Source organism: Arthrobacter koreensis (assembly GCF_035792275.1).
Lineage (GTDB): Bacteria > Actinomycetota > Actinomycetes > Actinomycetales > Micrococcaceae > Arthrobacter_B > Arthrobacter_B koreensis_A.
Map to the genome: position 1 here is coordinate 1 of NZ_JAMWKK010000018.1, position 55,519 is coordinate 55,519.

General features: G+C 66.7%; 54 protein-coding genes, 1 pseudogene and 1 riboswitch (1 of these 56 cut by a window edge). Of the genes and pseudogenes, 39 read left to right on the top strand and 16 right to left on the bottom strand.

Going from position 1 to position 55,519, the window contains the following annotated elements; genetic code table 11:
• The first annotated feature begins 173 nt into the window (after positions 1–173).
• The 5 genes from NGB94_RS15445 to proC all read left to right on the top strand — a co-directional run bounded on the left by NGB94_RS15445 (position 174) and on the right by proC (position 7,708).
• Positions 174–1,793, top strand: a complete 1,620-nt coding sequence (locus NGB94_RS15445; protein ID WP_325791581.1) for a DUF7059 domain-containing protein — start codon at positions 174–176, stop codon at positions 1,791–1,793.
• A 162-nt stretch (positions 1,794–1,955) separates the two neighbouring features.
• A complete protein-coding gene (gene topA / locus NGB94_RS15450) occupies positions 1,956–4,670 on the top strand; it encodes a type I DNA topoisomerase (protein ID WP_325791582.1) in 2,715 nt (904 codons plus the stop codon).
• An 87-nt stretch (positions 4,671–4,757) separates the two neighbouring features.
• Positions 4,758–5,807: a Ppx/GppA family phosphatase gene (locus NGB94_RS15455; RefSeq protein ID WP_325791583.1), complete on the top strand. Its 1,050-nt coding sequence runs from the start codon at positions 4,758–4,760 to the stop codon at positions 5,805–5,807.
• Positions 5,804–6,637 (top strand): sugar phosphate isomerase/epimerase, encoded by an 834-nt coding sequence (locus NGB94_RS15460; RefSeq protein ID WP_325791584.1) that lies wholly within the window; start codon positions 5,804–5,806, stop codon positions 6,635–6,637. Before NGB94_RS15455 ends, NGB94_RS15460 begins: the two co-directional genes overlap by 4 nt.
• 225 nt (positions 6,638–6,862) lie before the next feature.
• Positions 6,863–7,708 (top strand): pyrroline-5-carboxylate reductase, encoded by an 846-nt coding sequence (proC, locus tag NGB94_RS15465; RefSeq protein WP_325791585.1) that lies wholly within the window; start codon positions 6,863–6,865, stop codon positions 7,706–7,708.
• A gap of 6 nt (positions 7,709–7,714) precedes the next feature.
• Here proC and NGB94_RS15470 read toward each other — a convergent pair whose 3' ends face one another.
• Entirely contained in the window at positions 7,715–8,383 is a 669-nt protein-coding gene (locus tag NGB94_RS15470; RefSeq protein ID WP_091602010.1) for a potassium channel family protein, read from the bottom strand.
• A complete protein-coding gene (locus NGB94_RS15475; protein ID WP_325791586.1) occupies positions 8,376–9,764 on the bottom strand; it encodes a TrkH family potassium uptake protein in 1,389 nt (462 codons plus the stop codon). Before NGB94_RS15475 ends, NGB94_RS15470 begins: the two co-directional genes overlap by 8 nt.
• Positions 9,765–9,892: 128 nt before the next feature.
• Here NGB94_RS15475 and NGB94_RS15480 point away from each other — a divergent pair, with 128 nt between their 5' ends.
• The 3 genes from NGB94_RS15480 to gdhA all read left to right on the top strand — a co-directional run bounded on the left by NGB94_RS15480 (position 9,893) and on the right by gdhA (position 13,135).
• Complete coding sequence (locus tag NGB94_RS15480; RefSeq protein ID WP_325791587.1) at positions 9,893–11,101, top strand: acetoin utilization protein AcuC; 1,209 nt, start codon at positions 9,893–9,895, stop codon at positions 11,099–11,101.
• A 59-nt stretch (positions 11,102–11,160) separates the two neighbouring features.
• Positions 11,161–11,706, top strand: coding sequence for a metalloregulator ArsR/SmtB family transcription factor (locus NGB94_RS15485; RefSeq protein WP_325791588.1), 546 nt, complete (start codon positions 11,161–11,163; stop codon positions 11,704–11,706).
• Positions 11,707–11,794: 88 nt separating this feature from the next.
• Complete coding sequence (gdhA, locus tag NGB94_RS15490) at positions 11,795–13,135, top strand: NADP-specific glutamate dehydrogenase (RefSeq protein ID WP_325791589.1); 1,341 nt, start codon at positions 11,795–11,797, stop codon at positions 13,133–13,135.
• On the opposite strand, the gene NGB94_RS15495 is transcribed toward gdhA, so the two are convergent.
• Positions 13,132–14,370: an alpha-hydroxy acid oxidase gene (locus NGB94_RS15495; RefSeq protein WP_418910667.1), complete on the bottom strand. Its 1,239-nt coding sequence runs from the start codon at positions 14,368–14,370 to the stop codon at positions 13,132–13,134. The genes gdhA and NGB94_RS15495 overlap by 4 nt on opposite strands.
• A 299-nt stretch (positions 14,371–14,669) precedes the next feature.
• Between NGB94_RS15495 and NGB94_RS15500 the strand changes: the two genes are divergently transcribed.
• From NGB94_RS15500 to NGB94_RS15510, 3 genes are all read left to right on the top strand, one after another.
• Entirely contained in the window at positions 14,670–15,767 is a 1,098-nt protein-coding gene (locus NGB94_RS15500; protein ID WP_325791591.1) for a 3-deoxy-7-phosphoheptulonate synthase, read from the top strand.
• 148 nt (positions 15,768–15,915) lie between these two features.
• Positions 15,916–16,128 carry a helix-turn-helix domain-containing protein gene (locus NGB94_RS15505; protein ID WP_055239164.1) on the top strand — a complete coding sequence of 71 codons (213 nt, stop codon included), beginning with the start codon at positions 15,916–15,918 and terminating at the stop codon, positions 16,126–16,128.
• A gap of 187 nt (positions 16,129–16,315) precedes the next feature.
• Entirely contained in the window at positions 16,316–16,414 is a 99-nt protein-coding gene (locus NGB94_RS15510; protein WP_003792170.1) for a 30S ribosomal protein bS22, read from the top strand.
• 96 nt (positions 16,415–16,510) lie between these two features.
• Here NGB94_RS15510 and NGB94_RS15515 read toward each other — a convergent pair whose 3' ends face one another.
• Positions 16,511–17,323 (bottom strand): HAD-IB family hydrolase, encoded by an 813-nt coding sequence (locus NGB94_RS15515; RefSeq protein ID WP_325791592.1) that lies wholly within the window; start codon positions 17,321–17,323, stop codon positions 16,511–16,513.
• A 66-nt stretch (positions 17,324–17,389) separates the two neighbouring features.
• Here NGB94_RS15515 and NGB94_RS15520 point away from each other — a divergent pair, with 66 nt between their 5' ends.
• Positions 17,390–17,653 (top strand): glutaredoxin family protein, encoded by a 264-nt coding sequence (locus NGB94_RS15520; RefSeq protein WP_325791593.1) that lies wholly within the window; start codon positions 17,390–17,392, stop codon positions 17,651–17,653.
• Positions 17,654–17,757: 104 nt separating this feature from the next.
• On the top strand, positions 17,758–18,468 hold the full coding sequence (locus tag NGB94_RS15525; RefSeq protein WP_325791635.1) for a redox-sensing transcriptional repressor Rex: 711 nt from the start codon (positions 17,758–17,760) through the stop codon (positions 18,466–18,468).
• 4 nt (positions 18,469–18,472) lie between these two features.
• Here NGB94_RS15525 and NGB94_RS15530 read toward each other — a convergent pair whose 3' ends face one another.
• The 3 genes from NGB94_RS15530 to NGB94_RS15540 form a co-directional block, all read right to left on the bottom strand.
• On the bottom strand, positions 18,473–19,372 hold the full coding sequence (locus NGB94_RS15530) for a hypothetical protein (protein WP_325791594.1): 900 nt from the start codon (positions 19,370–19,372) through the stop codon (positions 18,473–18,475).
• A 170-nt stretch (positions 19,373–19,542) separates the two neighbouring features.
• Positions 19,543–20,322: a hypothetical protein gene (locus NGB94_RS15535; protein WP_325791595.1), complete on the bottom strand. Its 780-nt coding sequence runs from the start codon at positions 20,320–20,322 to the stop codon at positions 19,543–19,545.
• Between the two features lie 206 nt (positions 20,323–20,528).
• Positions 20,529–21,068: a YceI family protein gene (locus tag NGB94_RS15540; RefSeq protein ID WP_325791596.1), complete on the bottom strand. Its 540-nt coding sequence runs from the start codon at positions 21,066–21,068 to the stop codon at positions 20,529–20,531.
• A 145-nt stretch (positions 21,069–21,213) separates the two neighbouring features.
• On the opposite strand from NGB94_RS15540, the gene NGB94_RS15545 reads away from it, so the two are divergent.
• From NGB94_RS15545 to NGB94_RS15570, 6 genes and pseudogenes are all read left to right on the top strand, one after another.
• Positions 21,214–21,876: a histidine phosphatase family protein gene (locus NGB94_RS15545; protein WP_325791598.1), complete on the top strand. Its 663-nt coding sequence runs from the start codon at positions 21,214–21,216 to the stop codon at positions 21,874–21,876.
• 95 nt (positions 21,877–21,971) lie between these two features.
• Positions 21,972–22,571 (top strand): TlpA disulfide reductase family protein, encoded by a 600-nt coding sequence (locus NGB94_RS15550; RefSeq protein WP_325791599.1) that lies wholly within the window; start codon positions 21,972–21,974, stop codon positions 22,569–22,571.
• 77 nt (positions 22,572–22,648) lie between these two features.
• A complete protein-coding gene (locus NGB94_RS15555; protein ID WP_325791636.1) occupies positions 22,649–23,365 on the top strand; it encodes a cytochrome c biogenesis CcdA family protein in 717 nt (238 codons plus the stop codon).
• 68 nt (positions 23,366–23,433) lie between these two features.
• Complete coding sequence (gene resB, locus NGB94_RS15560) at positions 23,434–25,164, top strand: cytochrome c biogenesis protein ResB (protein ID WP_325791600.1); 1,731 nt, start codon at positions 23,434–23,436, stop codon at positions 25,162–25,164.
• The gene (gene ccsB / locus NGB94_RS15565) at positions 25,164–26,207 is read left to right on the top strand and encodes a c-type cytochrome biogenesis protein CcsB (RefSeq protein WP_325791601.1); all 1,044 of its coding nucleotides are present in this window, start codon (positions 25,164–25,166) and stop codon (positions 26,205–26,207) included. The genes resB and ccsB overlap by 1 nt, the downstream gene beginning before the upstream one ends.
• 328 nt (positions 26,208–26,535) lie before the next feature.
• Positions 26,536–27,778 (top strand): annotated as a pseudogene (locus NGB94_RS15570) (MFS transporter).
• On the opposite strand, the gene NGB94_RS15575 reads toward NGB94_RS15570, so the two are convergent.
• On the bottom strand, positions 27,775–28,152 hold the full coding sequence (locus tag NGB94_RS15575; protein WP_325791603.1) for a PLD nuclease N-terminal domain-containing protein: 378 nt from the start codon (positions 28,150–28,152) through the stop codon (positions 27,775–27,777). The pseudogene NGB94_RS15570 and the gene NGB94_RS15575 overlap by 4 nt on opposite strands.
• A 124-nt stretch (positions 28,153–28,276) precedes the next feature.
• Here NGB94_RS15575 and NGB94_RS15580 point away from each other — a divergent pair, with 124 nt between their 5' ends.
• The 6 genes from NGB94_RS15580 (at position 28,277) to NGB94_RS15605 (ending at position 32,174) form a co-directional block, all read left to right on the top strand.
• Complete coding sequence (locus tag NGB94_RS15580; protein WP_325791604.1) at positions 28,277–28,585, top strand: DUF4229 domain-containing protein; 309 nt, start codon at positions 28,277–28,279, stop codon at positions 28,583–28,585.
• A 74-nt stretch (positions 28,586–28,659) separates the two neighbouring features.
• Positions 28,660–29,721 carry a hypothetical protein gene (locus NGB94_RS15585; RefSeq protein WP_325791605.1) on the top strand — a complete coding sequence of 354 codons (1,062 nt, stop codon included), beginning with the start codon at positions 28,660–28,662 and terminating at the stop codon, positions 29,719–29,721.
• A gap of 62 nt (positions 29,722–29,783) precedes the next feature.
• On the top strand, positions 29,784–30,896 hold the full coding sequence (locus tag NGB94_RS15590; protein WP_325791606.1) for a sensor histidine kinase: 1,113 nt from the start codon (positions 29,784–29,786) through the stop codon (positions 30,894–30,896).
• 28 nt (positions 30,897–30,924) lie between these two features.
• On the top strand, positions 30,925–31,140 hold the full coding sequence (locus NGB94_RS15595; RefSeq protein ID WP_325791607.1) for a hypothetical protein: 216 nt from the start codon (positions 30,925–30,927) through the stop codon (positions 31,138–31,140).
• Positions 31,133–31,816 (top strand): response regulator transcription factor, encoded by a 684-nt coding sequence (locus NGB94_RS15600; protein ID WP_325791608.1) that lies wholly within the window; start codon positions 31,133–31,135, stop codon positions 31,814–31,816. Before NGB94_RS15595 ends, NGB94_RS15600 begins: the two co-directional genes overlap by 8 nt.
• Positions 31,791–32,174, top strand: a complete 384-nt coding sequence (locus tag NGB94_RS15605) for a hypothetical protein (RefSeq protein WP_325791609.1) — start codon at positions 31,791–31,793, stop codon at positions 32,172–32,174. Before NGB94_RS15600 ends, NGB94_RS15605 begins: the two co-directional genes overlap by 26 nt.
• Here the strand turns inward: NGB94_RS15605 and NGB94_RS15610 are convergent.
• The 3 genes from NGB94_RS15610 to NGB94_RS15620 form a co-directional block, all read right to left on the bottom strand.
• Complete coding sequence (locus tag NGB94_RS15610; protein ID WP_325791610.1) at positions 32,094–32,978, bottom strand: 1,4-dihydroxy-2-naphthoate polyprenyltransferase; 885 nt, start codon at positions 32,976–32,978, stop codon at positions 32,094–32,096. The two genes, NGB94_RS15605 and NGB94_RS15610, sit on opposite strands and share 81 nt — an antisense overlap.
• Before the next feature lie 137 nt (positions 32,979–33,115).
• Positions 33,116–34,252 carry an AMP-binding protein gene (locus NGB94_RS15615; RefSeq protein WP_325791612.1) on the bottom strand — a complete coding sequence of 379 codons (1,137 nt, stop codon included), beginning with the start codon at positions 34,250–34,252 and terminating at the stop codon, positions 33,116–33,118.
• Positions 34,253–34,258: 6 nt separating this feature from the next.
• The gene (locus NGB94_RS15620; protein WP_325791613.1) at positions 34,259–35,212 is read right to left on the bottom strand and encodes a 1,4-dihydroxy-2-naphthoyl-CoA synthase; all 954 of its coding nucleotides are present in this window, start codon (positions 35,210–35,212) and stop codon (positions 34,259–34,261) included.
• Positions 35,213–35,338: 126 nt separating this feature from the next.
• On the opposite strand from NGB94_RS15620, the gene NGB94_RS15625 reads away from it, so the two are divergent.
• Genes NGB94_RS15625 through NGB94_RS15655 form a run of 7 tightly spaced genes read left to right on the top strand, consistent with a single transcriptional unit; the run spans position 35,339 to position 45,152 of the window.
• The gene (locus NGB94_RS15625) at positions 35,339–39,064 is read left to right on the top strand and encodes a nitrate reductase subunit alpha (protein WP_325791614.1); all 3,726 of its coding nucleotides are present in this window, start codon (positions 35,339–35,341) and stop codon (positions 39,062–39,064) included.
• Positions 39,064–40,740: a nitrate reductase subunit beta gene (gene narH, locus NGB94_RS15630; protein WP_325791615.1), complete on the top strand. Its 1,677-nt coding sequence runs from the start codon at positions 39,064–39,066 to the stop codon at positions 40,738–40,740. The genes NGB94_RS15625 and narH overlap by 1 nt, the downstream gene beginning before the upstream one ends.
• Entirely contained in the window at positions 40,737–41,435 is a 699-nt protein-coding gene (gene narJ, locus NGB94_RS15635; RefSeq protein WP_325791616.1) for a nitrate reductase molybdenum cofactor assembly chaperone, read from the top strand. The genes narH and narJ overlap by 4 nt, the downstream gene beginning before the upstream one ends.
• Complete coding sequence (gene narI, locus NGB94_RS15640) at positions 41,432–42,280, top strand: respiratory nitrate reductase subunit gamma (RefSeq protein ID WP_418910668.1); 849 nt, start codon at positions 41,432–41,434, stop codon at positions 42,278–42,280. Before narJ ends, narI begins: the two co-directional genes overlap by 4 nt.
• A 20-nt stretch (positions 42,281–42,300) precedes the next feature.
• Positions 42,301–43,542 carry a nitrate/nitrite transporter gene (locus NGB94_RS15645; protein ID WP_325791617.1) on the top strand — a complete coding sequence of 414 codons (1,242 nt, stop codon included), beginning with the start codon at positions 42,301–42,303 and terminating at the stop codon, positions 43,540–43,542.
• A gap of 31 nt (positions 43,543–43,573) precedes the next feature.
• Entirely contained in the window at positions 43,574–44,299 is a 726-nt protein-coding gene (locus NGB94_RS15650; protein WP_325791618.1) for a histidine phosphatase family protein, read from the top strand.
• Positions 44,283–45,152, top strand: coding sequence for an NAD(P)H-hydrate dehydratase (locus NGB94_RS15655; RefSeq protein ID WP_325791619.1), 870 nt, complete (start codon positions 44,283–44,285; stop codon positions 45,150–45,152). The genes NGB94_RS15650 and NGB94_RS15655 overlap by 17 nt, the downstream gene beginning before the upstream one ends.
• 14 nt (positions 45,153–45,166) lie before the next feature.
• On the opposite strand, the gene NGB94_RS15660 is transcribed toward NGB94_RS15655, so the two are convergent.
• Complete coding sequence (locus NGB94_RS15660) at positions 45,167–46,153, bottom strand: NAD(P)-dependent alcohol dehydrogenase (RefSeq protein WP_325791638.1); 987 nt, start codon at positions 46,151–46,153, stop codon at positions 45,167–45,169.
• Between the two features lie 153 nt (positions 46,154–46,306).
• Between NGB94_RS15660 and NGB94_RS15665 the strand changes: the two genes are divergently transcribed.
• Together NGB94_RS15665 and NGB94_RS15670 are read left to right on the top strand one after the other, a co-directional pair.
• Complete coding sequence (locus NGB94_RS15665; protein WP_325791620.1) at positions 46,307–46,987, top strand: TetR/AcrR family transcriptional regulator C-terminal domain-containing protein; 681 nt, start codon at positions 46,307–46,309, stop codon at positions 46,985–46,987.
• A gap of 45 nt (positions 46,988–47,032) precedes the next feature.
• Positions 47,033–47,791 (top strand): type II CAAX endopeptidase family protein, encoded by a 759-nt coding sequence (locus NGB94_RS15670; RefSeq protein ID WP_325791621.1) that lies wholly within the window; start codon positions 47,033–47,035, stop codon positions 47,789–47,791.
• 21 nt (positions 47,792–47,812) lie between these two features.
• Here NGB94_RS15670 and NGB94_RS15675 read toward each other — a convergent pair whose 3' ends face one another.
• Positions 47,813–48,253 carry a VOC family protein gene (locus NGB94_RS15675; RefSeq protein ID WP_325791622.1) on the bottom strand — a complete coding sequence of 147 codons (441 nt, stop codon included), beginning with the start codon at positions 48,251–48,253 and terminating at the stop codon, positions 47,813–47,815.
• 212 nt (positions 48,254–48,465) lie between these two features.
• Between NGB94_RS15675 and NGB94_RS15680 the strand changes: the two genes are divergently transcribed.
• Genes NGB94_RS15680 through NGB94_RS15690 form a run of 3 tightly spaced genes read left to right on the top strand, consistent with a single transcriptional unit; the run spans position 48,466 to position 51,289 of the window.
• Positions 48,466–49,677, top strand: coding sequence for a thiolase family protein (locus tag NGB94_RS15680; protein WP_152226202.1), 1,212 nt, complete (start codon positions 48,466–48,468; stop codon positions 49,675–49,677).
• Positions 49,677–50,444: an enoyl-CoA hydratase/isomerase family protein gene (locus NGB94_RS15685; RefSeq protein WP_325791623.1), complete on the top strand. Its 768-nt coding sequence runs from the start codon at positions 49,677–49,679 to the stop codon at positions 50,442–50,444. Before NGB94_RS15680 ends, NGB94_RS15685 begins: the two co-directional genes overlap by 1 nt.
• The gene (locus NGB94_RS15690; RefSeq protein WP_325791624.1) at positions 50,441–51,289 is read left to right on the top strand and encodes a 3-hydroxyacyl-CoA dehydrogenase family protein; all 849 of its coding nucleotides are present in this window, start codon (positions 50,441–50,443) and stop codon (positions 51,287–51,289) included. Before NGB94_RS15685 ends, NGB94_RS15690 begins: the two co-directional genes overlap by 4 nt.
• A 372-nt stretch (positions 51,290–51,661) precedes the next feature.
• Here NGB94_RS15690 and NGB94_RS15695 read toward each other — a convergent pair whose 3' ends face one another.
• Together NGB94_RS15695 and NGB94_RS15700 are read right to left on the bottom strand one after the other, a co-directional pair.
• Positions 51,662–52,222 carry a hypothetical protein gene (locus NGB94_RS15695; RefSeq protein ID WP_325791625.1) on the bottom strand — a complete coding sequence of 187 codons (561 nt, stop codon included), beginning with the start codon at positions 52,220–52,222 and terminating at the stop codon, positions 51,662–51,664.
• Positions 52,223–52,265: 43 nt separating this feature from the next.
• Positions 52,266–53,069: a MerR family transcriptional regulator gene (locus NGB94_RS15700; RefSeq protein ID WP_325791627.1), complete on the bottom strand. Its 804-nt coding sequence runs from the start codon at positions 53,067–53,069 to the stop codon at positions 52,266–52,268.
• Between the two features lie 95 nt (positions 53,070–53,164).
• Between NGB94_RS15700 and NGB94_RS15705 the strand changes: the two genes are divergently transcribed.
• Positions 53,165–53,902 (top strand): tyrosine-protein phosphatase, encoded by a 738-nt coding sequence (locus NGB94_RS15705; RefSeq protein WP_325791628.1) that lies wholly within the window; start codon positions 53,165–53,167, stop codon positions 53,900–53,902.
• Here NGB94_RS15705 and NGB94_RS15710 read toward each other — a convergent pair.
• Positions 53,899–54,285: a hypothetical protein gene (locus NGB94_RS15710; RefSeq protein WP_325791629.1), complete on the bottom strand. Its 387-nt coding sequence runs from the start codon at positions 54,283–54,285 to the stop codon at positions 53,899–53,901. The genes NGB94_RS15705 and NGB94_RS15710 overlap by 4 nt on opposite strands.
• Positions 54,286–54,300: 15 nt before the next feature.
• Positions 54,301–54,434: riboswitch (SAM riboswitch) on the bottom strand.
• A 134-nt stretch (positions 54,435–54,568) separates the two neighbouring features.
• On the opposite strand from NGB94_RS15710, the gene NGB94_RS15715 reads away from it, so the two are divergent.
• Positions 54,569–55,519: the 5' portion of an NAD(P)-dependent alcohol dehydrogenase gene (locus NGB94_RS15715; protein WP_325791631.1), read on the top strand. Its footprint extends 96 nt past the window's final position; 951 of the gene's 1,047 nt are visible here — the first part of the coding sequence; it begins with the start codon at positions 54,569–54,571; the stop codon falls past the right edge of the window.

Sequence of the window (55,519 nt, forward strand, 5' to 3'; positions counted from 1 at the left end):
GTCCACAAAATCCGTTCGGACATGTGAGGCAAAGACCTTGACCATCAAACGCTCCATCAATCAGAACGTTGCAACGACCATATGACTTCACCCGCTCAAACCAGCCGTAACTGGCCTCTCGATGGGTTGGGAGGCGGAGGGAAGGGGAGGGACGCGGAACCTAGACTGGATGGGTGACTGACTTCTCCCGCGTTCCGGGCACGCCCCAAAGTTCCAACCTCCCGCTGCTGGCCGGCCTCTCCGCTGACCTGCAGGATGCCGGTTACACGGTCGACGGCGTCGCGGCCTTCCTCGGCGAAGAAGCCAGCGCTGCGCTGTCCCGGGACCAGCTGGTTCCCGCCATGCTCGCCTGCCAGGCAGCGGCCGACGGCGGCACCCCGGTACCGGCAGCGGCCGCCGTCGCGCTGTGGCTGGTCGGCCTCTCAATCCCGGAGCAGCAGCTGGACAAAGCCTTCCCGCGGACCGGCGCCGAGGGCCTGGCAGAACTCGGCCTGATCGAACAGGACCCGGAGGCACCGGAACTGCTGCGTGCCTCGGTGGACCTGCGGCCCTACGAATTCGACGCCGGCGACGCAGCCACACATCTCTGGGTCGCCAGCGACCTGGGCGCACACCAGCGGCCCGGCGTCCTCCCGCACGGCCACGTGCTGGGCATCGGGCAGGCATCGCTGTCACTGGCCCAGCTGGGTATCCGCCTCCCGGTGGAACGGGCCCTGGACCTGGGCACCGGCTGCGGCATCCAGGTCTTCCACCTGCTGGGCCATGCCCGGCACGTCACCGCCACGGACATCTCCGAGCGGGCGCTGGGCTTCACCCGCTTCAACCTGGTACTGAACGCACCGGCCCTGGGACTGGAACCGGAACACCTGGAACGCCGGGTGGACCTGCGGCTTGGCAGCATGCTCGAGCCGGTGGCCGGTGAGCGCTTTGACCAGGTGGTCTCCAATCCGCCGTTCGTCATCACCCCGCGCGTGCCCGGCGAGGACGAGGAAGACCGCTTCACCTACCGTGACGGCGGGCTGCCCGGGGACGGCATCGTTTCCGGACTCTTCCGTAACCTCGAATCCGTCCTGGCTCCCGGCGGCACCGCACAAATGCTGGGCAACTGGGAAATCCAGGGCCGGGGGAGCGAGGAGGGCAAGGACGCCTGGAGCGCACGGCTGCGCTCCTGGCTGCCGGACTCCATGGACGCCTGGGTGATCCAGCGCGAAGTGCTCAGCCCGGCCGAGTACGCCGAAATGTGGCTTCGTGATGCGGCAGAGAACCGCGACCGCAGCGAATACGCAGCCTCCTACGCCGCGTACCTGAGCGACTTTGCGTCCCGCGGCACCACCGGCGTCGGATTCGGATCGGTCTGGATGCGACGCCGGGCGGATCCGCAGGCCGCGCCGCTGCGCCGGTTCGAGGAGATCATCCACCCGCTCGAATCCCCGCTTGCCCCGCACCTTGCCGCCGCCGTCGACCGTTTCGACTGGTGCGCCGCGCACCCGGACCTGGGCGCCGAACACCTGGTGGTGGCCGACGACGTGACCGAGGAACGCCACGCGCGCCCCGGTGCCGAGCATCCGGGTGTGATCCTGCTGCGCCAGGGCGCCGGCCTGCGCCGGACCAACCTGATGAGCACGGAGCTCACCGGCTTTGTGTCAGCGTGCGACGGCGACCTGCCCGCCGGAGCGATCATTGCTGCCCTGGGTGCACTGCTGGGCCGGGACGATCCCGAATTCGCGGCCGCACTGGAGGAAGAAGTGCGCAACCTGGTCCTGGACGGCTTCCTGCTGCCCGCTGACCGGTAGCCGAAGCGCACGGCGAAATTGGTCTGCGTCCGCCGGGCAGCGCGGTTATGGTTACCCTTGTGCTTGGGGATTCCCCATACTGTCTAAGGATGAGCGAGCCTGCGCAGCCCTGCTGTGCGCCATTCCTCACCCGTTTTGATCCACCCCGTACGTAGGAGAACAGTGCCAGTTAAGGCAACGGACAAGTCGACCGGCAAGAAGAAGCTGGTAATTGTCGAGTCACCGGCCAAGGGCAAGACGATCGCCGCCTATCTTGGCGACGGCTTCGAGGTCACCGCCTCGATGGGTCATATCCGCGACCTGCCCCAGCCCTCGGACCTTCCTGCCGAGCTGAAGAAGAGCTCGGTCGGCAAGTTCGCAGTGGACCTGGATAAGGACTTCGAGCCTTACTACGTTGTCTCCACGGACAAGAAGAAGAAGGTCGCGGAGCTCAAGGCCGCGCTCAAGGACGCCGACGAACTCTACCTCGCAACTGACGGTGACCGCGAAGGCGAAGCCATCGCGTGGCACCTGCTCCAGGTGCTCAAGCCCAAGGTTCCCGTCCACCGCCTGACGTTCCCGGAAATCACCAAGGAAGCGATCCAGCGGGCGCTGCAGGAAATGCGGGACATCGACATCTCGATGGTCGACGCGCAGGAAACCCGCCGTATCCTGGACCGCCTCTACGGCTACGAGATTTCTCCCGTGCTCTGGCGCAAGGTGGCCCGCGGCCTCTCCGCCGGGCGTGTGCAGTCAGTGGCTACCCGCCTGGTCGTTGAGCGGGAGCGTGAGCGCATGGCGTTCCGCTCCGCTTCCTACTGGGACCTGCTCGGCACTTTCTCCACGGCTTCCTCGGAATCCTTCAAAGCCCGTCTGACCTCGGTCGACGGCGCGCGGATCGCTTCCGGCAAGGACTTCACCGACCGCGGTGAACTCAAGTCCAAGAACGTCACGCACCTGGATGAAGCGGCAGCGCTCTCCCTCGCTGAAGGCCTGCAGTCGGCGTCGTTCACTGTCCGGTCACTGGAAACCAAGCCGTACACCCGCCGCCCGGCAGCCCCGTTCACCACCTCCACGCTGCAGCAGGAAGCCAGCCGCAAGCTGCGCTTCTCCTCCCGAGTGACGATGCAGGTGGCCCAGCGGCTGTATGAAAACGGTTACATCACCTATATGCGTACCGACTCCTCGGCGCTGTCGGACCAGGCCATCAATGCCGCCCGCCGCCAGGCCTCGGAACTTTACGGCCCCGAATACGTGCCCGAAGCCCGGCGCGTGTACAAGGGCAAGTCCAAGAATGCGCAGGAAGCCCACGAGGCCATCCGCCCCGCCGGTGACTCCTTCCGCACTCCGGCGCAGGTAGCCTCCTCGCTGCGCGGGGACGAGTTCAAGCTCTACGAACTGATCTGGAAGCGCACCGTCGCCTCGCAGATGGCAGACGCCAAGGGCTCGACGGCGTCGGTCAAGCTGGGTGCCGTCTCTGCCGACGGGCGCGACGCCGAGTTCTCGGCTTCCGGTACCGTCATCACGTTCCGGGGTTTCATGGCCGCCTACGAAGAAGGCCACGACGCCACCCGGGACGAGGACGAAGGATCCGAGGGCGGCAGGCTGCCGATCCTGAAGAAGGACGATCCGCTCAGCGCTGCCGACCTGGCAGCCAGCGGCCATGAGACCTCCCCGCCGCCGCGCTTCACTGAAGCGTCGCTGGTGAAGACGCTCGAAGAGCTGGGAATCGGGCGCCCGTCCACCTACGCAGCGACTATTTCCACGATCATGGACCGCGGCTACGTGACGCAGCGCGGCCAGGCCCTGGTGCCCAGCTGGATCGCGTTCTCCGTGGTGCGGCTGCTGGAGGAACACTTCACGGACTACGTGGACTACGATTTCACGGCCGAAATGGAAGAGGACCTGGACCGCATCGCCCGCGGCGAAGCCGGCCGCGTGGAATGGCTGAACCAGTTCTACTACGGCGACCGCGTGGACACCGGCCTGCACACGATCGTCAACGACCTCGGCGAGATCGACGCCCGCGCAGTGAACTCGATTGAGATCGCAGACGGCATTGTGCTGCGCGTGGGCAAGTTCGGCCCGTACCTTGAACGCCCGCTGCCCGCGGACGCGCCGGAAGGCACCGAGCCCGAACGTGCCAACGTTCCCGAGGACCTGGCACCGGATGAGCTCACCGCCGAGAAGGCGATCGAGCTCATGAACAGTGCCGGCCCCGAGGAACGGGTGCTGGGCGAGGACCCGGAGACCGGGCGCACCATCGTGGCCCGCAACGGCCGTTACGGCCCGTACGTCATCGAACTCATTCCGGAGCCCACGGCCGAGGAACTGGCGAACCAGCCTGTGGAGTACTACAAGAACGGCAAGCCCAAGCCGCCGAAGAAGCCTGCCAAGGTCAAGCCGCGCACCGGTTCGCTGTTCAAATCCATGAGCGTTGAGACGGTCACCCTTGAAGAGGCCCTGAAGCTGATGCGCCTGCCGCGCGTGCTGGGCACCGACGCCGAAGGCAACGAGATCACCGTGCAGAACGGCCGGTTCGGTCCGTACCTGAAGAAGGGCACGGACTCCCGGTCGATAGGCTCCGAAGAGGAGATCTTCACGATCACCCTGGACCAGGCCCTGGAGATCTACTCCCAGCCCAAGCAGCGCGGGGGCCGGCAGGCAGCGGCTCCGCTGGCCGAGTTCGGCACGGACCCGGTCTCGGAGAAGCCCGTGGTGGTCAAGGACGGCCGGTTTGGCCCCTACATCACCGACGGCATCACGAACATCACCGTTCCTCGGTCCATGGCCATTGAGGAACTGACCCGTGAACGGGCACTTGAACTGCTCGCGGAGAAGCGTGAAAAGGGTCCGGCCAAGAAGCCGGTCCGCAAGCGCGCCGCGGCCAAGAAGTAGGACTGTGCCGGCCGCCGTGCACCTGCCCGGGTTCCCTGCAAGGGGACCTGAAAAGGTGCGCGGCCGGTCCAGCCGCATAATGGGAATATGCGACTAGGAGTCCTGGACGTCGGTTCCAACACCGTGCATCTGCTGTTGGTGGATGCACACCCCGGCGCGCGCCCGGTCCCTTTCGCGTCCTACAAACGTCCCCTTCAGCTGGTGGCCCACCTGGACGACGGCGGCGCCGTTACGGCCCGGGGGCAGCGGCTGCTGGCCGACTTCGTCGCTGAGGCACGGGACTTCGCCGTGCGCCACCGGGCGCAGGACCTGCTCGCCTTCACTACCTCTGCCATCCGGGAATCCGCCAACGGCCAGGGTGTCCTGGACTTCGTGGAGCTTGAAACCGGAGTTGAACTCAGGGAACTGACCGGGCGGCAGGAAGCCTCCATGACTTACCTGGCGGCTCGCCGCTGGTGCGGTTGGGGCGCCGGTACGCTGCTGGACCTGGATATTGGCGGCGGTTCCTTCGAAATGGCGCAGGGCCAGGATGAACTGCCCGACGTCGCCGTGTCGGTGCCGCTGGGAGCGGGCCGGCTCACGCGCGGCTGGCTGCGCGAAGATCCGCCCGCCCCAACCGCTGTCCAGGCACTGCGCAGCCATATCCGCGATGTGGTGCAGGAAGCTGCCGCCGAGTTCAGGGAATACGGCGCCCCGGACCTGGCCGTGGGAACGTCCAAGACCTTCCGGTCCCTGGCCCGCCTCACGGGGGCCGCGCCGTCGGCCGCCGGCCCGTACACCCGGCGCCGGCTGCGCCGTGCCGATCTTTCCGCGCTGATTCCGCGGCTGGCGCAGATGAGTGCCGCGCAGCGCGCGGAGCTCGACGGCGTTTCGGCCCTGCGCGCTCCGCAGGTCCTGGCCGGAGCACTGGTCGCGGAAGCTGCCATGGAAGCCTTTGCTATCAAGTCGGTGCGGATCTGCCCCTGGGCGCTCCGCGAAGGGCTGATCCTGCAGCGTTTCGACACGCTGCGCTTCGACACCATGCGTGTCAACCCGCCGGTCCGGCTGCCTGCCGGACCCCAACTCCTCCCGCCGGAACCGGCCGGGGCACTGGTCCTGGCTGCGGCCGGCGAACCGAACGGAAGTGCACCAAAATGACGCTGACCTCCCCCCAGAACGTGCAGCCCGCGGCGAACCTGCCGCAGATTCCCGTGGCGCTGTCCAGTTCGTCCGTCTACCCGCTCTCGGTCCATGACACGTTCGCCGTGGCGCGTGACCTTGGCTACGACGGCGTGGAGGTGATGGTGACCGGCAGCCAGATCAGCCGCAACCCGGAAACCATCCGGGGGCTGATCGAGCGGTACCAGATGCCCGTGCTGGCCATCCATGCGCCAACCCTGCTGCTGACCCAGCAGGTCTGGGGCAAGGCCTGGACCAAGATCGAACTCTCCGCAGCCATGGCAGCGGAAGTCGGTGCCACTACGGTCGTGGCCCATCCGCCGTTCCGCTGGCAGTCAGGCTATGCCGAGAACTTCGCTGAAGGAGTGCGAAGGATCGCGGACGAATACGGCGTCACCATCGCGGTGGAGAACATGTACCCGTGGCGGGTCCGGGGCCGGGAAGCCAAGGCGTACCTGCCGCACTGGAATCCACTGCCGGAGCCCTACGAGCATGTGACCTGGGACTTCTCCCACGCCGCGATCGCCGGCATGGACTCCTACGAGGAGATTCGCAAGCTGGGCACCCGGCTGAGCCACGTCCATCTCACCGACGGAACGCCCAACGGCCGGGATGAGCACCTGCTGCCCGGCGAGGGCACCCAGCGCTGCGCCGAGACCCTGCAGTACCTTTCCGAAACCGGCTACACCGGCACCGTGGCGATCGAAGTGAGCACACGCAAGGCGAAGGAAGCGGGGGAGCGGGAAGAGATGCTGCGCCAGACACTGGAATTCGCCCGCGTCAACCTGAACCAGGTGATGGACGAATAACGGCTTAAACGAGTGGGTGCCGGCGATATCCCGGGACGGTTGGGGGGAAACGTCCGCGGATCGCCGGCACCACCGGACCGGAAAACCGGTCCTTCATCACTCGCACCTCCAAGAGGCATTAATAAGCATAGGATTCGAAGTTGTGCACAGCCCGGGAGCGGGCTGAACGTCCGCTTTGAATCCGGGCATTCGGGTCCCGGTGCGGCCGCGTGACAGAATCGGGGCATGCAGAATCTTCCCCGTCTTACCTTCCTCGGCTGCGGTTCCATGAACGAAGCCATCCTCGGCGGCATCCTTGCCGGCGGCTTTCCGGCTGAGCTGGTCACCGCCACGGTCCGGCGTGCGGAACGTGCCGCTGAACTGCGCGAACGCCACGGAATCACCGTGCTCGCCGAGTCGGAGGACCCAGGAGCGAACCGGACCGCGGCGGAAGCCGCAGATGTAGCCATTGTTGGCGTGAAGCCCGCGGGCGTGCGCGCCATGCTCGAAAACGTGGCCGGCGCGCTGCGTCCGGGAGCCGTCGTCGTCAGCGTTGCAGCTGCCGTACCGCTTGAACTGATGGAAGCCGCCCTGCCGGCCGGGACCCAGGTCATCCGCACCATGCCCAACACCCCGGCCAAGCTGGGACGCGGCGTCACCGCCCTGGCAGCGGGATCGGCAGCCGCTCCGGACTCGGTCCAGCTGGTGACTTCCCTGCTCTCCGGCACCGGGCGGGTGGTGGAGGTACGCGAAGACCAGATCAACGCCGTCGGGTCCGTCAGCGGCTCCGGTCCGGCATACGCCTTCTATCTGGCGGAGGCCATGGCCAAGGCAGGCGCAGAGCTGGGCCTGGACCCGGAGCTTGCGGCCCTGCTCGCGGCTGAGACCATTGCCGGAGCCGGTGCCATGCTCGCAGAGCCCGGCGCCGACGCAGCAGCCCTGCGCAAGGCCGTGACCAGCCCCAACGGCACCACGGAGGCGGCCATCGGCGTCTTTGACACCCGCGGACTGCCGGGCATCATCGGCGACGGCATGACAGCCGCAGCGGACCGCTCAGCAGAGATCACCGCCGAACTCAGCGGTTCCCGGTAGCCGGGCCTACGGCCGGGACGCGAAGCGCTCCAGCAGGTCCACGTGCCCGGAGACGATCAGCACGTCCCGGCTGGAGACTTTGGTGTCGGCCTGTGCGTAGGTGAAGTCCTCACCGGGGGACTTCACCCCCACCACGGTGACTCCGTACTTCGAGCGCACGTTGGATTCCCTCAGGGTGAAACCCTGCGTCTCCTTGGGCGGGTACATCTTCACGATCGCGAAATCGTCGTCGAACTCGATGAAGTCCAGCATCCGCCCGCCCACCAGGTGCGCGGCGCGCTGCCCGGCGTCGGCCTCCGGATAAATCACATGGTTCGCGCCGATCCGGGTGAGGATCTTTCCGTGCGCCGGGGTGATGGCCTTCACCCACAGGTGCTCGATGCCCAGGTCCACCAGGTTCACGGTGATCAGCACGCTCGACTCAATCGACGTGCCAACACCCACGACGGCGGCGGAAAAGTCCTGCGCGCCCAGCTGCTTCAGCGCGTCGATGTTGGTCGCGTCCGCCTGCACCACGTGCGTGAGCTTGCCGGAGGCCTTCTGCACCAGGTCGGGGTCCCGTTCGATCGCCAGGACTTCGCGGCCCTGCTTCACCAGCTGCTCGGCGGTGGCGGAACCAAAGCGGCCCAGCCCGATAACCAGGACGGGGGCATTATGCGGCGGTCTCTCAGCCAATGATGGGCCTTTCTTCGGGATAGTGGTACAGCGGCTTGCGCTGCCGCAGCGCCAGGGCGGCGGCCAGGGTGATCGTGCCGACGCGGCCGGCGAACATCAGCCCGGCCAGGATGTACTTGCCCGACGGCGGCAGCTCGGGACTGAGCCCAATGCTCAGGCCCACGGTGGCAAACGCGGAGATCACTTCGAACAGTACCGGCTGCAGGGTTTCCTCCGTGACGACCAGCAGCCCGATCGTAGCCACCGCCACCATGGTCGCGCCCAGGATGACCACCGAAATGGCTACCCGCAGGGCTCCGGCCGGGATATTCCGGCCAAAGGCACGCACGTCCGTATCACCGCGTGCTTCGGCGATGATGGCCAGGAAGATGACGGCGATGGTGGTCACCTTGATGCCGCCCGCTGTGGAGGCTGAGCCGCCGCCGGCAAACATCAGCATGTCCGTGATGAGCAGGGTGGAGGCGTCCTGGTCCGCCATGTCCACCAGGTTGAATCCGCCGGAGCGCATCATGACGGAGGCGAAGACGGCGTGCAGGATTTTCTCTCCCATGCCCATGCCGGCAATAGTGCGCTGGTTGAACCATTCGAACAGGGCCCAGAGGAGTGAGCCCGCGGCCAGCAGGATCAGCGACACCAGCACGGTGAGCTTGGTGTGCAGGTTCCACCGCCGGGCCCGCAGCCGGCTCTGCAGCAGCACCATGATGACAGGGAAGCCCAGGCTGCCGATGAAAACGCCCGCCATGATGGGCACGAGTACCCACAGGTCGTTTTCGTAGGGAACCAAACCGTCCGAGTGCGGGGTGAAACCGGCGTTGTTGAAGGAGGAAACGGCGTAGAAGACGGCGTGCCAGATGGCCTGGCCGGGGGATTCACCCAGGATCATGAACCGCGGCGCCAGCACGGCAGCCAGCGCGAGCTCGATCAGCACGGTGGTGCTCACCACGATCCGCAGCAGGTTGCCCACCTCGCCCAGGCGGCCGGTGTTCATGCCTTCCTGCGCGATCAGCTTGCCGCGCACCCCCAGCCGGCGGTTCACGGCCAGTGCCAGCAGTGAGGCCATGGTCAGGATGCCAAGGCCGCCCACCTGGATAGCCACAAGAATGAGGACCTGGCCGAAGGCCGACCAGTACGTGGCCGTTGAAACTACCGTCAGTCCGGTGACGCAGACGGCTGAGACCGCTGTGAACAACGCGTCATGCAGGGCAGTGGCCTGGCCTGAGTAGGACGCGACAGGCAGGGCCAGCAGGGCCGTGAAGACCAGGATCACCAGGGAAAAGACAATGAGCGCCAGCCGTGCCGGGGACGAGTTGGCCACGGCGTCAATGAAGTCCCGGCCTGCGACGATGAAGCCGAGGGGACGGCGCTGCCGCGTTTGCAGCATAGGCTGCGGTTGGGATGCCATGGGTCGAAAAGTCCAGTTCTGTGCGCGGGGTCCTGCCAAGTAGTAAACCACTTAATGCTCACGTCAGCGGTGCAGGCCCGGCAGGGCAGATCGCGTAGCCTGTGAGCATGACGAGTACCGGGCTGGGCCTCACCGCGGTGCCCACGCACATCGTGTGGGATGAATCCCTGCTGGCGTACAACTTTGGCTCCGGGCATCCCATGAGTCCGCTGCGGCTGGATCTCACTGCACGGCTGGCAAAGGAGCTGGGAATCTTCGACCTTCCCCAGGTCAGCCTCGGGGCACCGTACGTCGCCGAAGACCGCCAGCTGGAACGGGTGCATGACCCCGCCTACGTTGCCGCCGTCCGGGAGATCAGCCGGAATCCCCAGACCTCCAACGCCGCCCTCGGGCTGGGTACCGAGGACGACCCCGCCTTTGAGGGCATGCACGAAGCCAGCGCCCGCCTGGTGGGCGGCTCCCTCGCCGCGGCCGAGGCAGTGCTTTCCGGCCGGGTACGCCACGCAGTGAACTTTGCCGGCGGAATGCACCACGCGTCTGCCGGGAAGGCGTCAGGGTTCTGCATCTACAACGACGCCGCCGCCGCCGTCGCGCGTTTCCTCGACGCCGGCTACAAGCGTGTCCTGTACATCGACGTCGATGCCCACCACGGTGACGGCACCCAGTCGATCTTCTGGAACGACCCCCGAGTCATGACCATCTCCATCCACGAAACCGGCATCTCGCTCTTTCCCGGCACCGGGTTCGCCAACGAGTCGGGCGGTCCGGACGCGCCGGGCACGGCCGTGAACGTCGCCCTGCCGCCCGGCACCCGGGACGCCGGCTGGCTGCGCGCTTTCCACGCCGTTGTACCCCAGCTGGCAGCGGCCTTTGAACCCGAGGTGATCATCAGCCAGCACGGCTGCGACGGACACCGCGACGACCCGCTGTCCAACCTGCGCGTGTCGGTGGACACCCAGCGCCAGGCTGCCCTGAGCATTTCCTCACTGGCGGACCAGTTCTGCGAAGGCCGCTGGGTGGCAACCGGCGGGGGCGGGTACAACGTGGCAAGCGTGGTTCCGCGCTCCTGGGCGCTGCTGCTCGCGGTCGCGGCGAACACCCGGATGCCGCTGACCACTCCCGTGCCGCAGTCCTGGCGGGACTACGTGAGCGAACGCCACGGCATCGAAACCCCCGCCGAAATGGGCGACGGCGTGGACATGTGGTGGCGGTCCTGGGAAGTCGGCTACGACCCGAATGACGACATTGACCGCACCGTGATGGCCACGCGGCGGGAGGTCTTTCCGCTGCACGGGCTTGATCCCTGGTTCGACTAGGGGCGGCCGCCCTGCCGCCTGAGCCCGGGCAGCTCCGATCTGCCGCTAAGGTAATGGATATGGTCATAGACGAAGTTTTCGCTGTCATAGCAGAGGGAACCCGGCGGGAAATCCTGGGCGCGCTGCGCTGCGGTGACAAGTCCGTAGGGGCACTGGTGCAGGAACTCGAGGTTAGCCAGCCCACGGTATCCAAGCACCTGAAGGTCCTCCGCGAAGCCGGCCTGGTGGACATGCGCGCCGAAGGCCAGCGGCGCTACTACTCGCTGAAGACCGGGCCCCTCGACGAAGTAGTACTATGGCTAAGCGCATTTGATCTGCCATCACTTACGGCCGCCCAGGCAACCACTCCGAGTCTGGCAGGCGTCGCCGCCGGACACAGTGGCGAAGCCCGCGGCCGATCCCTGTTTGCCGGACTCCCCGGCACAACACGGCAAACCGCTGCTGCAGCAGCCACGGCCAACATGCCGTCCGGCACTGCCGAAACCCCGGCAGCAGCAGTCGATGCCAGCGTCCAGCAGCAGCTGGGCCGAACTGTAGGCCGCGCCGCGGAACGCGCAGCCGATCTGTTGGGAGCACTACCCAAGTTCCGCCGGCGCCGCCCGTAGGCGGCACCCTTCCCCGGTCCTGGATCGCTTACCGGCGCTGACCGGTCTAGCGTTGTAAACGGGAGGGGGAATCGATAAGGAGCAACACATGGACGCAACACTCACACGCGTGCGCGACGAAGTTTTCCGCCGCAATCCCGGCGAAACAGAATTCCACCAAGCAGTCGTCGAAGTCTTCGAATCACTGGAGCCGGTGCTCCGCAAGCACCCCGAGTTCGGTGAAGCCGCAATCCTGCAGCGGATCTGCGAGCCCGAACGCCAGATCATCTTCCGCGTGCCGTGGGTGGATGACCAGGGGCACGTACGCATTAACCGCGGTTTCCGCGTTGAGTTCAATTCAGCCCTGGGCCCGTACAAGGGCGGGCTGCGCTTCCACCCCAGCGTTTACCTGGGCATCGTCAAGTTCCTCGGTTTCGAGCAGATCTTCAAGAACGCCCTGACCGGCATGCCCATCGGCGGCGGCAAGGGCGGCTCGGACTTCGACCCGCGCGGGAAGTCCGACGCCGAAGTGATGCGTTTCTGCCAGTCCTTTATGACCGAGCTTTACCGGCATATCGGCGAATACACGGACGTGCCGGCCGGTGACATCGGCGTCGGCGGCCGCGAAATCGGCTACCTGTTTGGGCAGTACAAGCGGATCACCAACCGTTACGAATCCGGTGTCCTCACCGGCAAGGGCGTCAGCTGGGGCGGTTCCCTGGTACGCCCCGAAGCGACCGGCTACGGCGTGGTCATGTTCGTCGAAGAGATGCTCAAGACCCGCGGGCTGAGCCTGGACGGACAGCGGGTGATTGTCTCCGGCTCCGGCAACGTGGCGATCAACGCGATCGCCAAGGCGCAGGAATTCGGCGGCAAGGTTGTTGCCTGCTCCGATTCCTCCGGCTACGTCGTGGACGAGGCAGGGATCGACGTCGCACTGCTGCGCCAGATCAAGGAACACGAACGCGGGCGCATCTCCGAATATGCCCAGCGCCGCGGCGGCAACGTGTCCTTCGTGGCCGGCGGTTCCGTGTGGGACGCCGGGGCCAACGTGGCACTGCCGTGTGCCACCCAGAACGAACTCACCGAAGACGACGCCACCTCGCTGGTGAAGTCCGGTGCCGTGGCCGTGGCCGAGGGCGCCAACATGCCCTGCACCCCGAAGGCCATCGAAGTGTTCCAGGAAGCGAATGTGCTCTTCGGGCCCGGCAAGGCGGCGAACGCCGGCGGCGTTGCCACCTCCGCCCTGGAAATGCAGCAGAACGCCAGCCGCGATTCATGGTCCTTCGAGCACACGGAACAGCGGCTGAGCCAGATCATGGTGAATATCCATGACCGCTGCGCCGCCACTGCCGATGAGTACGGGTCGCCCGGGAACTACGTTGTGGGCGCCAACATCGGCGGCTTCGTGAAGGTTGCCGACGCGATGCTGGCGCTCGGCGTTATTTAGCGCGCGGTCCCCAGGCGGACGTGGTCCGGTGTCAGTTCGCTGACGCCGGCCACGCCCATCAGCGCCATGGTCCGGGCTGCCTGGGAGGCCAGGATGCCGATGCTGCGGTCAACGCCCGCCCGGCCGCCGGCCATCAGCCCGTACAGGTAGGCGCGGCCGATCAGGGTGAAGTCGGCGCCCAGCGCCAGGGCGGCAACAATGTCCCCGCCGCTCATGATTCCGGTGTCCAGGATGATGCTGGTCTTGCCCTTCAGCCGGGCCGCGACCTCCGGCAGCAGCTGCAGCGGAATCGGCGCACGGTCCAGCTGGCGGCCGCCGTGGTTGGAGATCACGATTCCGTCAGCTCCGTGGTCTACCGCGCGCTGGGCATCCTCCACAGTCTGGACGCCCTTGACCACCAGGTTCCCCTTCCAGACACCGCGGAGCCAGTCCAGGTCCGCATAGGTCAGGGTGGGGTCGAACATCGAGTTGATGAGCTCCGCCACCGTTCCGGAATACCGGTTCAGCGAAGCAAAAGAGAGCGGTTCGTGGGTGAGGAAGTTGAACCACCAGGCCGGCCGGTAGGAAGCGTCCAGCACCGTCTTCAGGGTCAGCGCCGGCGGAATGGTCATTCCGTTGCGCACGTCCCGCAGCCGCTCACCGGCTACCGCTGTGTCCACCGTGACCATCAGGGTATCGAAGCCTGCCGCCGCTGCACGGTTGATCAGTTCCAGCGACCTGTCCCGGTCTGTCCAGAGGTAGAGCTGGAACCAGTTCCGGCCGCCGGGTGCCGCCGCCGCGACGTCCTCGATGGACGCAGTGCCCATGGTGGAGAGCGTAAACGGGATTCCCGCCGCGGCCGCTACCTGTGAACCGGCGTACTCTCCCTCAGACTGCATCATCCGGGTGAAGCCGGTAGGGGCGATGCCGAAAGGCAGTGCGGACGGCCGGCCCAGAACGGTGGTGGAAAGGTCCACAGCCCCCACGTTGCGCAGTACACCGGGCCGGAACTGCAGGTCCGCGAAGGTCTCCCGTGCCCGCCGCAGGGTGATCTCGGCCTCCGCCGCACCGTCCGTGTAGTCGAACGGTGCCTTCGGGGTGCGGCGCTTGGCCATGTCCCTCAGGTCCCAGACAGTGCTGGCCCGCTGCAGCCTGGCGGCCGTTCCCAGCTGGGGTTTCTTGAACTGCATCAGGGGTGCCAGGTCCTGGACACGGGGAATGCGGCGGGTAAGGGCCCGGGGTTTCGACGTCACCAAAAACTCGCTTTCACTGGGGTTCCTGGCACCTGAGCCTACGCCGTGCCCGGCGGGAGGCACGTCATACAAGCCGAATGTGAACCCCCGACTTGCGGCGCCGCGGGGTTCGGGCCTACGGTCTTACCCATGACTAACCGTTGGTATGCGTATTTTTCGTTGGCTCTGGAGGAGCCCGCGCGATAATACGCTGACGCCAACCTTCAGAGCCAACAGGACAGGGATCATTCCCTGTCCTTCGCCATATCCGGCGGGTTCTGGAGACGAGTCCCGCCGGTCCATTCACAAACGGATACGGGACCATGAACCTCACCGCCACAGAGCACACCCAGACCACGTCGGACCTCCGCGTCAGCGAATTCCGTCCGCTGCCGGCACCGGAACAGCTGCTGCAGGAACTGCCGCTTTCCCCGGAACTCGCAGCCACCGTCCGCAGCGGCCGGGAAGCCGTCCGAGCCGTGCTGGACGGCGTGGACGACCGGCTCCTCGTCATCGTCGGGCCCTGCTCCATTCATGATCCGGACGCCGGCCTGGACTACGCGCGCCGCCTCGCAGCCGCCGCGGAAGAGCACAGCGCCGACCTGCTCGTAGTGCTGCGGGCCTACTTCGAGAAGCCCCGCACCACGGTGGGATGGAAGGGCCTGATCAACGACCCGCACCTGGACGGCAGCCATGACATTGAGGCCGGCCTGTACGCGGCCCGGCGGTTCCTGATTGCCGCCGGTGAGCTGGGCCTGCCCGTCGCCACGGAATTCCTCGAACCGATCAGCCCGCAGTACGTAGCGGACCTGGTGAGCTGGGGAGCGATCGGAGCGCGGACCACGGAAAGCCAGATCCACCGCCAGCTCGCATCGGGCCTTTCCATGCCGGTGGGGTTCAAGAACGGAACGGACGGGTCGCTCCAGATTGCACTCGATGCCTGTGCTGCGGCGGCCGCGCCGCAGTCGTTCCTGGGAATCGACGGCGCCGGGCGGGCCTCGATGGTCCGCACCGCGGGCAACGCGGACACTCACCTGATCCTGCGCGGCGGAAGCACCGGGCCCAACTACTCTGCCGATGACGTCGCCGCAGCCTCCGAAGCACTCGCGGCCCGGAACCTGAACCCGCGGCTGATTGTTGACGCGAGCCACGCGAACTCCGGCAAGAACCACCACCGCCAGGCAGAGGTTGCCCTGGAACTGGCCGCCCAGCTGGAATCGGGAACAGCCGGCGCCGGACTCCTGGCCGGGGTCATGCTGGAGAGCTTCCTGGTAGGAGGGGCCCAGGCGCACGACGCCGCCAACCCGGCCCCGCTGGTCTACGGCCAGAGCATTACTGACAAGTGCATGGACTGGGAAACTTCCGCCGGCATCCTGACCGTCCTCGCCCAGGCTGCACGCAGCCGCCGGAATGCGTCATAAGAGCAGGAGAATGAGCGGCAAAACTTCCACTATGGTTACTCCAGCCACTAGAGTAGAGTGCTAGACGGTCACGAGATGGTCATCAAGGCGACACGCCGCCGGAGTGGTTATGGCGCAGGTTGCTTCCGAGCGAAGGAACAAGAGATAAATGGCAGACGAGAGCAATTTCTCGGACGTGCGGTTTCTGACGGTGTCAGAGGTCGCGGATGTCATGCGCGTGTCCAAGATGACCGTTTACCGGCTGGTGCATTCCGGGGAACTCCCGGCAGTGCGTTTCGGGCGGTCGTACCGCGTTCCGGAGTCTGCGGTGCAGCAGGTTCTGCGCAACGCCGTCATCGACCGGCAGTCCGGAACGGCCTAGGCACTTTCCGGCCGTAACCTGATTTTGGGGTGCTCCCTGCGCTGTCCCTAAAGGCCGCGCGGAGGCGGTACCCTGTTAAGGAACGTTTCATTCTGGCTAGTAACTGCCGGAACCGATGCTGGCGGGCCACGAGGCCTGGCGGAAGCGGGGACCGGCATGGCTCCTAATTCAAGTTTGTGAGGACTCTGTGGGTTCAGTAATCAAGAAGCGCCGCAAGCGTATGGCCAAGAAGAAGCACCGTAAGCTGCTTCGTAAGACCCGCCACCAGCGCCGCAATAAGAAGTAGATTATTCTTAGCTGCCGCGAAGCCCGCCGTCCCAACCGGGACCTGGCGGGCTTCCGCTTTTAACGCGTGCTGCCGGCTGGAATCCTTCGGCTGCCGCTAGCGGGACCGGACCCAGGAGAACCCGCGCCACAGGCCGTAGGCCGCGCCGGCGAGGGATGCGGTCTTCAGGCCCAGCGTGGCCGCCCGGCGGCCGGAACGGAAGTCGTAAACCGGCCAGTTGTGGTCGCGGGCATGGCGGCGCAGCCGTGCGTCCGGATTGATGGCCACGGGATGGCCCACCATGCTCAGCAGCGGCACATCATTGTAGGAATCGCTGTAGGCCCAGCAGCGGTCCAGATCCAGGCCCTCGTGCTCGGCCAGTTCCTTTACTCCGGCAGCCTTGGCCGGCCCGTGGAGGAACTCGCCAACCAGCCGTCCGGTGTACAATCCGTCAGTGACTTCGCTGACCGTGCCCAGTGCCCCGGTGAGCGAAAGCCTGCTGGCGATCACGGATGCGACCTCAACCGGCGTTCCGGTAACCAGCCAGACGGGCCGGCCCGCTTTCAGGTGCTGTTCGGCCAGCGCGCGCGTCCCGGGCCAGATCTTGGAGACGATCATTTCGTCATACACTTCTTCGCCCAGGATGCGGACGTCCTCGGCGGCCAGCCCGGTGGCAAACGCCAGGGCTGCGTCCCGGACGCTGTGCACGTCCTTCAGGTTTTCGCCCTGGAGCATAAAGCGCAGCTGCTTGACGGCGAAGCCGGCCGCTTCACGAAGCGTGAACACCTTTTTCTGGTACATTTTCCGGCCCACATGGAACAGGCTGGCGCCGCGCATCAGGGTGTTGTCGACGTCGAAGAATGCCGCTTCTCCCGGGTTGCCTGCCGCGGCCGGAGAGTCGGCGGCACGGACGAGCGTGGGACGGGGCATGGAAGAAGTCTACTGAAAAAGCTCACCAAGGCGCGGATGTGCGGCTTGGAGACTAAGTTGGAAGTCATGAATGATGCTTCTGCCGGCCGCCGCGTGCCGGAGCTCCTGCTGCTGACCCGTCCGGGCTGTCATCTGTGCCAGGCAGCCCGTGACGTGCTCGACCGGGTCTCCGCTGACCTCGGGGTACCTTGGCAGGAACGTTCGATCACCGAAGACCCCGAGCTGCAGGAACGTTTCGCCGAAGAAATCCCCGTCCTGATGATCGACGGGGTGCAGCGCGACTTCTGGCAGATCGATGAAGCCCGCCTGCGGCGGCTCCTGGCCGCGTAACCGGGCACTAAACACACTTGGTGGCGGAGGCGCCCCGGTCCTAGAGTGGAAAACCTGCCGGGCCGTGCCGCAGCCCGTAGCTAACGAAAGTTGCCGAAGTGAGTATGTCGGATGAATCAGACGCCGCGGGTCCAGCCGCGTCTGGGCACGGGCGGCATATTCCGCCGGCTTCGCTCGCCAGGCTGACTGTTTACCTGCGCGTCCTGGGGACCATGCTGACGGAGGGCGTGGAACGGGTGTCCTCCGAGGAACTCGCGGAAGCGGCCGGGGTGAACTCGCCCAAACTGCGCAAGGATCTCTCCTATCTGGGTTCCTACGGGACCCGCGGCGTCGGGTATGACGTTCCCTACCTCAGCGGCCAGATCTCGGCTGCACTTGGCCTGACCCTGGACTGGCGCGTGGCGATCGTCGGCGCCGGGCACCTGGGCCGGGCGCTGGCGGGATATCCGGGTTTCGGTTCCCGGGGCTTCGAAGTCGTGGCCCTTTTCGACGCCGATCCTCTGTCCGTGGGCCAGGAAGTCGGCTGGCTTCGCATCAGCCCGGTGCAGTCGCTGGAAGCCGTGCTGGAAAAAACCCGTGCCAACATGGCCGTCCTAGCTGTTCCCGCAGACGCGGCCCAGGAAATGTGTACCCGCCTGGTGGAGGCCGGCATCACCAGCATCCTCAGTTTCGCACCGGTGGTCCTGCAGGCTCCGCCGGAGGTACAGATCCGCAAGGTGGATATGGCCACGGAACTGCAGATTCTTGCCTACCACGCGCAGCGTGCCCAGGTCTCCGCCCTCGCGACGGATGCCCAGGCACGCCTGCTGCGCTGACCGCCTAGCTGGTTCTTCCGCCCCGGGTCGCGAAATAACGGCCGCTGGGCGGCAGGAACAGCATCCCGGCCCCGATCCCGGCCAGCAGCGCCGCTGCCACGTGCGCGAACGAATCATCCCGGAACCCGAAGAACAGGGCCGCCGCCACCAGGACGCAGGTTCCGGGCCGCGACCAGCTCCTGCCGTCGCGGACGAGGGACGCCATGAGGAGGAACAGCCCGAAGGCCACGGCGGCCACCGCAACATCAGCGATCCTGGCCAGGGAAAGGATTGTCTCCACCGGCACCCGCAGTTCCGCAAGCTGGGCTGCTGCCTGGGGCGCAGGCCGTTCCGGATCCATGGCCGCGCGAAGTCCGGCTATCAACCCGACCACCCCGCCTGCAGTAATCAGCAGGGCGGCGGCGTTAATGGCAAGGGGTGCCGGACGCCTGGTTCTGCGGTCCGTGATCCGCGGCGGCCGGTGCGGTGTTTCCGCAGGGGTGGGCGGATGGCCGGGCCGCGGCGGGGTTTTGGCTGCCGGCCTCGGCTGTGCCGCGGGTCTGGCGGGACGCGGATCGGCAGCGGGTGCCGGCGCCGGACCGCTGTTTCCCGGCTGGGCGTCCGGTACAGCGGGGAGGGTGGCGGCCGCGTCCTGTCCGGGCCGCCGGGTGGCAGGTGAGGACAGCGCCAGCTGAATCACGGCATCCGGGAAACGGGTCCAGCCAAGCAGCCGTCCGCTAGGCCGCGGCTGGCCGGAAGCGGCTTCCGGCGGATGTGCGCGGGCGGAGTCCGTGGATCTCGAAGACAGGTCCCCGGCAGACTGACCGTCCTGGGCCGGCCGGCGGGGGCCGGGGCGCATGATGCGGCTGGTGAGTGAATTGAGGCCTGCTCCGGATGAGCGGGGCGTTGCAGGAGGAGTCGTCATGGTCGCCGCCTTCACAAGACCGGGAAATCGAAGCCCCGCTGTGCGCCCGAGGGGCCCGGCGGGAACTCAACGCTACGCGTCCCTGCGCCCGCTGTGACCTTCACTGCCCCGAACCGCCGCACGCACGGGCGAGATTTTTCGGCCAGTGCGGAACATCCGGTCCTGGCCCGCTAATAGGTGCGGTAGGGGTTGAATTCCCGGCGCTGGAAGTAGGGGATGCTGGGCCGGAGATAGAGCATGACGATTCCGGCGATGCCGGCGAGCGAGGACAGGATGGAAAGCCAGCCAAGCAGCGAGGTGACGTAGACGGGCAGCGAGACCAGCAGGCCAATGACGGAGAAGGCGGCAAAGACGGTCCCGACGATTCGCGCCCAGTTGTGCCCCTTCAGGATGAACCACGCGATCAGGACGTACAGGCCCAGGCCAATGATGCTCAGGACCACGGAGAACCAGACAACGAAGCCGCCGGCGTCCTGGATGTCGACGTTGGCATCGCGGAGCGAGTCCATCTGGGAAACGGTGAGGACATCCGGCAGCCGGAAGGAAGTCACCAGGTTGTTGATCAGGGACAGCACGCCTGCGGCAATGATCAGCCAAAAGCCGATCACGACCTCGCGCGGCGCGGGTCCTTTCGGCTGGGCCTGCCCCTGCGGCGCCCCCGGGTAGCTGTATCCGGAGGGCTGGGCCGGCTGGTAGCCGTAGGACTGGCCGTACTGGCCCTGCCCGTAGGAACCCTGCCCGTATGGGCCTTGGCCGTACTGCGGGCCGGGGGTTTCTCCGCCCTGCGCCGGATGCTGGCCCGGCTGCGGCGGAATGTGTGTCTGGCTTTCCTGGCCCGGCTGCTGGCCGTACTGGCCGTAGCGCGGTTCCGGGCGGGACTCTCCTACGGCGTTTTCGCCGTGGGCGGGGGTGCCGTTGTCCTGCGGATCGGGAACGTTGGGAGTACTCATGGGGGCCCGCCTGCCGTGTGGATTGGCCTGCCGGGGGAGCCTCCGGCAGGGCAGATAACCCATCTGCGAAGTCGGAAGCCAGTCTATGCCCTCTGCCGGTCCCTCCACACCGGCCGCGGTCCTTTTCGCGCGGGGCGGAGGCCCTAAAAACAGTGGACCCGGAGCGCTTCCAGCGCTCCGGGTCCACATCCATGCCCAGCGGGACATTAGGCCTTGACGAAGGCAACGTCCACGTTGATGGTGACCTTGTCGCCCACCAGCACGCCGCCGGTCTCCAGCGCTGCGTTCCAGGTCAGGCCGAACTCCTTGCGGCTGATGGCCGTGGTGCCGGCAAAGCCTGCGCGGGTGGCGCCGAAGGGGTCAACGGCTACGCCGTTGAATTCGACATCCAGGGTGACCGGGCGGGTAGTGCCCTTGATGGTCAGGTCGCCGGTGAGCTTGTACTCTTCGCCGGATCCTTCAATGCCGGTGGCGGTGAAGGTCAGTTCCGGGAACTGCTCGACGTCGAAGAAGTCCGGGCCCTTGACGTGCGCGTCGCGGTTGGCGTCGTTCGAGTTGAAGGATGCGGCGTCAATGACGGCCGTGATCTTGGAGTCGCTGAGCTCCTGGCCAACCTCCAGGACTGCGGTCACCTTGTCGAAGTTGCCGCGGACCTTGCTGATGCCTGCGTGGCGGACGGTGAAGCCGACCTCGCTGTGGGAGGAGTCGAGGTTCCAGGTGCCTGCGGTGAGACCGGTGGGGATCATGTTTTTCTCCTAGTTTCAGTCGGTGGAAGGCCGTTCGCCCCGCCACCAGTAGATGCATTTGCATCCACTATTGCACACGATGCTCAAAGGTTCAAGTGTTTGTGAAGATTTAATCTTCCCCGGCGTGTCTGCGAGACTGGGAAGCATGTCCCGCGCCTCAATCCACCTCGTCCGTCATGGTGAAGTCTTCAATCCGGACGGCATTCTCTACGGCAGGCTGCCCGAATTCCATCTCTCGGACCTTGGCCGCGAAATGGCAGAGCGGGTAGCGCAGCACTTCCAGGAACGCCGGAACGACGGCGCGAAGCTGGTCTATCTGGTGGCCTCGCCGCTGACCCGGGCGCAGGAGACGGCGGCGCCGATTGCCCGTGCCCTCGATGTGGAAACAGTCACTGATGAGCGGATCCTGGAGGCGGAGAACCGGTTCGAGGGGCTGCCCGGGGTAAAACGGCAGCTGCGCAATCCCCGGTACTGGCCGCTGCTGCGCAATCCGATGAAGCCTTCCTGGGGTGAGCCGTATGCCCAGCAGGTGGACCGGGTGATGTCAGCCGTGCACGACGCACGGATCCGGGCCCTGGAACTGGGCGGCAGCGGCGCCGAAGCCGTCCTGGTCAGCCACCAGCTGCCCATCTGGGTCACCCGCCTGGCCGCCGAGGGCCGCCGGCTCTGGCATGATCCACGCAATCGTGAGTGCACACTTACCTCGGTGACTACCCTGGATTTCAATGACATGGAGCTCACCGGCGTCCGCTACGCCGAGCCGTCCGCGGACCTGCTGCCCGGTGCAGCGAACCTCCCGGGCGCATAATACAATTACTACGCGTTGTAGAAGTGGCCGCCCCCTGCCGCAATGAAAGCTGGAGCTCCGTGAAGAAACCAACAAGCGAATCACAGCCTGCTGCCATGCACCGCAGGTCCTTCCTGCGGCTTGGCGCCGGACTGGCAGTTGGCGTGCCCCTGGCGGCAGCCCTGGCCGCGTGCTCGGCGGATGATCCGCTGGCAGAGCAGGCCAAGGCCGGAGACAACAAGAACTACATTGCCGGTGACGGTTCGGTCACTGAATACGCTCCCTCCGAACGGGGCGAACCGGTTCGCCTCACCGGAACCCTCTTTGACGGCACGGAAGTCAGTGCCGCCGACTGGGCCGGCGACGTCGTCGTCCTGAACTTCTGGTACGCCGCCTGCGCGCCCTGCCGGAAGGAAGCACCGGACCTCGTGGAACTGCACGACACCTATGCTCCGGAGGGCGCACGCTTCTACGGCGTGAACATCCGCGACGAAGCCAAGACGGCCGAGGCCTTCGAACGGAATTTCGCCATTCCCTATCCCAGCTTCGAGGACCGCGACGGGGGAGTGCTGCTGGCCATGACCAGCTTCGTGCCCCCGCAGGCAGTTCCCACCACGCTGGTTCTTGACCGTGAGGGCCGGGTTGCCGCACGCATCCTGGGCCTGGCGGACAAGGGAACCCTCAAGACCCTTATCGCCGACGCGCTGGCCGCGTAGCCGACGTGCCGCCCGTGCTTCCCGCTGCCGCTGTGCCGGCAGCCAACGTCTTCGCCGAAACGATCCTGAACGGATCGATGCTTCTGGCGATCCCCGTTGCCGTGCTGGCCGGGCTGGTTTCCTTCCTTTCGCCCTGCATCCTTCCCCTGGTTCCCGGGTACCTGGGCTACGTAACGGGACTGTCCGGGGTGGACCTGGAGAACCAGCGCCGCGGCCGCATGTTCACGGGAATCGGACTTTTTGTCCTGGGTTTCTCCGTGGTCTTCGTCGCAATCGGCGCGGGCATCGGCCAGCTCGGGGCCTGGCTGCGTGGAGCTGAACAGGCCTGGATTCCGCAGGTGCTCGGGGTCCTGATTATCGTGATGGGCGTCATTTTCATGGGCGGCCTGTCCTGGTTCCAGCGCGACCGGAAAATCGAAGCGAAGCCGCCTGCAGGACTGTGGGGGGCACCGCTGCTGGGTATCACCTTCGGCCTTGGCTGGGCGCCGTGCATGGGCCCAACGCTCTCCGCCGTGCAGCTGCTCTCCTTCTCCGGAGACGATGCCTCCGCTGCCAAGGGCGCGCTGCTTACTTTTGTCTACTGCCTGGGCCTGGGGCTGCCGTTCCTGCTGATCGCCCTCGGCTTCCGGCGCGGCATGGGCGCGCTGGGCTTCTTCCGCCGCCACCGCGTGGCCATGCAGCGCTTTGGCGGCGGCATGCTGATTGCCCTGGGCCTGCTGATGGTCACAGGCACCTGGAACCTTTGGATCAACCAGCTCCAGGGCTGGCTGGACAGCGTGACCCTGCCGATCTGATGACTACACCTCCACATCCGTCCCCAGAGAACAATGAGAACCAGTTGAAACCTGAACCGGAGAGCGAAATGACGCCACAGTCTCCCGTGGAGAACACGGAAGCGGATACCGCTGGCCGCGCGGGAAACAAAGCTGACAACGACGTCGCCCTTCCCGCCCTGGGGCTGCGCGGCACCCTGCGCTGGGCCTGGACACAGCTCACCAGCATGCGCACCGCACTGTTCCTGCTGCTCCTCCTTGCCGTGGCAGCCGTGCCCGGCTCCCTGTTCCCGCAGCGCCCGGCAAACCCCGGGGCGGTCACGCAGTACATCCAGGACAACCCGGACACCGGGCCCTGGCTCGACCGGTTCCAGCTCTTCGACGTGTACTCCTCCGTCTGGTTCTCCGCGATCTACCTGCTGCTGTTCATCTCCCTGATCGGCTGCGTCATTCCCCGGGCCAAGGTCCACTGGAAGGCACTGCGCTCCAAGCCACCCCGCACACCGACCAGGCTCTCCCGGCTGCCCGAGTACGGCACCCTGGCCGTGCCTGCAGGCACGGGCCTGACCGCCGCTGACGCTGCCCGCGATGCCGCAGCCATCCTGCGCAAGCGGGGATACCGGGTTGAGACCCGTGACCTGGATGGAAACCGCCCCTCGGTTGGGGCTGAACGCGGCTTCGCCAAGGAAACCGGCAACCTGGTCTTCCACGTCTCCCTGATCGGGGTGCTGGCTTCAGTCGCCATCGGCGGGCTGCTGGGCTACAACGGCCAGCGCATCGTGGTTGAAGGCGATACCTTCGTTAACACCCTGGTTGGCTACGACACCTTCAGTCCCGGAACGAACTTCTCCGAATCACAGCTGAGCCCCTACTCGCTCACGCTGGACGAATTCGACGTCACCTTTGACCGGCAGCCCAACGGCAATGTGCAGCCCCTGGATTTCACTGCCAGCGTCACCGTGCAGGAGGACCCGGAGGATGAGCCCCGCCAGGAGACACTGAAGGTCAACGAGCCGCTGGTCATCGGCGGAACCAAGGTTTACCTGGTGGGCAACGGCTACGCCCCGGTCGTCACCGTCCGCGACGGCGACGGCGACATCGCCTTCCAGGGTCCGGTAGTCGGCGTTCCCACGGACGGTGTCTACACCTCCCTGATGGTCATCAAGGCCCCGGATGCAAAGCCGGACCAGCTCGGATTCGTTGGGTTCTTCCTGCCCACAGCCATGCTGGATTCAAACGGGGTGTCCTTCTCCGGGGACCCTGACCCGGTCAACCCCCAGCTGAACCTGAACTCCTACTACGGCGACCTGGGCCTGGACGACGGAGTACCCTCCAACGTCTTCGTCCTGGACACCGAGGACCTGACCGAACTGAACAACCGTGACCTTGATTCCGGCGGCATCGTCCTGGGCATGAACCAGAGCTACGACCTGCCGGAAGGCAAGGGCTCCATCAGCTTCGACGGTCTGCTGCGCTACGCAGCACTCGACGTGCACTATGACCCCGCGAAGATGGCAGTGGGCATCTTCTCGGCGCTCAGCCTCGCCGGACTCTCGGCGTCGCTGTTCATCGCACGCCGCCGGGTGTGGGTTCGTACCGGAACCGCCGATGATGGCCGCATAATGGTCGAGTACGGATTGCTGGCCCGGGGTGAAGACCCGCGGCTGGAAACTGAGGGTGAAGCACTGCGGACCCTGCTTGAAAAGAAGTGGCTGGCGGGCGCCCCCGCCGCAAACCCAGCGGAAGGCCCGGACACCCTGGCCGATGCATCAGTGGCCGGCAGCACCGGACGCACGGAAGAAACAGGTAAGGACTCCTAATGCCCTCCATTGACTACCAGCTCGCGGAATACAGCGATCTCTTCATGCTGCTGGCGGCGTTCACCTATACGGTCGCGCTGCTTGCCTTTGCGTGGGATCTGGCCAAGAGCAGCAAGACGCTAAAGGCAATCGACCAGAAGGCCGCCGTGCAGTCCGCTCCGAAGGTCATGGCGACCGCCGGAGCGCCGGGGGAGGGAGCGCCCACGGGGCCTGCGGACTCCAACCGCCAGTGGAACGCCGGCGAAGCCGTGACCGCCGATGATGCCATGGGATATTCCGGCCCGCGCCGCAATGCCGCCCGGGTCGCCGTCGCCCTCACCGCCCTGGGCACACTGATTCACGCAGCTGCCGTGGTGGCCCGTGGCCTGGCCGCGCACCGCGTGCCGTGGGGCAACATGTACGAGTTCTGCACCACCGGCGCACTGGTGGTCTCGCTGATCTTCCTGCTGGTGCTGCTGCGCCGTGACCTGCGCTTCCTCGGCACGTTCGTTGTCGGCCTGGTGCTGATCATGATGATGGCTGCGACCATCGGCTTCCCCACCCCGGTTGGGCACCTGATCCCGGCACTGCAGAGCTACTGGCTGATCATCCACGTCTCCGTCGCCGTCATCGCATCGGCACTCTTCACCCTGACCTTCGCCATGTCCGTGCTGCAGCTCCTGCAGGCCGACCGTGAGGCCAAGGCCCGCGCCGGTGCCAAGGAACGCTTTGCGTTCCTGAAGATCGTTCCCTCGGCGCAGTCCCTGGAGAACCTCTCCTACCGCATCAATGCCATCGCCTTCGTGCTCTGGACCTTCACCCTGATGGCCGGTGCCGTCTGGGCCGAGCAGGCCTGGGGCCGCTACTGGGGCTGGGACACCAAGGAAGTCTGGACCTTCGTGATCTGGGTTGTCTACGCCGGCTACCTGCACGCGCGCGCCACCCGCGGCTGGACCGGTACCCGTGCCGCCTGGCTCTCGATCGTCGGCTACCTCTGCGTGGTCTTCAACTTCACGATCGTCAACGTCTACTTCGCCGGTCTGCACAGCTACTCGGGCGTGTAGTACCAGCAGCGCTGAAACCCCGCTCCGGCTTGCGCCGGGGCGGGGTTTTGCTGTTTCAGGTGGGGTGCGGCCCGGGGCGGATCCCGGAGCCGATGTCGTGAGGCTGCGGAACGTGGTTAGGCATGCGGCCGTTTGCGCCGGACCCACTCCGCATGCGCTCTGAACGGTGCCAGACTGGGCCAATGAGTCACCGCGCAGGGTACAACCGGGGAGCAGCACTCGCCCGGGTCGGCACGTCTGGTCGTTCATGAAGCCCGCGGGCAAAGCCATCATCGCGCTGACCGCCTGCTGCATAGCGCAGTTCGTCCTGACGGTCAACGGCTCGATCATGAGCATCGTCCTTCCCGACATTGCGAGGGAGTTCGGCTCCTCGATGACGTTGCTGCAGTGGACGGTAGGAGTCTACGTCCTCGCTTTCGCGTGCCTCCTGACAGCGGCGGGCAACACAGCCGACCGGCTCGGCCGCCGCCGCATCCTGACCGCAGGACTCGCCGTAATTCTGGTCGGCTCCCTGATCTGCGCCCTGAGTCCCGATGTCGCCGTGCTCATCGCCGGGCGCGTGGTGGGCCGCGATTGGCGGTGTCGCCCTGGCCGCCGGACCCTTCATCGGCGGCGTGCTCAGCGAGTATTTCGGATGGCGCGGCGTGTTCTGGATGAGCGTCCCGGTCGCCCTCATCGGCCTGATCACGGTGCCGATCTCCGTCAAGGAGTCACGCAACCCCTCGCCTCAGCCGTTCGATGCCACCGGGCAGATCCTGCTGTCGGGGTTCCTCGCTGCGCTGGCCTTCGCGATGATCGAGGGCACGCAGCTTGGCTGGACTTCGGCGCCTATCCTGATCTCGCTCGGGGCCGCGGCTGTGCTCCTCACCGTCGGGCTGCTGCGTGCCCGGCGCCGGCCGGATCCCCTGATCCCGCTCCGGCTCTTCGCCGACCGCCCCTTCGTCCGGGCCTCGCGCACCTCGATCATCGGATTCGCCGCCGCCGCAGGCTTCTTCTACGTTGCCCCGCAGTATCTGCGCTCGATCCGCGGGGAGAGCGCGCTGGAGGCGGGTATCTTCCTCCTCCCGCTCGCGATCGCCGCTCTCGCTTCCGCCCAGCTGTCCGGGCGGATCGTCGCGGCCGGGCGGGCGGGCCAGGACCTGGTGGCGGGCGGAGTGGTCATGGCACTCGGTTCGGTGATGCTGCTGCTGTGGTCGGACGGCTCGCTGTGGGTGGTCGCGGCGGCGTTCATCATCTTCGGATTCGGCTACGGACTGCTCAACGATCCGCTCAGCGTGGAGGAGCTCGCATCGCTTCCCGACTCAGAGGCGGGCCTGGCTTCGTCGCTGTTCTCGACGTCGAAGCAGACCGGCCAGCTCTTCGGCATCGCGGCGGTGGGCACAATCCTGTCCGCGGCCTCGCCTGACTTCGCTTCGGCCTACCGCGATGCGGGCGGGTGGGGTTGGGCAGCGCTGGCAGTCTGCGGCGTCGCGGTCTCCGCCCTCAACGTCCCGTCCCTGGGAAGCCGCGCCAAGCCGATCCGCACCCGCACCACCACGACACCGGACGGGCCGTCCGCTAAAGGCGGCTAATTGCTGCTGGGCTTCTCGTCGTCGTTCTGCTTTGAACGCTTCTCACGGTCAGCGATTTCCTGCTCGCGGCGCTTCAGCTCTTCTTCCTTGGCCTTCTGGCGCCGGCGGATCTCCAGGTTGCGGAGGAACTCAGGATCATCGTCCGGAGCGGTGGGGCGCCGCGGGGCACGGGGCTTCGGCTCAGGTCCGTGTCCCGGACGGCCGAAGAGGAACCAGAGAATGGCACCGAGGACCGGCAGCAGCACGATTACCGCAATCCAGAAAGGTTTGGAGATGCTGCGCACTTCGTGGGCCCGGGACATAAGGCAGTCGATGACGGCGTAGATGATTACGGCTGCGACGACGATGACGCCGAGAAGTACGAAGCGGGGCATGCCCCCAGTGTAGTGGAGCCGGCTGGAGGCGGCCTGAATAGTTTCCAAAGGCACCTAATCCGTGCAATCCAGTTCCCTGCGCAAGCTGGGAAACCCCATCAGGGCTTACCCGTAGAATGGGCACGTGGCTTTCTGGAAATTTACCGCTCTCCGCCTTGGACTGGTGGCCGTCTTCTTCGTTGCAGGCATCTACCTGCAGCTGGGACTGGTGCTGTCCGCCATCGTCTCTGCCATCCTCGCCTGGTGCGTGACGTACCTGTTCTTCCGGGACATGCGGGACGCAGCAGCAGTTGGCCTGCAGAGCCGCTTCAGCGAAAAGACGCCGCAGTCGCGCAACCGTGCGGAACTGGATGACTCCGCCGCAGAGGACTCCCTGCACGACGCAAACCCGGACGTCACCATCGACGCCGACCGCAAGCCCCGCGAGAGCTGACACCCGCCCCTCCCTGCTAGGGTCGACGGACAGTCTTGTCCAGCGCCCGGCGCTGGACCGTGGCGGGGGAGCACATGGGGAACACTGAACTCAGGAATCACTCAGGGCAGAGCGGGGGCACCTACAACCGGCGCTGGCTGATTGGCGTGACTGCCGGGCCCCTGGCCGTTGGACTGGCTGCAGCCGCGTGGATGGCCACAGTGGCCGGCAGCCTTCCAGACCAGCTGGCCAGCCACTGGGGACCCGACGGCGTCGACGGGTACTCGTCCCTGTGGGGCATGGCAGCCGTTGCCGTTTTTGCCAGTGGCGGAACGGGAGCCGTCGTCGCCGGCCTCTCGGTCCTCACCCGCGGCTACTCTGCACTTCTCGCCCGCATCGGCGTCGGCTTTGGAATTGGCTTAGGGGTCCTGATGACGGGTCTGGCCGCCGCCGTCGTCGCCGGCCAGATTGGGCTTACCGATGCTTCGCAGGCCGAAATCCACGCCCCGCTGGTCTGGACCGCCTCCGCTGCCGGCTGCGCTGCCGGCGGCCTCTGCGGCTGGCTCTACCGCCCCGCGGAGACTGACCGGACACCCAGCCCGGAGACAGCGGCCGTCGACTCCGCAGCCGCCAGCCAAGATTCATCCCTCGCCGCCGGGGCGAGCCTGGCTGCCGCGAACGGGGAAAGCCTGACCATCAGGATTTCCATGGGACCGGCACAGTGGCTGGTCAGTCTGGGAACAGGCGCGGTGGTTGCGCTCAGCCTGGTTTTCATCCATCCGGCCCTCGCCCTGCTGGGGATCCCAGCCGCAGCGCTGCTGTGGGTCTTCTGTTCGGGCGAGGCAGTGATTGACGACGCCGGTGTGCGGGTTCTGGCGGGCGGCTTCTGGAAGCTGATGCCGCTGGCACACCGGGAGATCAGCCGTGCGTCCGTGCAGGACATCCAGGCAATGGACTTTGGCGGGTGGGGATACCGGATCAGCGCCGCCGGCACGGGTTTCATTCTGCGCAGCGGCCCGGCACTGGTCCTGACCGACGGGTCCAGGCAGCGGTTCGTGATCTCAATGCCCGACGCCGTGACGGCAGGACGAGCCTGCGCACTGGTGAATGCCTACCACGCTGGCCCTGGGGATGATTCCGCTGCACCTGCGGTCTGAAATACCGTGGAACTGCGCGGTTTGCCCATTTTGGGCCCCTAAGCGTCGCTAGGGTTACGGCTATGCAATCCATCCTCGCCGGTGCACGGCGCTGGGCAGCTCCCGCCGCTGCCGCAGTCTTTTTCATCCTGTGGTGCGTGGGAGAAGCGGGCCGTATGGGTCCGGCGGTCGGCCTTCTGCCCATGTACTGGCCCGGAGCCGTGCCGTTGATTGTGCTGACTGCGGCGATCGCTGTTGCCGTCCGCTGGCCGGTGCTGTCCCTTTCTCTTACGGCACTGCTCCTTGCAGGCCAGCTCCTACACGTGGTGCCTCCAATGCAATCCACCCATTGGGCGATCTATCTTGGGTCCTTTGTTTCCTTAGGGTTGACCGCCTGGACAGGAACGCGCCGAATCAGGATCATCGCCGTCACGGCCAACACTGGCTTCGCCGCGGTCATGACTTTCCTGATGCTCTCCTGGCGCCACGGGGCGGGGGTGGGCTGGTTCCCGGCGCTGTACATGGGCGACAGAGCCACCCTGACAACCTTTGGGCCGCAGCTGTTCTTCATGCTGGAGCTCATTGCCGCGGGATGCTTCGTCGTTGGCCTGCTGCTCGCTCTGGTCCAGGAGCGAGGGAGGCTGTTCCTGGCCCGTGACCTGGCCCAGTCCACGCTGAAGGACCGGGAGATCGATTTGGTAGTGGAGCAGGAACGGACGCGCATTTCACGCGACCTGCACGATGTCCTTGCGCATTCGCTGGCAGTCATCGCAGCACAGGCGGACGGCGCGCGCTATTCGGTGAAGGACCAGCCCGAGCCGGTCCTCAAGGCCCTTGAAGCCATTTCCTCCTCCGCCCGGAGCGCGCTGGTCGACGCCCAGCGGGTGATCGAGGGAGTCGAGGATGACGGGATGAGGGCACCGCAGCCGAAGATGGACGACATAGCCGGTTTGATCGAGGGCATGCGCAGCAGCCTGGACATCCTTGAGGGCACGTCCGGAACGCCCGTCGAACTCTCCACCGGCCAGCAGCTGGCTGTGTTCCGCATTGTCCAGGAATGCCTGACGAATGCGCTGAAACACGGCGGACGCGGTACTGCGGTTCGAATCCACTTCGACTGGAGCGGCCCCGGGACTGACCGTGCACGCGGCATCGGACCCGGCACGTCACCAGCGGCCACCGGAAGATACTGCTGAGCGGGGGACCGGCCGGGGAATCCCCGGAATGCGTGAGCGTGCGCACCTTGCCGGAGGCTGGCTCACCGCAGGCCCGGACGGAGAACAGTTCCGGGTCACCCTGTTCCTGCCGTACGGGACGGCGGACAACCGGCCGGCCGCAGGCGCCGTGCTGGAAGACCCCGATTCCGGCGAGCCCGGATCCGGACATACCACGGGGCTGGCGCTGGACAGCGGAGCCCGGGAGGAGAAGCAGGATGCCTGAATCAACCGCCCGAATCTCCGTTGCCCTGGTCGATGACCAGCCGCTGTTCCTGGCCGGTATCCGGATGCTGGTGGAGAGCCAGAAGGACATGGTCTTCCGCTGGGAAGCCGGAGAAGGCATGCAGGCTGTCCAGCTCGCAGCCGAACAGCGTCCCGACGTGATTCTGATGGACCTGAGGATGCCGGTGCTGGACGGTGTTGAGGCCACCCGCCGGATCGTCGCGGAAGCCGAAAGCGCAGGAACTGAACCACCCCGGATCATTGCGCTGACCACATTCAACCGTGACCAGGCCGTTGTCCAGGCAGTTCAGGCCGGGGCCAGCGGGTACCTGCTCAAGAGTGCCGAGCCGGAGTTCCTCCTCGCAGCGATCCGGACGGTCCATACGGGCTACTCGGTGATCGCTCCGGGATCCATCCACTCGCTGTTCGAACATGCTGCCCGCAGCGCCCCGCCGCGGGAACCGGATCTTTCTGTCCTCCAGGTGCTCTCGGCGCGGGAACGCGACGTGTTCCTGCTCGCAGCCAAAGGGCTAAGCAACAATGAGATTGCACAAAACCTTTTTGTCTCCGAGGCCACCGTAAAGTCCCATCTGCGGAACGTGCTGGACAAGCTCGAGCTGCGTACCCGGATCCAGCTTGTGTCCTTCGCACATGAGCGCCGGCTGCTGGGCAGCTGAGGTGCAGGCTGCGAATCCCGCACCGGCGAAGCGGCGGCGTTCCGGGGGCCACCTCGGGGTGCTGGCGGCGGGTATCCACGCTGCCTCCTGGCTTGCCGCCGGAGGAGTCATGGCGGCGTCTTCTGCCGGCGCAGGCAGTGCGGGCGGCTGGACCCAGGCAGCCTGGGTGGTCATCCTCATCGTGCTGCTGGGGTCCGCGGCGCTGCTCCTGGGCATGATCCTCGGCGTCGTCCGTTCCTGCCCGCCGGATCCCGGACGGAAACCAATCCCGCCGCAGTCAGGCCAGCAGCCGCGTCAGGACCAGGGACAAACCGTAGATCATGCTAAAGCCAAGGTTGATCAGGCCGGTCTGCTTTAGCACCGGGATCAGGCTGCGGCGCTTCTTGCCCTTGAGCATCAGCCAGCTCGGCATCAGGCATGCCGGGATGAGCAGCAGGACCAGCAGCACCCACGGGTAGTCGGCCACCAGGAGCAGCGGGAGCAGCAGCGCCAGTGCCAGCATCATCACGTAACTGATGCGGGCGGCGTCGTCGCCCAGCCGCACCGCGAGGGTCCGCTTGCCCGATTCACGGTCGGTGGGAATGTCCCGGACGTTGTTGGCCATCAGCAGCGCCGTGGCAATCAGGCCGGTGGAGACAGCACCGATCCAGGCCGCGGCATTCACCTGGCCGGCCTGCGTGTAGGTGGTGCCCAGCGTGGCAACGAGGCCGAAGAAGACGAAAACGAAGACGTCGCCGAGGCCCATGTATCCGTACGGGTTCCGTCCCCCGGTGTAGCCCCAGGCAGCTGCAATACAGCCCACGCCGACCAGGAGCAGGAACCATGCCTGGGAGAGGACCACCAAGGCGAGCCCGGCGGCCATGGCCAGGCCGAAACACAGGAACGCCGCGTACTTCACGGACTTGGCGCGGGCAGCGCCGGAACCTGTGAGCCGCAGCGGGCCAACCCGGTTGTCATCCGTGCCGCGCACGCCGTCGGAATAGTCGTTCGCGTAGTTCACGCCCACCTGCAGCAGGATCGCCACCAGGGCCGCAAGCAGTGCATTGAGCCAGCGGAAGGATCCGAGGTCGAACGCGGCCGCGGAACCGATAATCACCGGAGCAACCGCCATCGGAAGCGTCCGGGGGCGTGCCCCCTCGAACCATTGCGCCGCTGTGGCCACAGTCAATTCCTTCTTCGTTAGCTCTTTTGCTGATGCTTCCCGGCAGGAACCGGCCTGCCGGCCAGCTACATTCTCCCGCACCGCCGCCGGGAGTGCGAAAACGCCCCGCCCGCGCGTTGACGGGGAAGGGAGGGCTGCTAGCCGCGGGCGGCGGCCAGCAGCTGGCGTACAGCCAGCCGGTCGGTCTTGCCGCCGGGCAGCAGGGGAAGGCGTTCGAGCTCCACCACTACCTTCGGCACGGCAGGCGCACCGAGCGCGGAACGGACGGCGCTGCGCAGCCGGCCGGTGTCCACGGAGCCGACGACGACGATCCCCACTACGGCGCCCCACTCCGCGTCTTCCAGCCCCATCGCCACGGCCTGGTGCACCTCGGGGAGCTGCTCCGCAGCGGCAGCCACCGCGGCACCGGAAACCTTCACGCCGCCGGTGACAATGACGTCGTCCAGCCGTCCGGAGACCGAGACGATGCCGTCTGCGGATACCGAACCCGTGTCATCGGTGCGGAACCAGCGCTTGCCGGAATGGAACGCAAAACGCTCAGCACTCAGCTCAGGGGCACCCAGGTAACCGTCGGCCAGCATGTCCCCGGCGATCCAGAGCCGGCCCTGGTCTTCCTGGACCTCGACGCCGGGCAGCGGAACGCCGTCGTACACGCAGCCCCCGGCGGTCTCACTCATGCCGTAGGTGCGCACCACCTTCAGCCCCGACTCCTTCGCCTGTGCCAGCAGCGCCGGGCTGGCGGCCGCACCGCCGAGCAGGATGGTGTCGAACCGGCGCAGCACGGCGAGCGTGTCCGGAGCCGGATCGGTGAGCAGCCGGTGCAGCTGGGTGGGCACCAGTGAGGTGAGCCGGGTCCGGTCGGTCATGGCCTGGGCGGCGGTCGTAAACGCTTCGGGGCTGAAGGGCGCGCCGGTGTCCATCAGCACCGGTTCGGTTCCGGCGTAGAGGGAGCGCACCAGCACCTGGACGCCGGCAATGTAATGGACGGGCAGGGCCAGCAGCCACTGGCCGTCCTTCCCCAGGTGCATCGCGGTGGCCATGGAGGAGGCTGCGAGCGCGTCCGTGCTGAGCATTGTCTGCTTGGGCGTGCCGGTCGACCCGGAAGTGCTGATGACCAGCGCGACGTCGTCATTGGTCAGTTCCCCGGTAAAGGTCTGCGCCGGGTCGGCATGCGGGGCGACGGCGGGGCCTTCCCCGGCCAGCGCAGCGGCCAGCGGCGGCAGCAGGTCGCCGGCGTTGAATCCGGCCGGTGTGTGGACGGGAAGAAGTTCCATGACGTCCTAGAAGTAGTAGGGGAAGTTGGACCAGTCCGGGTCCCGTTTCGCCAGGAACGCTTCCTTGCCCTCCACCGCCTCGTCCGTCATGTAGGCCAGCCGGGTCGCTTCGCCGGCGAAGACCTGCTGGCCGGCCAGACCGTCGTCGGCCAGGTTGAAGGCGAACTTGAGCATGCGGATGGCCTGCGGCGACTGCCGGGCAATGTCCGCGGCGTATTCAAGCGCCGTCTTTTCAAGGTTTTCGTGGTCCACGGCTTCGTTGACGGCACCCATGGCCACCATGTCTTCGGCGGAGTATTCGCGGGCCAGGAAGAAGATCTCCCGTGCGCGTTTCTGGCCGATCTGCCGGGCCAGCAGCGCCGAGCCGTAGCCGGCGTCGAAGCTTCCCACGGTGGCATCGGTCTGCTTGAACTTTCCGTACTGGCGGGAGGCGATGGTCAGGTCCGCCACCACGTGCAGGCTGTGCCCGCCGCCGGCTGCCCAGCCGTTGACGACGGCGATAACCACCTTGGGCATGGTGCGCATCAGCCGCTGCACTTCCAGGATGTGCAGCCGCCCGGCGCGGGCCGGGTCAATGGTCTCCTGGGTTTCGCCCTCTGCATACCGGTAGCCGTCCCGGCCGCGGATCCGCTGGTCGCCCCCGGAGCAGAAGGAATGCCCGCCGTCCTTGGGGGAGGGGCCGTTGCCGGTGAGCAGGACGGTGGCGACGTCGGGCGTCATGCGGGCGTGGTCCATGGCCCGGTACAGCTCATCCACGGTGCCCGGGCGGAACGCGTTGCGCACCTCGGGCCGGTTGAAGGCGATCCGCACGGTGGGCAGGTCGCGCACGACGGCGCCGTCGGCGTCGCGCTCCACCTGCCGGTGGTACGTCATGTCAGTGAAGTCGTCGAAGCCGCCAACCACCCTCCACTGCATGGGATCGAAGATGTCAGAGACCTGCTCGGGAAGTTGTGTGCTCACGCATCGAGTTTATCGCGGCCGCAAAACCCGGCCCCCGGGGCCGGCAGCGGCGGCATCTTCGCCTGGGCCGGACCAGAATCCGCCTGCATGCTGTTGGCTCCGGAGCCCGGCGCGTAGCTTGAAGAAATGGCTAGCAGCTCCGTGACGGGGACAGACGGCCCCGCTTCCGATGCACTCCTGAAACTCGGCAGGTTCTTTACCCGCTGGGATGAGACGTCCGACGGCCGTGCTGTCTTCCGTGAAGGCGGACGGAAGGGCGACGCGTTCTACCGGAACCGGTGGAGCCACGACAAGGTGGTCCGTTCCACGCACGGGGTGAACTGCACCGGGTCCTGTTCCTGGAAGGTCTACGTCAAGGACGGGATCATCACCTGGGAAGCGCAGGAAACGGACTATCCCACAGTGGGTCCGGACCGGCCGGAATACGAACCGCGCGGCTGTCCGCGCGGCGCCGCGTTCTCCTGGTACACCTATTCGCCCACCCGCGTGCGCTACCCCTACATCCGCGGCGTGCTGCTTGAAATGTACCGGGAAGCCAAACGCGCTTCCGGCGGCGATCCGGTGCTGGCGTGGGAAGTCCTGGTGGCTGATCCCGAGAAGCGCCGCACCTGGCAGCAGGCCCGGGGCAAAGGCGGGCTGGTGCGGTCCAGCTGGCAGGAAGCCGTGGAAATGACTGCGGCCGCGCACGTTGCCACGATCAAGAATTTCGGCCCGGACCGCTGCACCGGGTTCTCCCCGATCCCGGCGATGTCCATGGTCTCCCACGCTGCGGGGGCACGGTTCATCAACCTGATCGGCGGGGTGATGAACAGCTTCTATGACTGGTACGCGGACCTGCCCGTCGCCTCCCCGCAGGTCTTCGGTGACCAGACGGACGTGCCGGAATCCGGGGACTGGTGGGACGCGACCTACCTGATGATGTGGGGCTCCAACATTCCCGTGACCCGCACCCCGGACGCGCACTGGATGGTGGAAGGACGCTACCGCGGAACCAAGGTGGTCTCCGTCAGCCCGGACTATGCGGACAACACCAAGTTCGCCGACGAGTGGCTGCCGGTGCAGGCCGGGTCCGACGCTGCCATGGCGATGGCCATGGGGCATGTGATCCTCAAGGAGAACTTCGTGGACCGGCGGGTGCCGTTCTTCGAGGACTACGTGCTGCAGTACACGGACCTGCCGTTCCTGGTCACCCTGGTGGACGGACCCGGCGGGACCACCGTGCCCGGCAAGTTCCTCACCGCACAGGACCTGGGCGGCGGAGAGGCTTCGGCCGCCGACGCCGCGTTCAAGACCGTGCTGCTGGACCGGGCCACCGGTGCGCCTGTGGTGCCCAACGGATCGCTGGGCTTTCGGTACAACGACGCCGACGCCGGCAAATGGAACCTGGACCTTGGCGGCGTGGTGCCCGCGCTGTCCCTGGGCGACGCCGCCGGCTGGAGCGGGACCATATCCGGGGTGGACCTGCCGGTGTTCTCCGATCCCTCCGGCACCGGGACCGTGGTGCACCGCGGCGTGCCGGTGGCCCAGGTCGCCGGGAAGAAGGTCACCACGGTCTTTGACCTGATGCTGGCCCAGTACGGGGTGGGCCGGGACGGGCTGCCCGGCGACTGGGCCGCAGGGTACGACGACGCCGCCACCGCCTACACGCCGGCCTGGCAGGAGGAGCTGACCTCCGTCAAACCCTCGGCGGTGATCCGCACCGCCCGGGACTTCGCGGCCAACGCTGAAAAGTCCCGTGGCCGGTCCATGATCATCCTCGGTGCCGGGATCTGCCAGTGGTACCACGGGGACGTGACCTACCGGGCGATCCTGGCCATGCTGATGCTCACCGGCTGCGAGGGACGCAACGGCGGCGGCTGGGCGCACTACGTGGGCCAGGAGAAGTGCCGGCCCATCACCGGCTGGGCCGCAATGGCCTCGGCAGGGGACTGGAACCGTCCGCCGCGCTTTATGATCGGCACCGCGTTCTGGTACATGCACACGGACCAGTTCCGCTCCGACGGCTACTCCACGGACGGCGTGCAGTCCCCGCTGGCGGAAGGCCACCTGCGCGGCATGCACTCGGCGGACGTGATCGCCAAGTCCACCCGGATGGGCTGGATGCCGTTCTTTCCGCAGTTTGATGCGAAGAACTCTCTGGACGTGGCAGACGAGGCGGCGGCCGGCGTCGAACGCGGGGAAGCCGAAACACCGGCCCGCTGGGTGGCAGACCGGCTGAAGGACGGGCAGCTGCGGTTCGCGGTGGAGGACATTGACGCGCCGGAGAACTGGCCGCGCACCCTCATCCTCTGGCGGTCCAACCTGCTTGGGTCCTCGGCCAAGGGCGAGGAGTACTTCCAGAAACACCTGCTCGGCACGCTGAACAACGTGCTGGGCACCGACCACGGCGACGCCCGGCCGAAGGACGTGGTGTGGCGGGAAGAAGCACCGCAGGGCAAACTCGACCTGCTGGTTTCCGCCGACTTCCGGATGACCAGCTCCACCCTGCTTTCCGACGTCGTGTTCCCGGCCGCCACCTGGTACGAGAAATACGACCTCTCCTCCACAGACATGCACCCGTACGTGCACGCGTTCACCCCGGCGATCCCCGCGCCCTGGGAAGCGAAATCGGACTTCGAGCTGTTCCGGCTGCTCTCCGTGGAGTTCTCCCGGCAGGCTGCCACGCACCTGGGCGTCCGGAACGACCTGGTGGCCACCGCCCTGACCCACGACACTCCGGGGGAGATCGCCCAGCCCGGCGGCCATGCCCCGGACTGGAAAGGCACGGACATTCCGGCGGTGCCGGGGAAGAACATGCCCAGCCTCGCCGTCGTCGAACGGGATTACACGGCCATCGCGGACAAGTTCACGGCCATGGGCCCGCTGGCGGAAAAGCTGGGGTTCACCACCAAATACGTCACCTACAAGGTGGACAAGCAGGTGCGGCAGCTAGCGCAGAAACACGGTGTCTTCGATTCCGGTGCCGCCCGCGGCAGGCCCGCGGTGGACACCGATGCCCGGATGGCGGAGGCAATCCTGCTCTTCTCCGGCACCACCAACGGGGAACTGGCCGTCCAGGGCTTCGAGACCCTGGAACAGCGCACCGGCACGCCGCTGGCTGACCTGGCGGTCGGCGCGGAAGACAAAATCATCACCTTCCGCGACACCCAGGACCGCCCGACGCCGGTGATCACCTCCCCGGAATGGTCCGGTTCGGAGTCCGGCGGCAGGCGCTACGCCCCGTTCACCATCAACATTGAACGGCTTAAGCCCTTCCACACCCTGACCGGGCGGATGCACTTCTTCCTGGACCACGACTGGATCCGGGACATGGGGGAGGCGCTGCCGGTGTTCCGGCCGCCGCTGGACATGCACCGGCTCTTCGGGGAACCCCAGCTGGGCACCCGGGGCGAGCTGTCCGTGGCCGTGCGGTACCTGACCCCGCACAACAAGTGGTCCATTCACTCGGAATACCAGGACAACCTCTTTATGCTCTCGCTTTCCCGCGGCGGCACGGCAGTGTGGATGAGCCCGCAGGACGCGGAACTGATCCAGGTCGCGGACAACGACTGGGTGGAATGCGTGAACACCAACGGGGTGCTGGTGGGCCGGGCCATCGTCTCCAGCCGGATGCCCGCCGGGGTGGTGTACGTCCACCACGCCCAGGAGCGCATTATCGATACCCCCAAGTCCGAGGCCACCGGGCGGCGCGGCGGAATCCACAACTCGGTTACACGCATTCTGGTCAAGCCCAGCCACATGATCGGCGGCTACGCCCAGCTGTCCTGGGCCTTCAACTACCTGGGCCCCACGGGCAACCAGCGGGACATAGTCTCCGTGGTCCGCCGGCGCTCGCAGGAGGTGAATTTCTGATGAGGATCATGGCGCAGACGGCAATGGTCATGGCACTGGACAAGTGCATTGGCTGCCACACCTGTTCGGTGACGTGCAAGCAGGCGTGGACCAACCGGGCAGGCACCGAATACGTGTGGTTCAACAACGTTGAGACCCGGCCCGGCCAGGGGTATCCGCGGCGCTGGGAAGACCAGGAGAAATGGCGCGGCGGATGGGAAGTGAACCGGCGCGGGAACCTCAGGCTGAAGTCGGGCGGACGGGCCGCGAAGCTCTTTGGCCTCTTCGCCTCTCCGGTGCAGCCCGAACTGAGCGACTACTACGAGCCCTGGACCTACGACTACGAGAACCTCATCCAGGCACCGGCCGGCAGCGATTTCCCGGTGGCCCGGCCCAAGTCCCTGATTACCGGGCAGAACATGAAGATCGAATGGTCGGCGAACTGGGATGACAATCTGGGCGGTGCTCCGGAGCGGGCGCAGCAGGACCCGGTGGTGGAGAAGCTCCGCCGGGACGCCGAGGAGAAGGTCAAGTTCGAGTTCGACCAGACGTTCATGTTCTACCTGCCGCGGATCTGCGAGCACTGCCTCAACCCGTCCTGCATGGCCTCCTGCCCCTCCGGAGCCATCTACAAACGGGAGGAAGACGGGATTGTGCTGGTGGACCAGGACCGCTGCCGCGGGTGGCGGCAGTGTGTCACCGGCTGCCCGTACAAGAAGATGTATTTCAACCACCGCTCCGGCAAGGCGGAGAAGTGCACGTTCTGCTATCCCCGGATCGAAGTGGGGCTGCCCACCGTGTGCGCGGAGACCTGCGTGGGCCGGCTGCGGTACATCGGCATTTTCCTGTACGACGCCGACCGCGTCACCGAGGCGGCGGCCACACCTAACGAGCAGGACCTGTACGAGGCCCAGCTGGACCTGATGATGGATCCGAACGATCCGGAAGTCATCGCCGCCGCCCGGGCCGAAGGCATCCCCGAGGACTGGCTGGACGCAGCCCGCCGGTCACCGGTGTACGCCCTGGCCAAGGAACTGCGCGTGGCGCTGCCGCTGCATCCTGAATACCGGACCATGCCCATGGTCTGGTACGTCCCGCCGCTGTCCCCGATCGTGGACGTGCTCAAGGAACAGGGGCACGACGGCGAGGACGCCTCCAACCTGTTCGGCGCCATTGAGGCGCTGCGCATCCCGGTTGAATACCTCGCGGAACTGTTCACCGCAGGGGACGCGGACCTGGTGACGGCGGTATTGCGAAAACTGGCTGCCATGCGCGCCTACATGCGCAACATCACCCTCGGCGACGCCCCGGACGAATCGATTGCCACGGATGTGGGCATGACCGGCGAATCAATCGTCCGGATGTACCGCCTCATGGCCGTGGCCAAGTACGAGGAGCGGTACGTCATCCCCAGCGCCCACCTGGAGGACGCCCACAACCTGGAAGAGATTGGCTGCTCGCTGGACACCGACGGCGGGCCCGGCATGGGCCAGACCGGGGTGTTCGGGGAGGCCTCAGGGCGGCCCATGCCAGTTGCGGTGGAGAACTTCGCAGCCCTCGAGGCCAGGCAGCAGGGGGATGACCCGGCCGGAAACCGGGACATGACCGGGCGGGTGAACCTGCTGAACTGGGACGGCCGGGGATCCCCGCGCGGGCTGTTCCCGCCCGGGCAGGGCAACGGGGGCGAGCGCCCATGAGCCTGCTGGAGAAGCTGCTGGGCAAACCCGGCAAGGGCACCATGGCCCCGGAAGCCTATGCGGACAGCAATCCCCGGCGCAGCGCCCTCGTCCGCCAGGCGGCCTCGCTGCTGCTGCAATATCCGGATGAGGACCTGCTGGCGTCGCTGCCGCTGCTGCGCACCTCACTGGCCGAAGCCGGGGCGCTGACCCCGGGTATGGAGGAGCTTTTGAACTGGTTCTCCGCACGGCCCCTGCCTGCCCTGCAGAGCAGCTACGTCCAGGAGTTCGACCTCTCCAAACGGCACAGCCTGCACCTGACGTACTGGACCGACGGCGACACCCGGCGGAGAGGCCAGGCGCTCGCGGCCTTCAAGGAGGTCTACCGGGAGCACGGCATGCTCCCGGAGGGCACGGAACTGCCGGACTACCTTCCGCTGGTCCTGGAGTTCGCAGCCAAAGTGTCCCCGGCGGACGGCTATGAGCTGCTCCAGCGCTACCGGCCGTCCCTGGAACTGCTGCGCCTGGCGCTGCGGGACGCGGACCTGCCCCACACCCATGTGCTGGCCCTGGTCTGCTCCACCCTCCCCGGTGTCTCACCGGAAGACGCCCAGACCGTGATGCGCACCGCGGGCTACGGTCCGCCCACCGAGTCCGTGGGCCTTGAACCGTACAGCTCCCGGCTGCTGCCCCTGTCCGAAAGGAACCGGCCATGAGAAGCGCCGTGATGCTGCCTGCCGGGCCGTCCGCCTCCCTGCCCGCGGATGTCGCCCCGCCGGAGAACGTCCAGGTCACCCTGGGCGACGTCATGCTCTGGGGCGTGCTGCCCTACGTGGTGATCGCCGTCCTGGTCCTGGGGTCAATCTGGCGGTACCGGTATGACCAGTTCGGCTGGACCACGCGGTCTTCCCAGCTCTACGAAGCCCGCATCCTGCGCATCGCCTCCCCGCTGTTCCACTTCGGGATCCTGGCGGTGATCGCCGGGCACTTCATCGGCCTGGTGATTCCGCAGTCCTGGACCAAGGAGGCAGGCATTTCCGAGGGCCTGTACCACGCCATGGCCCTGGGGATCGGGCTCATTGCCGGCATTGGAACCATGGTGGGCGTGGTCATGCTGATCTACCGCCGGCGCACCACCGGACCTGTGTTCATGGCCACCACCCGCAACGACAAGCTGATGTACATCGTCCTGGTCGCGGCGCTGTTCGCCGGGCTGGCCACCACCCTGATTTCGGTGTTCGATCCCAACATCACCGACTACCGCGAAACCGTCTCGCCGTGGTTCCGGTCCATCTTTATCTTCCAGCCGGACATTGCAGCGATGACCGCCGCGAGCCTGTCCTTCAAGATCCACACCCTGTGGGGCCTGGCGCTGTTCGCGATCTGGCCCTTCACCCGGCTGGTGCACGCGTTCACCGCGCCGCTGCAGTACATCTTCCGCCCGTACATCGTTTACCGCTCCCGCGGGAAGCGGAAGGCACCCGGGGCGGTGCCCCCGCGCCGCGGCTGGGCTCCGGTCGGCACGCCGGACCGGGACCGCAGGGGCGTTCCCCCGCAGTAAGGACCACGGAGAGGACAGCCATGGCATCGGCACCATCCGCATCTGCCGCCCCGGACTTGAAGTCGGGACAGCTGCTGAACCTGATCACGGCCACCCTGGCCTCCACCGTGGGCTTCTGGGCCTGGACCATCATCGGTCCGCTCTCCGCCCGCTACACCCAGTCCCTGGACCTGAATCCTTCCCAGGCTTCCATCCTGGTGGCCATGCCCATCCTGGTGGGTTCCCTGGCCCGGATTCCGGTGGGCGCCTGGACCGACCGGTACGGCGGCCGGCGCATGTTCACGCTCGTCCTGGGCGTCACTGCGCCCCTGGTCCTGCTCACCGCGCTCGCCGGTGAATCGGGCAGCTACGCCCTGCTGATCATCGTCGCCTTTTTCCTCGGCATCGCCGGCACCGTCTTCGCGATCGGGATTCCATTCTGCTCCGCCTGGTATGACCGCAGCCGGAAAGGCTTCGCCACCGGGGTCTTCGGCGCCGGCATGGTGGGCACAGCAGTGTCCGCGTTCTTTACGCCCCGGCTGGTTGCCGGCGTCGGGTATTTCAACGCCCACCTGATCATTGCCGGGGTGGTGGCGCTGATGGCCGTGATCAGCTGGCTGGTGCTCCGCGAATCCCCGGCCTGGAGCCGTCCCACCGAACCGACACTGCCCAAGATCCGGCACGCGTTTACGCTGAAGGCCACCTGGCAGCTGTGCTTCCTTTACGGCATAGTCTTCGGCGCATTCGTGGCGTTCTCCAACTACCTCCCCACCTATCTGGGCAACGTCTATAACTGGGACGCCACGGACGCGGGGACGCGGACGGCAGGCTTCGCCGTCGCCGCGGTGATCGCCCGGCCCATCGGCGGAACCATAGCGGACCGGGTCGGCCCCAAGATCGTGACGCTTATTTCCTTTGCCGGCACCGTGGTCCTGGCCATGGTGGTGGCCTTCCAGCCCAGCCAGGAGCGGGTCTACGGAACGGCGTTCCTGCTCATGGCGGTCTTCCTTGGGCTGGGTACCGGCGGAGTCTTCGCCTGGGTGGGGCGGGCCGCCCCGCCGAAGGACGTGGGCACCGTCGGCGGGATCATTGCCGCCGCCGGAGGGCTGGGCGGCTACTTCCCGCCGCTGGTCATGGGAGCAACCTACGACGCCGAGAACTCCAGCTACTTTGTGGGCCTCACCCTGCTGGCGGTCTTCGCGGCGCTGGCCCTGCTGCTGACCTTCACGGTGCGCAACGGCGGAAGAACCGACGAAAGGCTCGCTTCGCAGCCGCAGGCCTAGGCCCGAAGCGGGTCCGGAGTAGAGTCGGACGATGGGTGCAACAGAGCTGATCCTCATCCGTCACGGCGAGAGCGCCGGCAACGTCGCCGCGACACATGCCCAGCGCACCGGTGCCGAAGTGATCGACGTCGGGCTCCGCGACCCGGACGTACCGCTGAGCAGTGACGGAGAGCGGCAGGCGGTGGCGCTGGGTGCCTGGCTGGCTTCCCTGCCCGGCGAAGAGCGGCCGGACTCCGTCTGGTGTTCGCCGTACCTGCGGGCCCGCCAGACAGCCGAACTGGCCGGACTGTCCCCGTTCCGGGTGGACGAGCGGCTGCGGGACCGCGAACTGGGAATCCTTGACCTGCTGACCTCCCGGGGGGTCGCCGCACGCTATCCGGTGGAAGCAGAACGCAAACAGTGGCTGGGGAAATTCGCCTACCGTCCGCCGGGCGGAGAATCCTGGGCGGACGTCGCCCTGCGGCTGCGCTCGCTGCTGCGGGACCTGGACGACGCCGAGGACGGGCACCGCGTCGCCGTGGTCTGCCATGACGCGGTGATCCTGCTGCTGCGGTACGTCTGTGAGGGCCTGCTGGAAGCCGAACTGCTGGACATCGCCTCGGCGAACAGTGTGCGCAACGGGTCAATTACCCGCCTGGTGCGTCCCTCCGGCACCGGTTTCTGGAACGTGGCAGCCTTCAACGGCGTGGACCATCTGGCCGCGGGCGGCGCCCCGGTCACCGAGCATGCAGGAGATGAAAATGTCCACCCGCGCTGAGCTGGTCACCCCCGCGCTGCTGCGCTCCTGGCAGGTATCCCGCGACGCCGAAGGGAAGGACGACCGCGGGACGGTCCTGGTGATCGGCGGTGCCCGCCGGACGCCCGGAGCCGCGATTCTCACCGGCAGGACGGCGCTGCGGGCCGGCGCCGGGCGGCTGACCCTCGCCGTGGCCGAAGCAGCCGCCGTCGCCTCCGCCGTTTCGCTGCCCGAGTGCGGCACCGTCGGGCTCCCGGAAAACGGCGGGCGGATCAACGGCAAAGCTGCGGCCGACGCGCTGGGCACCGACCTGGAAACCGCGGACGTCCTGGTGGTGGGCCCCGGGCTGGACAACGCCGAGGACACCGCGGACCTGCTGCGCAGCATCAGCTCCGGAATCCCGAAGGAAGCATCAGTAGTGCTGGACGCCTACGCCCTTGGCGTCCTGCCGGGGCTGCCCGAACTGCGGGAACTGCTCTCCGGCCGGCTGGTGCTCACCCCCAACCGCACGGAGGCCGCACGCCTGCTGGACACCGGTGAGGTGGAGGACGCCGACGCCGCTGCCCTGGAAATCGCCCGCCGATACGGCGCTGTGGTCACGAGCAAGGGACGGATCACCGCCCCCGACGGACGTGCCTGGGAGGTCCCGGCCGGCAACCCCGGCCTGGCAACTTCCGGCAGCGGAGACGTCCTGGCCGGAGCCGTGGCAGGATTCCTGGCCCGCGGAGCCTCCCCGGACCAGGCTGCCTGCTGGGGAACGTACCTGCACGCCGCCGCGGGGGACAGGCTTTCTTCCTCGAAGGGGCCGCTGAGTTTCCTGGCGAGCGAACTGCTTGAGGCCATGCCCTCGGTGATGACGGAACTGACGGTCTAGGGCCGTACCGGCCTCTAATCCTGCCGGACCGTCAGGACGATGGAGCCCTGTACCGTGCCGGATTCGAGGCGTTCCATGGCAGCCCGGGCCTCGGCGAGGGGGAACCGGCTGTCGATGGATGGAAGAACTGCGCCGGATTCCAGCAGGCCGTTGAGGCGCTGTAGTTCCGTGCCGCTCTCCTTCGCAAGAACATTCCCGAACCGCCGCCGGCCCCGGTCAAGCAGGGAGAGGACACCCCCGGCCAGCTGGCGCTCGATCATTCCTCCGGTCACCCTGCCGCCCTCTTCGCCGCCCACCAGTGCGGCAGTGCCGCCGGGTTTCAGGGCCCGCCGAAGCCTGGCGAGCGGAGGATTGCCGGCAAGATCGATGATCGCGTCGTAGGCGTCCGGGGATGCCGCGAAGTCCTCTGTCCGGTAGTCGAGCACGCGGCTTGCCCCGAGGGCCCGCACAAAGTCCGCCTTGGCTGCGGAACACGAACCGGTGACCTCCGCTCCGGCTGCAACCGCAAGCTGGACAGCCAGGCTGCCCACTCCGCCGGAGGCACCGGTGATGAGGACCCGCTGCCCGCTGGAGACCTTCGCGACGTCGGCCACCGCCTGCAGGGCGGTCAGCCCGGAAACCGGAACCACGGCGGCCTGTTCGAAATCCAGGCCTGCCGGTATGGGAGCCAGTTTGTGTTCGGGCGCTGCCGCGTAGCCGGCGAAAGTGCCCTTTCCGATCCCGTAGACCCGGTCGCCGGGCTGAAACCGTGTGACGGCGGCACCGGCGGCTGTCACGACGCCGGCAAGGTTCAGCCCCGCGACCGGCCGGCGCGGGCTGCGGAGGCCGAAGAACGCCCGCAGCAGGTACGGCCTGCCCGTCATGACGTGCCAGGTTCCCCTGGCGAGTCCGGCGGCGTACACCTGCACGAGGACCTCTGTGTCTGCGATATCCGGCAGGGGGACCATCTGCAGCCGAAGGACCTCCGGTCCGCCATAGCCGTTCTGGATCACCGCCCGCATCTCTGCGGGCAGGGCCGCAGCTAGGTGCGGCGCGCTCTGGCTACGCGGAGGGCGGGAATGCATTCCAAACATAAGTCGTCCTTTGCCGTTCAAGCCGTACTTAGTAAGGCAGAACCTACCGTACTAAGTACGGGAACGGTAGAGTTGGCGCAAATGAATCAACGCCCGGACCCCTCCCGCCCGCCGCTGACCCGCGAACTGGTGCTCCGCCGCGCCGTCGAACTCGCTGATGACGGCGGGCTGGGCGCGCTCACCATGCGCTCACTGGCCCAGGCGCTGGGGGTCAAGCCCATGTCGCTCTACCACCACGTCGCCAACAAGGAGGAGATCCTGGACGGGCTGGTGGACATTGTCTTCGCGGAAGTCCCCCTCCCCTCGGACGGGCCGTGGCGCCGGGAAATGGAACGCCGGGCTGCATCCCTGCGGAGTGCCCTGGGCAGGCATCCGTGGTCGGTCGGGCTGCTGGAAACGCGCACGTCTCCAGGGGCTGCAACCCTGCAGCACCACAATGCCGTGCTGCGTGTGCTGCGGCAGGCAGGCTTCAGCATCGAGGGTGCGGGGCATGCGTATGCCCTGCTGGACAGCTATATCTACGGGTTCGCACTGCAGGAAGCCGGCCTGCCGGTTGGCACCCCGGACTCAGACCCCGAGGTGGTGGCCGCGATGGCGCGGTCCTTCGCGCCGTCCGACCTGCCGTATCTTGCTGAAACGGCCATGTACCGGGTGATGCAGCCGGCCTACGCCTTCGGCGACGAGTTCGGATTCGGCCTTGGGGTCATTCTCGACGGGCTGGAACGCCTCCTGGCCCGCGAGGGGGAACCGGCGTCGGAATAGCCGGGGACTAATGCCTGCGCGCCGCCGGGCCGATACTGTGGATTGATGGCAACACCTGATCTCCCGGCCCGTTCCGGCCGCCGAACCGTCCTGCAGGAGCCGCCGCTGTCCTACAGGTTCTCAAGGGCCGACGGCGCGGCGCTGGGCTTCTATGCTGCAGCGATGGCCCTGCTGAGCCTCACCCCCGCAGCACTGGCCGTGACGGCCGTGATCCAGGACCCGGTTACGGCGTCGTATGCGGTGAACTTCACGTTCTATCTGGTCGCTGGAATTCTCGCATTCGCAGCCTCCCGGGCGTATGTGGTGCGTGAGACCCGCATCCTGGCGACCCGGCCGTGGCTGACGCTGGCAGTAATTCCGCTGTCCATCATCGCAATGCTGGTGGCCACCATGATCCTGGTGCTGCTCACCGGTCCGCCGGAAACCGCGGTGAACCAGGTGGCGGCACAGGACCTGATGATGTCGGTGTCGCCTTGGCTGATCGTGCCGCTGTTTGTCGTGCTCGCGCCGTTTGTGGAGGAGTACATCTACCGCCACCTGCTGATCGGCAAGCTCTCGAAGCGCCTGAACATCTGGGTGTGCAGCCTGCTCTCCGTGCTGGTGTTCTCCGGTATCCACGTTCTTGGGGAGGCCGAGTTCTCCCTGGCCGTGCTGGTCCCGTACTTGGCGATGGGGGCCGTCCTGGTGGGCGTCTACCTCTGGGCAGGCAACAACTTCATGCTGTCCTACTTTGTGCATGCGGCGAAGAACCTGCTGGCCGTGGTGCTCACCTATGCCGTGCCGGCGGAGCTGCTGCAGCAGTAACGGCAGCGGCCGGCATCCCGCTTAGCTGATGCAGAACTCGTTGCCTTCCGGATCAGCCATGGTGTACCAGAGGTGCGGGCCCTGGCTGGCTTCCCAGAGGAACTTGGCCCCGCGGGCTTCGAGGGCCGCCCGGGTGGCGTTGATGTCATCCCCTGAAAGCCGGATGTCCAGATGGATCCGGTCCTTGACCGTCTTGGGTTCCGGCACCGGCTGGAACAGGATGCGCATGGGCGCCACAGGTGAGCCGGGTGGAACCGGCTGCAGGACCGCTGATCCGGCCGCCCACATTCGGGTTCCGTTGTGGTCGATGACGTCGTCCGGGGAAGCAAAACCCTTGGCGAGCATCTCGTCGATGAAGTCCTGGTTGGTCTCCTCAACCGGCCAGCCGAGGGTCTCTGCCCACCAGTCAGCCTGGGCGTGGGCGTTCTCGCAGTCGATGCAGATCTGGATGTCGTATGCCATACGGCCCAACCTAAGTCAGCGCCGCGTCCCGCGTCCCGCGTTTGCGGACAACTGCCGTCCGCAATGGTGATGCTCTGCCATCTCGATGTTCGTCACCTGTTTGACCGCCCCCGCCCGTTCTGCGATTGTTTATAGAACGATTGGTCGGTAAATCCGGCAGCCGTGCGGGCAGTGGAGCCCTGCGGCGAACTGGCAACTCTTTGGGAGCAGACATGGCTGAGGCTTTTCTCGTTGGCGGAGTGCGGACTCCGGTGGGCCGCTACGGAGGTGCGCTGTCCAGCGTCCGTCCCGATGACCTGGCAGCACTGACGCTGCGCGAACTCGTTGCCCGCGAAGGCCTGGATCCCGCCGTCGTCGACGAAGTCATCCTCGGCAACGCCAACGGTGCAGGCGAAGAGAACCGCAACGTAGCCCGCATGGCCGCCCTGCTCGCCGGTTTCCCGGACACGGTTCCGGGCATCACGGTCAACCGCCTGTGCGCCTCGGGCCTGTCCGCCATCATCATGGCCTCGCACATGATCAAGGCCGGCGCCGCGGACATCGTCATTGCCGGCGGCACCGAATCCATGAGCCGCGCCCCCTGGGTCACAGAAAAGCCCACCAAGGCCTTCGCCAAGCCCGGGGACACCTTCGACACCTCGATCGGCTGGCGTTTCGCCAACGAACGCTTCGTTTCCGGCGACCTTTCCCGCGACGGCAAGATGACCTACTCCATGCCTGAAACGGCCGAGGAACTGGCCTCCACGGACAGCATTTCCCGCGAAGACGCCGACGCGTTCGCCGTCCGCTCCCACGAAAAGGCACTGGCCGCCATCGCCGCCGGACGGTTCAAGGATGAAATCGTCCCCGTCACCATCAAGGGCCGCAAGGGCGACACCGTCGTGGACACCGACGAAGGGCCCCGTGAAGGCACCACCCTGGAAGTCCTCTCCAAGCTGCGCCCCGTGGTCAAGCCGGGCGGCATCGTCACCGCCGGCAACGCCAGCTCCCTGAACGACGGCGCATCGGCCATCATCATCGCCTCCGAGCGCGCCATCAAGGAATACGGGCTCACCGCCCGCGCGCGGATCGTCGACGGCGCTTCCGCCGGTGTCCCGCCCGAAATCATGGGCATCGGCCCGGTTCCGGCCACGCAGAAAGTCCTGCAGCGCAGCGGCATCAGCCTGGACCAGGTGGGCGCCTTCGAGCTCAACGAAGCCTTCGCCACCCAGTCCCTGGCCTGCATCCGCCGCCTCGGCGTCGACGAAGGAATCGTGAACAACGACGGCGGCGCCATCGCCCTCGGCCACCCGCTCGGCTCCTCCGGCTCCCGGATCGCCATCACCCTGCTGGGCCGCATGGAACGCGAAGGTGCCTCACACGGCATCGCGACCATGTGCGTCGGCGTCGGGCAGGGAACCGCCATGCTGATCGAGGCCGTGTAGTGCCGGACTTCGCGGAGGTTTCCGCGCACTTCACCACGCTCAAGGTCACCATCAGGGAAGACCGCATCTCCGCGGTCCTGAACCGGCCCGAGGTCCGAAACGCCATTGACCAGACCATGGTCGATGAACTGCATGCCCTCTGCGCCGAGCTGGAGCACAATCCGAAGATCCTGATCCTCTCCGGAACCAACGGCATTTTCGCCTCCGGCGCGGACATTGCCCAGCTGCGCGAACGCCGCCGCGAGGACGCCCTGCGCGGGATCAACTCCACCATCTTCCACCGCATCGCCAAGCTGCCCATGCCGGTCATCGCCGCGCTGGACGGTTTTGCGCTGGGAGGGGGAGCGGAACTGGCCTTCGCCGCCGACTTCCGCATCAGCACCCCGTCGGTGAAGATCGGCAACCCGGAAACCTCCCTTGGCATCATGGCTGCGGCCGGAGCCACCTGGCGCCTGAAGGAACTAGTCGGGGAACCGCTGGCCAAGGAAATCCTCCTTGCCGGCCGGATCCTGAACGCCGAGGAAGCCCTTGCCGCCCGCCTGGTCACCGAAATCCATGAGGCAGATCAGCTGCTGGCAGCGGCCAACGCACTGGCCGACCGGATCGCCAAGCAGGACCCGCTGGCCGTACGTATCACCAAGTCCGTGTTCGCTGCGCCCGCCGAGGCGCACCCCGTGATCGACACCCTTGCCCAGGGCATCCTTTTCGAGTCCGAGGCGAAGTTCGACCGCATGCAGGCTTTCCTGGAAAGGAAGAAAAAGAAATGACAGTTCCCTCCAAGGTTGGTGTCCTCGGCGGCGGCCGCATGGGCGCGGGCATCGCCCACGCCTTCTGCACCGCCGGCGCCTCCGTCGTCGTCGTCGAGCGCGACGACGAGGCAGCGAAGGCCGCCTACGAGCGCGTAGCCGGCAACCTCGCCAAAAGCGTTGAGCGTGGCACCACGGAAGAGACCCTCGAAGCGCTGACGGCCCGCCTGAGCGTGTCCACCGACTACGCCGATTTTGCCGGCTCCGGCCTGGTAGTCGAGGCAGTTCCGGAAGACTTCTCGCTGAAGGCCACCGCACTGACGGCTGTGGAGGAACAGCTCGACGCCGATGCCTGGCTCGCGTCGAACACCTCCTCGCTGTCCGTTTCGGAACTGGCAGAGAAGCTGCAGCGGCCGGAGAGGTTCTGCGGGCTGCACTTCTTCAACCCGGTTCCCGCTTCTACCCTGATCGAGGTGGTCCTGGGCAAGCAGACCTCCGAGGAGCTCGCTTCCGCCGCCCGGACGTGGGTCACCGACCTGGGCAAGACGCCCGTCGTCGTCAATGATGCTCCCGGCTTCGCCAGCTCCCGGCTTGGCGTAGCAATTGCCCTCGAGGCCATGCGCATGGTCGAGGAGGGCGTAGCGTCCGCCGAAGACATCGACGCCGCTATGGTGCTGGGCTACAAGCACCCGACCGGTCCGCTGAAGACCACGGATATCGTAGGCCTGGACGTCCGGCTGGGCATCGCCGAGTACCTCGCCTCTACTCTTGGTCCGCGCTTCGAGCCGCCGCAGATCCTGCGGGACAAGGTTGCCCGCGGCGAACTCGGCCGCAAGACCGGCAAGGGCTTCTTCGACTGGAGCTAGTTTTCCGCAGGGCGGCAGCCCGCATCTCGTTGGGGGGATGCGGGCTGCCGCAGTTAACGGGCTGCTTTGGCACCTCCGCCTGCGCCGGTCATCTCTAACTGGGTTCCGCTGAAACCTTTGGGGAGCTAACGCGCTTAAGGATGTGCGGCCCGCATCCTTTGGGGAGACAGCGCTGTTTAGGGAGGCTGAAAGGAGCATTATCTGCCCAAAGCATTTCCGGGGGCGGCGCTAAGCGACGTCATCTCCCCGAAGGTTGACCCGGGTGCATTTTCGAACCGGTCTGCCGCTTTTGCCGGTGCAGCATAGTGAGTTCCGGGCGTCAGCTGCCGGGGCGCTGCCGCGGTGGGGGACAGGGCAGGCCGCCGGGGACTGTCACCCGGCGGCATCAATACCGGCAAGCCACCCCGGCGCCCGGCCCCCGTTCGGGGGTGACAGGGCAGCGGCGTCGATATTCGACGTCTGCAGCAGCCAGGACACCAGTGAGTTCGAGTTCCACATGTCACCGCCGGCCATTTTGGCGCCCCACACCCGCAGGGGAACCTGGGGAACGCGCGCAAGCAGTGCCGCGGCGTCGGATGCGGCCAGGTTGAACACCACCGGCGCTTCCGGAGCGTACGCGAGGTCGGGGATGACCCCGTCGCGCCAGCACCGCACCTCATACCGGAAGAACCGAGAACGCACCAGAGCCCGGAAACCGACCGGTCCCGTGGCCACCACCCCGGGTCCGCCGGCGCCCGGGCCCCAGGCCGGTGCCATTTCGACGGCGTAGCGACCGTCCGGGACCAGGATTTCCAGTGCGGCGTGGAACAGCGGCCGGGGGCTGCGCCCTTCGCGCAGGGTACGCCAGCGCTCCCACCACCGGCTGGTGTGGATCACCACGTGTCCGCCGGCGCCTACCGGCAGCCACCACAGCCGGATCCCGGTTTTGTCCACCGATACCTCCTCTGCTGACGCGCCTGCCGGCATGCAGCCGGGACTACGCCCCGGTGACGGGCTGCTGCAGTTCAGTCACCCAATCTGACTGGTCCTCGGACTCCGAACGCAGATATACCTCCCGGCACGGGCCAGAGAGGGTAAAACCGCGGGCAATGATCTCGGCGTGGACTGCCTGCCAGCTCTCGCCGATATGCTCCATCGAACCAAGATGGACTCCGCAGACCGCTGCCGGAACAGCCGGCAGCTGAACTTCCTCGGCGCCGTCGGGAATGGGACCGGAGCTCGCAAAGCCGGCGATGATCCGCATGCCGTCCTCTCCCATGTCGTACTGCGCCACGGGTACGCCGGCCGGTGAGCCGGACGGGGCCAGCAGAGCGGCAACACTGTCAAAGAGCGGTCCGACGACGCCGGGGACCTCGGGCTGTTCGGCCACCACGGCAGTGTGGGCAGCGAGCCGGACGGCAGGAAGCGGTTTTTCAATGATCTCGATCTGGGCCATGGCATTTTCCTTTTCTATGAGGTGGAGCCTGCGCTCAACGTCGATGAGCCGTGCCGCTGCTATCCGCGCCTCTTCCGCGACCTCTGCCCGCCGCAGGCGAAGCAGGCCGGCGATCCGGCCCGAGTCCACCCCGGAAGCGAGCATCGCGGAGATATCGTCCAGGCCAAAGCCAAGGGAACGCAGGGCCACGATCCGGTGCAGCCGGTCAAGCTGCGACGGGTCGTAGGAACGGTAGCCGCTGAACTCATCCACGTGGGCGGGAACAAGCAGCCCGGCGGTGTCCCAGTGCCGCAGCATGCGGTGGGTTACCTGGCCGATCTGCGCGAACGCTCCAATGGATAACATGCTCCAGTTCTCCTGCCTTCCACAGTGTCAGAGTCAAGTATCGCTGCCGGGGGCGTGCCAACACGCCGGGGAGCGGCTCCGCCTAGGCTGGAGGCATGAGTACTCCGGGGAACCGCAGCGTGGACTGGGAAGGCGCCGCGAACGCCAGGGACCTCGGCGGAATCCCGGCGGAACACGGCTGCGTGCAGCCGGGCCGGATCTACCGGATGGGCCGCTCCGAATGGCTCACCGCCCGCGGCTGGCAGCAGGCGCAGCAGGCCGGTGTCCGCACCGTCATCGACCTGCGCAACGGCGGAGAGATTGGCCGGCGGGACACCGACCCCGTCCTCCCGCCGTCGGCACACCACGGCATCCGGTTCCTGAACCTTCCCACCCAGGAACCCGACGACCCGGACTTCACGGCGCTGACCGGGCCGTACATGAGCTCACCGCGCTTTTATCCGGAGAACCTGCGCCGCTGGCCGGAAAAGTTCGCGGCAATCGCCGCAGCCGTCGCGGAGGCCCCGCCCGGCGGCGTCGTAATCCACTGCTCCGCCGGACGCGACCGCACCGGACTGGTGGCGGCGCTCCTGCTTGGCGTGGCCGGGGTGCAGCCGGCGGATATCGCCGCCGACTACCGTGCAGCGCTGACCGGCATCAACGACTGGCACCGAAAGCAGCAGCAGCCGCGGGAACGCCCGCTGGACGACGCCGAACTTGCCGCCCGTGCAGATGCTGCGGAGGGGGAGCTGCTGGGTTTCCTGCAGGATTTCGACGCCGCGGCCTTCCTGCGCCGGGCCGGCGCCGGTGAAGATGTCCTCACCCGGCTCCGGTCCCGGCTGCTGGACTTCTAGGCGGAGCCCTGGTCCTGCATGGTCACGTCACGCCGGGGCTCCCGGCCGCGGCAGGGAACCACCCGCTCACTTGTGGCTAAGTAGAAAAAAGAGCTCCGGTTCCGGCCCTCGTACGCGCCGGGGACCATCAGCGAGGAGTACCGCTGGCACCACTGGGGCTGGCCAGGGCTGGCCGCCAGCGCCTCTGCGACCAGCGGAACGTCGTGGTGCCACATCAGCTGCTGCTCGCCGTCCAGGACCAGGTAGATCAGGTCGAGTTCCGGGTCGGCGTGGACCTCGACGTCGATCCAGTCGTCGTACCCCATGAGACGGCCGCCGTGGATCCAGTGGATCTTGTGGCCGGGGTAGAAAGCGGTGCAGCGCGGGTCACTGGAGGGAATCACAGCGTGTCCTTCGTGGGAGTGTCCTTGCCCGCTCCGGTTGGACGCGGGCCGCTTCGTCATCCGAACCACCCGCCGAACAGTGGGGTTGGTGCATGGCCAGTCGGAGCTTTTCCATACCCGGGAGGGTGCGGAGGCCATGTCTCGTGAAGCAGTAGTTACGTTAGCAGGTGGCAGGGACAGCGGTATATGGGAGGGCGCAGGACCCGGAGCAAGTGCATGCGAACGCATGTATGGTGAAGGGAGTGGGTCAACTCCACTGAACCGATTCAAAGAAGAAGGCATCATGCGTGCAGTTGTATTTGAGAAGTGGCAGACTTTCCCGTCCCTGACCGAAGTTGAAAGGCCGAAGCCGGGACCGGGAGAGGTTCTGCTGAAGGTGGCAGGCGCTGGTGCATGCCATTCCGACGTGGCACTCTACAAGGACTTCGCCGAAGGCGCCCCGGGCTCGATTCCGCCGGGATTCGTCCTTGGCCATGAGAACTCCGGCTGGGTCGAAGAGCTCGGTGAAGGGGTATCCGGCGTTGAAATCGGCGGCGCCTACCTGGTCTACGGTCCCGTGGGCTGCGGCCACTGCAAGGCCTGCTCCCGCGGGCAGGACACCTACTGCGAGAACGCAGCAGAGATGCCGTACCTGGGCATGGGCCTGGGGCGCGACGGCGGCATGGCCGAATACCTGGTAGCCCCGGTCCGGAACCTGGTGCCGCTGGGTGACGCGGACCCCGTTGCTGCGGCTCCGCTCTCGGATGCAGCCCTGACGCCGTACCACGCGATCAAGAACTCCCTGCCGAACCTCGCCGGCGGCGGCAAGTACGCCCTGGTCATTGGCCTGGGCGGCCTCGGCCAGATGGCCGTGCAGATCCTGAAGGCGCTCACCGGTGCCACCGTGATCGCGACGGACATGAAGGAAGATGCCATGAAGCGGGCTGAAGCTGCCGGCGCCGTCGTGGTGCCCGGCGGCGAAGGCCAGGTGGAACGGATCCGGGAAATCACCGGCGGCCGCGGAGTCGACGCAGCATTCGATTTCGTCGGGGTCGGACCAACCATCAAGACGGCGGCTGCATCAATGGCACCGCAGTCACGCTTCACCGTGGTTGGCATTGCAGGCGGCGCGTACGAGTGGAGTTTCTTCACCACGCCTTACGAGTCGACCATCACCAACACCTACTGGGGCACCATCGAGGACCTCCACGAGGTGGTCGCCATGTACCGTGCGGGGCAGATCAAGCCCGAGGTT

Excerpts from the sequence above, each read along its gene's own strand:
- NGB94_RS15705 (WP_325791628.1), top strand. The coding sequence starts at position 53,165 with ATGAGTACTCCGGGGAACCGCAGCGTGGACTGGGAAGGCGCCGCGAAC.
- NGB94_RS15650 (WP_325791618.1), top strand. The coding sequence starts at position 43,574 with ATGGGTGCAACAGAGCTGATCCTCATCCGTCACGGCGAGAGCGCCGGC.
- NGB94_RS15575 (WP_325791603.1), bottom strand. The coding sequence starts at position 28,152 with ATGCCCCGCTTCGTACTTCTCGGCGTCATCGTCGTCGCAGCCGTAATC.
- narH (WP_325791615.1), top strand. The coding sequence starts at position 39,064 with ATGAGGATCATGGCGCAGACGGCAATGGTCATGGCACTGGACAAGTGC.
- NGB94_RS15460 (WP_325791584.1), top strand. The coding sequence starts at position 5,804 with ATGACGCTGACCTCCCCCCAGAACGTGCAGCCCGCGGCGAACCTGCCG.
- NGB94_RS15550 (WP_325791599.1), top strand. The coding sequence starts at position 21,972 with ATGCACCGCAGGTCCTTCCTGCGGCTTGGCGCCGGACTGGCAGTTGGC.
- NGB94_RS15615 (WP_325791612.1), bottom strand. The coding sequence starts at position 34,252 with ATGGAACTTCTTCCCGTCCACACACCGGCCGGATTCAACGCCGGCGAC.
- proC (WP_325791585.1), top strand. The coding sequence starts at position 6,863 with ATGCAGAATCTTCCCCGTCTTACCTTCCTCGGCTGCGGTTCCATGAAC.
- NGB94_RS15480 (WP_325791587.1), top strand. The coding sequence starts at position 9,893 with ATGACGAGTACCGGGCTGGGCCTCACCGCGGTGCCCACGCACATCGTG.
- NGB94_RS15655 (WP_325791619.1), top strand. The coding sequence starts at position 44,283 with ATGTCCACCCGCGCTGAGCTGGTCACCCCCGCGCTGCTGCGCTCCTGG.
- NGB94_RS15555 (WP_325791636.1), top strand. The coding sequence starts at position 22,649 with ATGCTTCTGGCGATCCCCGTTGCCGTGCTGGCCGGGCTGGTTTCCTTC.
- NGB94_RS15455 (WP_325791583.1), top strand. The coding sequence starts at position 4,758 with ATGCGACTAGGAGTCCTGGACGTCGGTTCCAACACCGTGCATCTGCTG.
- NGB94_RS15500 (WP_325791591.1), top strand. The coding sequence starts at position 14,670 with ATGAACCTCACCGCCACAGAGCACACCCAGACCACGTCGGACCTCCGC.
- NGB94_RS15515 (WP_325791592.1), bottom strand. The coding sequence starts at position 17,323 with ATGCCCCGTCCCACGCTCGTCCGTGCCGCCGACTCTCCGGCCGCGGCA.
- NGB94_RS15530 (WP_325791594.1), bottom strand. The coding sequence starts at position 19,372 with ATGACGACTCCTCCTGCAACGCCCCGCTCATCCGGAGCAGGCCTCAAT.
- NGB94_RS15665 (WP_325791620.1), top strand. The coding sequence starts at position 46,307 with ATGAATCAACGCCCGGACCCCTCCCGCCCGCCGCTGACCCGCGAACTG.
- NGB94_RS15520 (WP_325791593.1), top strand. The coding sequence starts at position 17,390 with ATGAATGATGCTTCTGCCGGCCGCCGCGTGCCGGAGCTCCTGCTGCTG.
- NGB94_RS15660 (WP_325791638.1), bottom strand. The coding sequence starts at position 46,153 with ATGCGGGCGGTGATCCAGAACGGCTATGGCGGACCGGAGGTCCTTCGG.
- resB (WP_325791600.1), top strand. The coding sequence starts at position 23,434 with ATGACGCCACAGTCTCCCGTGGAGAACACGGAAGCGGATACCGCTGGC.
- narJ (WP_325791616.1), top strand. The coding sequence starts at position 40,737 with ATGAGCCTGCTGGAGAAGCTGCTGGGCAAACCCGGCAAGGGCACCATG.
- NGB94_RS15680 (WP_152226202.1), top strand. The coding sequence starts at position 48,466 with ATGGCTGAGGCTTTTCTCGTTGGCGGAGTGCGGACTCCGGTGGGCCGC.
- NGB94_RS15505 (WP_055239164.1), top strand. The coding sequence starts at position 15,916 with ATGGCAGACGAGAGCAATTTCTCGGACGTGCGGTTTCTGACGGTGTCA.
- NGB94_RS15605 (WP_325791609.1), top strand. The coding sequence starts at position 31,791 with ATGAGCGCCGGCTGCTGGGCAGCTGAGGTGCAGGCTGCGAATCCCGCA.
- NGB94_RS15675 (WP_325791622.1), bottom strand. The coding sequence starts at position 48,253 with ATGGCATACGACATCCAGATCTGCATCGACTGCGAGAACGCCCACGCC.
- NGB94_RS15475 (WP_325791586.1), bottom strand. The coding sequence starts at position 9,764 with ATGCTGCAAACGCGGCAGCGCCGTCCCCTCGGCTTCATCGTCGCAGGC.
- NGB94_RS15645 (WP_325791617.1), top strand. The coding sequence starts at position 42,301 with ATGGCATCGGCACCATCCGCATCTGCCGCCCCGGACTTGAAGTCGGGA.
- NGB94_RS15540 (WP_325791596.1), bottom strand. The coding sequence starts at position 21,068 with ATGATCCCCACCGGTCTCACCGCAGGCACCTGGAACCTCGACTCCTCC.
- NGB94_RS15535 (WP_325791595.1), bottom strand. The coding sequence starts at position 20,322 with ATGAGTACTCCCAACGTTCCCGATCCGCAGGACAACGGCACCCCCGCC.
- NGB94_RS15670 (WP_325791621.1), top strand. The coding sequence starts at position 47,033 with ATGGCAACACCTGATCTCCCGGCCCGTTCCGGCCGCCGAACCGTCCTG.
- NGB94_RS15625 (WP_325791614.1), top strand. The coding sequence starts at position 35,339 with ATGGCTAGCAGCTCCGTGACGGGGACAGACGGCCCCGCTTCCGATGCA.
- NGB94_RS15690 (WP_325791624.1), top strand. The coding sequence starts at position 50,441 with ATGACAGTTCCCTCCAAGGTTGGTGTCCTCGGCGGCGGCCGCATGGGC.
- NGB94_RS15600 (WP_325791608.1), top strand. The coding sequence starts at position 31,133 with ATGCCTGAATCAACCGCCCGAATCTCCGTTGCCCTGGTCGATGACCAG.
- NGB94_RS15525 (WP_325791635.1), top strand. The coding sequence starts at position 17,758 with ATGTCGGATGAATCAGACGCCGCGGGTCCAGCCGCGTCTGGGCACGGG.
- NGB94_RS15590 (WP_325791606.1), top strand. The coding sequence starts at position 29,784 with ATGCAATCCATCCTCGCCGGTGCACGGCGCTGGGCAGCTCCCGCCGCT.
- narI (WP_418910668.1), top strand. The coding sequence starts at position 41,432 with ATGAGAAGCGCCGTGATGCTGCCTGCCGGGCCGTCCGCCTCCCTGCCC.
- NGB94_RS15485 (WP_325791588.1), top strand. The coding sequence starts at position 11,161 with ATGGTCATAGACGAAGTTTTCGCTGTCATAGCAGAGGGAACCCGGCGG.
- NGB94_RS15545 (WP_325791598.1), top strand. The coding sequence starts at position 21,214 with ATGTCCCGCGCCTCAATCCACCTCGTCCGTCATGGTGAAGTCTTCAAT.
- ccsB (WP_325791601.1), top strand. The coding sequence starts at position 25,164 with ATGCCCTCCATTGACTACCAGCTCGCGGAATACAGCGATCTCTTCATG.
- NGB94_RS15700 (WP_325791627.1), bottom strand. The coding sequence starts at position 53,069 with ATGTTATCCATTGGAGCGTTCGCGCAGATCGGCCAGGTAACCCACCGC.
- gdhA (WP_325791589.1), top strand. The coding sequence starts at position 11,795 with ATGGACGCAACACTCACACGCGTGCGCGACGAAGTTTTCCGCCGCAAT.
- NGB94_RS15585 (WP_325791605.1), top strand. The coding sequence starts at position 28,660 with ATGGGGAACACTGAACTCAGGAATCACTCAGGGCAGAGCGGGGGCACC.
- NGB94_RS15595 (WP_325791607.1), top strand. The coding sequence starts at position 30,925 with ATGCGTGAGCGTGCGCACCTTGCCGGAGGCTGGCTCACCGCAGGCCCG.